This is a genomic window from Lactobacillus sp. B3795 (assembly GCF_026535805.1).
GTDB lineage: Bacteria > Bacillota > Bacilli > Lactobacillales > Lactobacillaceae > Apilactobacillus > Apilactobacillus kunkeei_C.
On the sequence record NZ_JAFNPE010000006.1, the window covers coordinates 173,014 to 226,583 of the forward strand.

58 protein-coding genes, 1 tRNA gene, 1 other RNA gene and 1 other annotated feature (1 of these 61 running past the window's edge) are annotated in these 53,570 nt (G+C 37.0%); of the genes, 8 read left to right on the forward strand and 52 right to left on the reverse strand.

Annotated elements, in window-relative coordinates:
• From trxB to J3U50_RS04185, 12 genes are all read right to left on the reverse strand, one after another.
• Positions 1-27, reverse strand: partial view of a thioredoxin-disulfide reductase gene (gene trxB / locus J3U50_RS04130; protein WP_034531944.1) — the 5' end (the start) only. 897 nt of this gene lie to the left of the window's left edge; the window shows 27 of its 924 coding nt (coding positions 1-27); it begins with the start codon at positions 25-27; its stop codon lies beyond the left edge, outside the window.
• Between the two features lie 84 nt (positions 28-111).
• A complete protein-coding gene (gene galU / locus J3U50_RS04135; protein ID WP_053791558.1) occupies positions 112-987 on the reverse strand; it encodes a UTP--glucose-1-phosphate uridylyltransferase GalU in 876 nt (291 codons plus the stop codon).
• Between the two features lie 44 nt (positions 988-1,031).
• Positions 1,032-2,048 (reverse strand): NAD(P)H-dependent glycerol-3-phosphate dehydrogenase, encoded by a 1,017-nt coding sequence (locus J3U50_RS04140; protein ID WP_034531940.1) that lies wholly within the window; start codon positions 2,046-2,048, stop codon positions 1,032-1,034.
• Between the two features lie 21 nt (positions 2,049-2,069).
• Positions 2,070-2,891, reverse strand: coding sequence for a prolipoprotein diacylglyceryl transferase (lgt, locus tag J3U50_RS04145; protein WP_054607972.1), 822 nt, complete (start codon positions 2,889-2,891; stop codon positions 2,070-2,072).
• A gap of 24 nt (positions 2,892-2,915) precedes the next feature.
• The gene (gene hprK, locus J3U50_RS04150; protein WP_034534642.1) at positions 2,916-3,854 is read right to left on the reverse strand and encodes an HPr(Ser) kinase/phosphatase; all 939 of its coding nucleotides are present in this window, start codon (positions 3,852-3,854) and stop codon (positions 2,916-2,918) included.
• A 63-nt stretch (positions 3,855-3,917) separates the two neighbouring features.
• Positions 3,918-4,253, reverse strand: coding sequence for a phage holin family protein (locus J3U50_RS04155; RefSeq protein ID WP_053791557.1), 336 nt, complete (start codon positions 4,251-4,253; stop codon positions 3,918-3,920).
• An 11-nt stretch (positions 4,254-4,264) separates the two neighbouring features.
• Entirely contained in the window at positions 4,265-4,537 is a 273-nt protein-coding gene (locus tag J3U50_RS04160) for a PspC domain-containing protein (RefSeq protein WP_080997681.1), read from the reverse strand.
• A 54-nt stretch (positions 4,538-4,591) separates the two neighbouring features.
• Positions 4,592-5,746, reverse strand: coding sequence for a PDZ domain-containing protein (locus J3U50_RS04165; RefSeq protein WP_301945625.1), 1,155 nt, complete (start codon positions 5,744-5,746; stop codon positions 4,592-4,594).
• Between the two features lie 10 nt (positions 5,747-5,756).
• Positions 5,757-6,873, reverse strand: a protein-coding gene (prfB, locus tag J3U50_RS04170) for a peptide chain release factor 2 (RefSeq protein WP_140968020.1) whose coding sequence is annotated in 2 segments (ribosomal slippage) — positions 5,757-6,800 and positions 6,802-6,873 — 1,116 coding nt in all. Because the reading frame shifts where the segments join, the coding sequence is not laid out codon by codon here.
• A gap of 56 nt (positions 6,874-6,929) precedes the next feature.
• Positions 6,930-9,293 carry a preprotein translocase subunit SecA gene (gene secA / locus J3U50_RS04175; protein ID WP_054607970.1) on the reverse strand — a complete coding sequence of 788 codons (2,364 nt, stop codon included), beginning with the start codon at positions 9,291-9,293 and terminating at the stop codon, positions 6,930-6,932.
• A 150-nt stretch (positions 9,294-9,443) separates the two neighbouring features.
• Positions 9,444-10,016, reverse strand: a complete 573-nt coding sequence (locus J3U50_RS04180) for a ComF family protein (protein ID WP_301945626.1) — start codon at positions 10,014-10,016, stop codon at positions 9,444-9,446.
• A 97-nt stretch (positions 10,017-10,113) separates the two neighbouring features.
• Positions 10,114-11,145 (reverse strand): DEAD/DEAH box helicase family protein, encoded by a 1,032-nt coding sequence (locus tag J3U50_RS04185; RefSeq protein WP_301945627.1) that lies wholly within the window; start codon positions 11,143-11,145, stop codon positions 10,114-10,116.
• 357 nt (positions 11,146-11,502) lie between these two features.
• Here J3U50_RS04185 and J3U50_RS04190 point away from each other — a divergent pair, with 357 nt between their 5' ends.
• On the forward strand, positions 11,503-12,153 hold the full coding sequence (locus J3U50_RS04190) for a YigZ family protein (protein WP_054607967.1): 651 nt from the start codon (positions 11,503-11,505) through the stop codon (positions 12,151-12,153).
• A 19-nt stretch (positions 12,154-12,172) separates the two neighbouring features.
• Here J3U50_RS04190 and J3U50_RS04195 read toward each other — a convergent pair whose 3' ends face one another.
• From J3U50_RS04195 to J3U50_RS04210, 4 genes are all read right to left on the reverse strand, one after another.
• Positions 12,173-13,270 carry a glycosyltransferase family 4 protein gene (locus tag J3U50_RS04195; RefSeq protein WP_054607966.1) on the reverse strand — a complete coding sequence of 366 codons (1,098 nt, stop codon included), beginning with the start codon at positions 13,268-13,270 and terminating at the stop codon, positions 12,173-12,175.
• A gap of 105 nt (positions 13,271-13,375) precedes the next feature.
• Positions 13,376-14,989, reverse strand: a complete 1,614-nt coding sequence (groL, locus tag J3U50_RS04200; RefSeq protein WP_053791550.1) for a chaperonin GroEL — start codon at positions 14,987-14,989, stop codon at positions 13,376-13,378.
• 35 nt (positions 14,990-15,024) lie between these two features.
• Entirely contained in the window at positions 15,025-15,309 is a 285-nt protein-coding gene (groES, locus tag J3U50_RS04205; protein ID WP_034531925.1) for a co-chaperone GroES, read from the reverse strand.
• A gap of 170 nt (positions 15,310-15,479) precedes the next feature.
• On the reverse strand, positions 15,480-16,115 hold the full coding sequence (locus J3U50_RS04210) for a redox-sensing transcriptional repressor Rex (RefSeq protein ID WP_301945650.1): 636 nt from the start codon (positions 16,113-16,115) through the stop codon (positions 15,480-15,482).
• A 166-nt stretch (positions 16,116-16,281) separates the two neighbouring features.
• Here J3U50_RS04210 and J3U50_RS04215 point away from each other — a divergent pair, with 166 nt between their 5' ends.
• Positions 16,282-18,228, forward strand: a complete 1,947-nt coding sequence (locus J3U50_RS04215) for an ABC-F family ATP-binding cassette domain-containing protein (RefSeq protein ID WP_301945628.1) — start codon at positions 16,282-16,284, stop codon at positions 18,226-18,228.
• Between the two features lie 36 nt (positions 18,229-18,264).
• Here J3U50_RS04215 and tsaD read toward each other — a convergent pair whose 3' ends face one another.
• From tsaD to J3U50_RS04295, 16 genes are all read right to left on the reverse strand, one after another.
• A complete protein-coding gene (tsaD, locus tag J3U50_RS04220) occupies positions 18,265-19,275 on the reverse strand; it encodes a tRNA (adenosine(37)-N6)-threonylcarbamoyltransferase complex transferase subunit TsaD (RefSeq protein WP_301945651.1) in 1,011 nt (336 codons plus the stop codon).
• A 35-nt stretch (positions 19,276-19,310) separates the two neighbouring features.
• Positions 19,311-19,910: a ribosomal protein S18-alanine N-acetyltransferase gene (gene rimI, locus J3U50_RS04225; RefSeq protein WP_041152525.1), complete on the reverse strand. Its 600-nt coding sequence runs from the start codon at positions 19,908-19,910 to the stop codon at positions 19,311-19,313.
• Positions 19,891-20,619 (reverse strand): tRNA (adenosine(37)-N6)-threonylcarbamoyltransferase complex dimerization subunit type 1 TsaB, encoded by a 729-nt coding sequence (gene tsaB / locus J3U50_RS04230; RefSeq protein ID WP_054607960.1) that lies wholly within the window; start codon positions 20,617-20,619, stop codon positions 19,891-19,893. The genes rimI and tsaB overlap by 20 nt, the downstream gene beginning before the upstream one ends.
• A 111-nt stretch (positions 20,620-20,730) precedes the next feature.
• Positions 20,731-21,489 carry an acyl-[acyl-carrier-protein] thioesterase gene (locus tag J3U50_RS04235; protein WP_053791546.1) on the reverse strand — a complete coding sequence of 253 codons (759 nt, stop codon included), beginning with the start codon at positions 21,487-21,489 and terminating at the stop codon, positions 20,731-20,733.
• Between the two features lie 12 nt (positions 21,490-21,501).
• The gene (gene rsmI / locus J3U50_RS04240; RefSeq protein WP_054607959.1) at positions 21,502-22,380 is read right to left on the reverse strand and encodes a 16S rRNA (cytidine(1402)-2'-O)-methyltransferase; all 879 of its coding nucleotides are present in this window, start codon (positions 22,378-22,380) and stop codon (positions 21,502-21,504) included.
• A gap of 15 nt (positions 22,381-22,395) precedes the next feature.
• Positions 22,396-22,731 (reverse strand): DNA replication initiation control protein YabA, encoded by a 336-nt coding sequence (locus J3U50_RS04245; protein ID WP_053791544.1) that lies wholly within the window; start codon positions 22,729-22,731, stop codon positions 22,396-22,398.
• 15 nt (positions 22,732-22,746) lie between these two features.
• Positions 22,747-23,757, reverse strand: a complete 1,011-nt coding sequence (gene holB / locus J3U50_RS04250) for a DNA polymerase III subunit delta' (protein WP_054607958.1) — start codon at positions 23,755-23,757, stop codon at positions 22,747-22,749.
• A 12-nt stretch (positions 23,758-23,769) separates the two neighbouring features.
• Positions 23,770-24,096: a cyclic-di-AMP receptor gene (locus J3U50_RS04255; protein ID WP_034531916.1), complete on the reverse strand. Its 327-nt coding sequence runs from the start codon at positions 24,094-24,096 to the stop codon at positions 23,770-23,772.
• 14 nt (positions 24,097-24,110) lie between these two features.
• Complete coding sequence (gene tmk / locus J3U50_RS04260) at positions 24,111-24,755, reverse strand: dTMP kinase (protein WP_301945629.1); 645 nt, start codon at positions 24,753-24,755, stop codon at positions 24,111-24,113.
• A gap of 108 nt (positions 24,756-24,863) precedes the next feature.
• Positions 24,864-25,112, reverse strand: a complete 249-nt coding sequence (locus J3U50_RS04265; protein ID WP_034531914.1) for a YaaL family protein — start codon at positions 25,110-25,112, stop codon at positions 24,864-24,866.
• 12 nt (positions 25,113-25,124) lie between these two features.
• Positions 25,125-25,724, reverse strand: coding sequence for a recombination mediator RecR (gene recR, locus J3U50_RS04270; protein WP_034531913.1), 600 nt, complete (start codon positions 25,722-25,724; stop codon positions 25,125-25,127).
• 21 nt (positions 25,725-25,745) lie between these two features.
• Positions 25,746-26,063, reverse strand: a complete 318-nt coding sequence (locus J3U50_RS04275) for a YbaB/EbfC family nucleoid-associated protein (RefSeq protein WP_034531912.1) — start codon at positions 26,061-26,063, stop codon at positions 25,746-25,748.
• A 15-nt stretch (positions 26,064-26,078) separates the two neighbouring features.
• Positions 26,079-27,890, reverse strand: coding sequence for a DNA polymerase III subunit gamma/tau (dnaX, locus tag J3U50_RS04280; protein WP_301945630.1), 1,812 nt, complete (start codon positions 27,888-27,890; stop codon positions 26,079-26,081).
• A 124-nt stretch (positions 27,891-28,014) separates the two neighbouring features.
• Positions 28,015-28,111, reverse strand: an RNA gene (ffs, locus tag J3U50_RS04285) — signal recognition particle sRNA small type.
• Between the two features lie 27 nt (positions 28,112-28,138).
• Positions 28,139-28,636, reverse strand: coding sequence for a tRNA adenosine(34) deaminase TadA (gene tadA / locus J3U50_RS04290; protein ID WP_301945631.1), 498 nt, complete (start codon positions 28,634-28,636; stop codon positions 28,139-28,141).
• Positions 28,629-29,234, reverse strand: coding sequence for a class I SAM-dependent methyltransferase (locus J3U50_RS04295; protein ID WP_301945632.1), 606 nt, complete (start codon positions 29,232-29,234; stop codon positions 28,629-28,631). The genes tadA and J3U50_RS04295 overlap by 8 nt, the downstream gene beginning before the upstream one ends.
• A gap of 209 nt (positions 29,235-29,443) precedes the next feature.
• Between J3U50_RS04295 and J3U50_RS04300 the strand changes: the two genes are divergently transcribed.
• The 3 genes from J3U50_RS04300 to nrdF all read left to right on the forward strand — a co-directional run bounded on the left by J3U50_RS04300 (position 29,444) and on the right by nrdF (position 32,948).
• Complete coding sequence (locus J3U50_RS04300) at positions 29,444-29,671, forward strand: redoxin NrdH (RefSeq protein ID WP_034531908.1); 228 nt, start codon at positions 29,444-29,446, stop codon at positions 29,669-29,671.
• 115 nt (positions 29,672-29,786) lie between these two features.
• The gene (gene nrdE, locus J3U50_RS04305) at positions 29,787-31,952 is read left to right on the forward strand and encodes a class 1b ribonucleoside-diphosphate reductase subunit alpha (protein ID WP_054449742.1); all 2,166 of its coding nucleotides are present in this window, start codon (positions 29,787-29,789) and stop codon (positions 31,950-31,952) included.
• Between the two features lie 21 nt (positions 31,953-31,973).
• Positions 31,974-32,948: a class 1b ribonucleoside-diphosphate reductase subunit beta gene (nrdF, locus tag J3U50_RS04310; protein ID WP_301945633.1), complete on the forward strand. Its 975-nt coding sequence runs from the start codon at positions 31,974-31,976 to the stop codon at positions 32,946-32,948.
• Between the two features lie 140 nt (positions 32,949-33,088).
• On the opposite strand, the gene mprF is transcribed toward nrdF, so the two are convergent.
• The 17 genes from mprF to J3U50_RS04395 all read right to left on the reverse strand — a co-directional run bounded on the left by mprF (position 33,089) and on the right by J3U50_RS04395 (position 47,973).
• Positions 33,089-35,686 carry a bifunctional lysylphosphatidylglycerol flippase/synthetase MprF gene (gene mprF, locus J3U50_RS04315; protein ID WP_263500993.1) on the reverse strand — a complete coding sequence of 866 codons (2,598 nt, stop codon included), beginning with the start codon at positions 35,684-35,686 and terminating at the stop codon, positions 33,089-33,091.
• Positions 35,687-35,812: 126 nt separating this feature from the next.
• Positions 35,813-36,175, reverse strand: coding sequence for a 50S ribosomal protein L7/L12 (rplL, locus tag J3U50_RS04320; protein ID WP_034534701.1), 363 nt, complete (start codon positions 36,173-36,175; stop codon positions 35,813-35,815).
• Positions 36,176-36,220: 45 nt separating this feature from the next.
• A complete protein-coding gene (gene rplJ / locus J3U50_RS04325; protein WP_034531904.1) occupies positions 36,221-36,727 on the reverse strand; it encodes a 50S ribosomal protein L10 in 507 nt (168 codons plus the stop codon).
• Positions 36,728-36,751: 24 nt separating this feature from the next.
• Positions 36,752-36,867 (reverse strand) — a sequence feature (ribosomal protein L10 leader region).
• A gap of 73 nt (positions 36,868-36,940) precedes the next feature.
• Positions 36,941-37,633, reverse strand: coding sequence for a 50S ribosomal protein L1 (rplA, locus tag J3U50_RS04330; RefSeq protein ID WP_034531903.1), 693 nt, complete (start codon positions 37,631-37,633; stop codon positions 36,941-36,943).
• A 102-nt stretch (positions 37,634-37,735) separates the two neighbouring features.
• A complete protein-coding gene (gene rplK / locus J3U50_RS04335; RefSeq protein WP_034531902.1) occupies positions 37,736-38,161 on the reverse strand; it encodes a 50S ribosomal protein L11 in 426 nt (141 codons plus the stop codon).
• A 126-nt stretch (positions 38,162-38,287) separates the two neighbouring features.
• Positions 38,288-38,833, reverse strand: coding sequence for a transcription termination/antitermination protein NusG (gene nusG / locus J3U50_RS04340; protein ID WP_034531901.1), 546 nt, complete (start codon positions 38,831-38,833; stop codon positions 38,288-38,290).
• A 109-nt stretch (positions 38,834-38,942) separates the two neighbouring features.
• Positions 38,943-39,116, reverse strand: coding sequence for a preprotein translocase subunit SecE (gene secE / locus J3U50_RS04345; protein ID WP_034531900.1), 174 nt, complete (start codon positions 39,114-39,116; stop codon positions 38,943-38,945).
• A gap of 12 nt (positions 39,117-39,128) precedes the next feature.
• Positions 39,129-39,278 carry a 50S ribosomal protein L33 gene (rpmG, locus tag J3U50_RS04350; RefSeq protein ID WP_034531899.1) on the reverse strand — a complete coding sequence of 50 codons (150 nt, stop codon included), beginning with the start codon at positions 39,276-39,278 and terminating at the stop codon, positions 39,129-39,131.
• A gap of 70 nt (positions 39,279-39,348) precedes the next feature.
• Complete coding sequence (locus tag J3U50_RS04355; RefSeq protein WP_301945634.1) at positions 39,349-39,969, reverse strand: RNA polymerase sigma factor; 621 nt, start codon at positions 39,967-39,969, stop codon at positions 39,349-39,351.
• A gap of 116 nt (positions 39,970-40,085) precedes the next feature.
• Complete coding sequence (locus J3U50_RS04360; protein WP_053791535.1) at positions 40,086-40,610, reverse strand: NYN domain-containing protein; 525 nt, start codon at positions 40,608-40,610, stop codon at positions 40,086-40,088.
• A 14-nt stretch (positions 40,611-40,624) separates the two neighbouring features.
• On the reverse strand, positions 40,625-41,380 hold the full coding sequence (gene rlmB, locus J3U50_RS04365; protein WP_034531897.1) for a 23S rRNA (guanosine(2251)-2'-O)-methyltransferase RlmB: 756 nt from the start codon (positions 41,378-41,380) through the stop codon (positions 40,625-40,627).
• On the reverse strand, positions 41,370-41,792 hold the full coding sequence (locus tag J3U50_RS04370; protein ID WP_034534704.1) for a Mini-ribonuclease 3: 423 nt from the start codon (positions 41,790-41,792) through the stop codon (positions 41,370-41,372). The genes rlmB and J3U50_RS04370 overlap by 11 nt, the downstream gene beginning before the upstream one ends.
• Complete coding sequence (gene cysS, locus J3U50_RS04375; protein ID WP_054607949.1) at positions 41,793-43,199, reverse strand: cysteine--tRNA ligase; 1,407 nt, start codon at positions 43,197-43,199, stop codon at positions 41,793-41,795.
• Between the two features lie 120 nt (positions 43,200-43,319).
• On the reverse strand, positions 43,320-44,810 hold the full coding sequence (gltX, locus tag J3U50_RS04380; protein ID WP_054605405.1) for a glutamate--tRNA ligase: 1,491 nt from the start codon (positions 44,808-44,810) through the stop codon (positions 43,320-43,322).
• A 109-nt stretch (positions 44,811-44,919) separates the two neighbouring features.
• The gene (locus J3U50_RS04385) at positions 44,920-46,011 is read right to left on the reverse strand and encodes a PIN/TRAM domain-containing protein (RefSeq protein ID WP_301945635.1); all 1,092 of its coding nucleotides are present in this window, start codon (positions 46,009-46,011) and stop codon (positions 44,920-44,922) included.
• A 21-nt stretch (positions 46,012-46,032) separates the two neighbouring features.
• A complete protein-coding gene (radA, locus tag J3U50_RS04390) occupies positions 46,033-47,409 on the reverse strand; it encodes a DNA repair protein RadA (protein ID WP_034534706.1) in 1,377 nt (458 codons plus the stop codon).
• 27 nt (positions 47,410-47,436) lie between these two features.
• Positions 47,437-47,973 (reverse strand): dUTP diphosphatase, encoded by a 537-nt coding sequence (locus J3U50_RS04395; RefSeq protein ID WP_301945636.1) that lies wholly within the window; start codon positions 47,971-47,973, stop codon positions 47,437-47,439.
• A 233-nt stretch (positions 47,974-48,206) separates the two neighbouring features.
• Between J3U50_RS04395 and rpiA the strand changes: the two genes are divergently transcribed.
• On the forward strand, positions 48,207-48,896 hold the full coding sequence (gene rpiA, locus J3U50_RS04400) for a ribose-5-phosphate isomerase RpiA (protein WP_034531888.1): 690 nt from the start codon (positions 48,207-48,209) through the stop codon (positions 48,894-48,896).
• Positions 48,897-49,002: 106 nt separating this feature from the next.
• On the forward strand, positions 49,003-50,343 hold the full coding sequence (locus J3U50_RS04405; RefSeq protein WP_301945637.1) for an aminopeptidase C: 1,341 nt from the start codon (positions 49,003-49,005) through the stop codon (positions 50,341-50,343).
• Positions 50,344-50,379: 36 nt separating this feature from the next.
• On the opposite strand, the gene J3U50_RS04410 is transcribed toward J3U50_RS04405, so the two are convergent.
• Both J3U50_RS04410 and J3U50_RS04415 read right to left on the reverse strand, forming a co-directional pair.
• Positions 50,380-51,048 carry a 2,3-diphosphoglycerate-dependent phosphoglycerate mutase gene (locus tag J3U50_RS04410; RefSeq protein ID WP_301945638.1) on the reverse strand — a complete coding sequence of 223 codons (669 nt, stop codon included), beginning with the start codon at positions 51,046-51,048 and terminating at the stop codon, positions 50,380-50,382.
• 14 nt (positions 51,049-51,062) lie between these two features.
• Positions 51,063-52,016 carry a DMT family transporter gene (locus J3U50_RS04415; RefSeq protein ID WP_301945639.1) on the reverse strand — a complete coding sequence of 318 codons (954 nt, stop codon included), beginning with the start codon at positions 52,014-52,016 and terminating at the stop codon, positions 51,063-51,065.
• A 273-nt stretch (positions 52,017-52,289) separates the two neighbouring features.
• Between J3U50_RS04415 and J3U50_RS04420 the strand changes: the two genes are divergently transcribed.
• Positions 52,290-53,384 carry an LCP family protein gene (locus J3U50_RS04420; protein WP_301945640.1) on the forward strand — a complete coding sequence of 365 codons (1,095 nt, stop codon included), beginning with the start codon at positions 52,290-52,292 and terminating at the stop codon, positions 53,382-53,384.
• Positions 53,385-53,495: 111 nt separating this feature from the next.
• Here J3U50_RS04420 and J3U50_RS04425 read toward each other — a convergent pair.
• A tRNA-Gln gene (locus J3U50_RS04425) sits at positions 53,496-53,567 on the reverse strand.
• Between the last annotated feature and the right edge of the window lie 3 nt (positions 53,568-53,570).

Genomic DNA, 53,570 nt, shown 5'->3' on the forward strand with positions numbered 1-53,570 from the left:
AATAATTACGTCATACTTTTCCATAATTAAGCTCCCCCTTTCATTGAATTAATATATGATACTTTACTATCATATAAAACATTTGTCCATTAATTTGCACACAAACTAATTTTAATCTAACTTCTTAGCTAAGTCCTTGATGTATTGTTTTAATTCATCAGAAACTTCTGGGTGTTTTAGACCAAATTCGATGTTAGTTTGTAACCAACCAAACTTGTTACCGGTGTCGTATCTGTCACCCTTGAATTCGTGGGCGTATACCTTACCCTTTTTGTTTAGAGTATCGATGGCATCAGTTAATTGAATTTCGTTACCCTTACCAGGTTTAGTGTTTTCTAAGATGTCAAAGATGTCAGCAGTTAATAGGTAACGACCAATAATTGCTAGATCACTTGGAGCATCTTCTGGGTTTGGCTTTTCAACGAAATTAGTAACATCGTATAAACCGTCGCTAACTTCCTTAGCTGGGTTGATAACACCATATTTTGATGTATCTTCATGAGGAACCTTCATAACAGCAAGTGTTGATGAACCTGTTTCTTCATAACTGTCAATTAATTGCTTAGTCAATGGAGTTTCATCTGTCATCAAATCATCACCTAGCATGATAACAAATGGATCTTCACCAACGAAACTCTTAGCAGTATGAACAGCATCACCTAGACCATTTGGATGTTCTTGACGCTTAAAGTAAATGTTCAAACCGTTAGTTTCTTTAACAGCTTTTAGCATTTCATCCTTACCCTTTGATTCAAGGTTCAATTCAAGTTCAGTGTTTGAATCGAAATGATCTTCAATAGCACGTTTACCCTTACCAATAATAATTAAAATGTCAGTAATTCCTGATGCGATAGCTTCTTCAACGATTAATTGAATAGCTGGCTTATCAACTACTGGTAGCATTTCCTTTGGCATTGCCTTAGTTTCTGGTAGGAATCTAGTTCCTAAACCTGCTGCTGGGATAATTGCTTTTCTGATTTTCTTCATGAATATAAACTCCTATTTTATCGTATTTTCCTATTTCTTAAATATTAATCTAATTCAGCTCTACCCTTACGGTGCATTAGTTGAGAAATTGCATCATCAATTGTAATTTCCTTGTGTAATACCTTGTAGATTGCTGAAGTAATTGGCATATCAATGCCACGTTGGTTGGCTAGTTCGTATGCAGCTTCTGCAGTTGCGATACCTTCAATAACCATTCCCATGTTCTTAACGATATCATCTAAGGTCTCTCCTTTACCTAGTTGATACCCTGCACGCCAGTTACGTGAGTCACTACTTGTTGCAGTAACAATCACATCACCGAAACCTGATAGTCCAGTGAATGTTAATGGGTTAGCACCGAATGAAGTTCCCAAACGAGAAATTTCGGCAAGTCCACGTGTCATCAATGCTGCTTTAGCATTGTCAGCGTAGCCTAGACCATAAAGTGCACCGGCACCAATAGCAATGATGTTCTTTAGAGCTGCACCAATTTCAACACCGATGATGTCGTCATTAGTATAAACTCTGAAGTAATCATTAATGAATAATGATTGGATATGTTCAGCATCTTTGATGTTTTCTGAAGCAGTAGTTACTAAAGTAATATCGTGTTTAGCAACTGATTCTGCTTGACTAGGACCTGAAATAACTGAGATTGACTTACGATGACTTTCATCGATTTCATCAGCCAGAACTTCTGACATACGTTTGTATGTCTTTTGTTCAATCCCTTTACTACCATGAATAATGTTTACCTTCATGTCTAGTTCTTCTAGGATTTCGTTTACTTGTTTTGCAGTACTTCTTGTAACTTGTGCTGGAACAACAAATAAAATATCATCAACACCTCTAATTGCTTCCTTCATATCAGCGTAAGCAACTAGTTCTTTTGGATATGTAAAATCTTTGATGTATTTTTCGTTTGTGTGCTTGTTGTTTAGTTCATCAACTTGTGATTGTTTGTATGACCATAAACGCACTTCATTACCATTTTCAACTAAAATATTAGCAAGCATGCTGCCCCATGAGCCTGCTCCTAACACTGCAATTTTTTCTACCATAATAAATATAGCTCCTTAAAATTATTGTAACTTGCTACCATCTAGGTAGTAAGGCAAATCAGAATCATTTTTGCGACGATAGATCATTAATCCGATTGCTCCCAAGAATAGGATAATCGATAATAATTGTGAAACTCGAATTCCACCAAATAGCATTAAGCTATCTGTTCTCATCCCTTCGACAAAGAATCGCCCGAATGAGTACCAAATAACGTAAGATAATACCACTTCACCACGCTTGAAGAATCCTTGGATTTGGCGAAGATTCATCAATAGAACAAATCCTAACAAGTCCCATAGTGATTCATACAAGAAAGTTGGTTGGCGGTAAAATCCTTGAATAAACATTTGGTTAATGATGAAATTTGGTAAGTGTAGAGACTTCAAGAACGCTAAGCTGGTAATCTTACCAAAAGCTTCTTGGTTCATGAAGTTTCCCCATCTACCAATTCCTTGGCCCATAATCACAGTTGGTGCAATCACATCAAGCATTGCCCAAACTGAGATTAATTTACTTCTACAGTATAAGAATACCACGACAAACGCACCAATCAAGGCACCATAGATGGCAATCCCCCCATCCCAGATTTTAACAATCTCGTTTAGATGTTGGCTGTAGTACGACCATTGAAATACAACATAATAAATACGAGCACAAATGATTGCCACTGGCAAAGCCCATAGAATCATATCGTAAATATTATCTGGTTGAATCCCGCGTTTTCTTCCTTCCTTAACTGAAAGGTAAACGGCAATTAATACTGCAGTGGCAATAAAAATCCCGTACCAGTGAACTAAGATAGGTCCCAGACTAAACGCAATTGGATTTAACGCAATTGACATTTTATTCACTTCCTAAAAAGAGGATTATTTTTTGTTACCTGAATTTTCTTTAATTAAATTGTTTAGGTTATCATCAAATACCTTTGTAGCATCATAACCCATCTTCTTAGCACGGTAGTTCATGGCTGCCGCTTCAATAATGATAGCTAAGTTACGACCAGTCTTAACAGGAATGCTTACTCTTTGCACATCAACGTCAAAGATACGACGGGTTTCGTCGCCATTACCCAATCTATCATATGGAGTGTCATCAGACCAGTTTTCAAGGTGAACAATTAAGTCAACCTTAGTCTGTGAACGAACGGCACCGGCACCGAATAGGTTCATCACATCAATAATCCCAATTCCTCTAATTTCTAGTAGGTGTCTTAGAATCATTGGTGCTTGACCAATTAGTGTTTGTTCATCTTGTTGGTATACTTCGACACGATCATCGGCAATTAATCTGTGACCACGTTTAACAAGTTCCAAGGCAGTTTCACTCTTACCAATTCCAGAGTCCCCTGTCATTAGTACCCCTAAACCATATACGTCAATTAGCACACCGTGAATTGATTTTCTTTCGGCTAATTTACCTTCCAAGTAGTTAGTCATGTTACTTAGTACTCGAGAAGTTGTTAGCTTTGAACCCAATACTGGAATGTGTTGGTTCTTAGCAGCACGAATTAATTCATCAGGTGGATCTAATTGAGTTGAAATAACAAATGCTGGTGTTTCTGGTAAACACATTTTCTTCATTACATCAAAAAGTTCATTACTATCCATTCCCTTAGCATATGATGTTTCAGTAATACCAAGTAATTGAATTCTCTTTGATGGGTAGTAGTTAAAGTATCCTGTTAATTCCAAACCAGGGCGTGAAATATCGCTCGTGGTAATTGGTCGATCTAAGTATTCTTCACCGTAGAAAATATCTAAGTGAGTGTTTTCAACAAGATCTGCGACCGTTACACTGTATGCCATAGCCTTTCCTCCACTTCGTTATAAGATAATTTTATCATGTTATTAGATGTTTTTAAAAATTTTTTAGTAGTCTGACAAAATGACGTTACAAATTGACATAATCAATGCAACAATCACTGCCATTCCAAATGAAGCAAAATGGAAAGTATTGCCCACCACAAAAGATGTTAATTCCAACATAATTCCATTCAGGATAATACTGAATAATCCTAACGTTACCAAGTTAATTGGTAATGATAAGATAAACAATACTGGTTTTACCAATGCATTTAGAATCGCTAAAACAATCGCGGCTACAATCGCAGTTCCAAATGAAGCAACGTAAAAGCTGCCTTGGAAGAAACCAGCAATTGCAACGAATAGCAATGTGTTAATCAATATTCTGCCTAACACTCTCATGGTGTCACCTCTTATTTATCATTAAATTCATCAACGTCAGTTAAATTGCGTCGAGTTTGTTTGTTAGTAGTGTGTCCACCACCATAAACGTTGGGGTTAGCCGGAACAATTACTAAACAAATTACATAAAGTAATAGTCCGCCAATTAGATGGCCCGGAATAATTGATAGAACTACAAAAATAATTCTTAAAAGTTGTGAGTTGATATGGAAGTATTCGGCAATTCCACCTAATAATCCTGTTAATAATCGATCTGATTGAGAACGGTAAATTTTAGTCATCATAAAGCCTCCTCGTTAAATGACATTTTAAATAATGTTTATTAAATCAATCTTAAGTTACTTTTCCTTAATTACAACTACACCTAGTTCATTTGGTGAATCACTATAAATGGCACTTTCCATAATCTTGATACGATCTTCACGGTTCAATACCTTCAATCGACAAAATGTTGGAGAAGTCAAAGTAGCCTTGTAGAAATCGTCTTCGGTACTTACTTTGATGTTGTTAACCTCAACGATTAAATCACCCATTTCAACACCCATCTTTTCAGCCGGAGTGTCTTTTCTAACGGCGATTACTCTTAGACCGTTAACTGCGTCTGCGAACCACTTAGCCTTCTTGTTATCCTTACGCTTAGTCCTGATTAAAACAAGTAGGTATAATACTGTCATCACAGCCATTGAAATTAATTCAATGTTATCGACACCATTTAGTAGGTAAGTTGCAACAACTAGAATAATACCCAAACATGTTAACCATAACAATCGATTAGATAACTTTTTGAAAAATTCTTTTGGCATTGATTTGAAAATGGTAAATCTAATCCCAATCAATACCGGTAAGATAAAGATTGTGAATTCATGTTGACCCATTGAAAATACTGGCCACCAGCTAATCAATGCATGAATTTGATCACCTGGAATTAATACGGCAATTGGTAGGACCGCAAATTCCTTATTTAAATAACCGGCAACCTTGTTACCACGTTGGTTTTTAAAAATCTTTGGTGATTGATAGTTTCCTAAGAACATCTTCATGTACAATGCTGAAACAAAGAATACTGTCACTAATAGCAATAATGCATTTGATAGTGAGGTAGCTGAAGTGTTAATACCTTCTGTATTAATATACGTAAACAAGTCGAATTTATACGTTACAAATGTCAAAGCAGTCGCGATTACTAGATTTAACACTGTAAAGAATTGACCCGGGATAATAATCAAGTTAATTAGTAGCAAAGCTTCATAAATAATGATCCAAGGAAGTGATAGATAAATTCCTAGTGTCATTGAAATGATGCTTCCAATAATTCCTAAAACGATGAAACTTAGCCAAAAATGTTTCATTTCAAAATCGTTTGGTGAAATTGAAGTGTTAAAGTCGTTTCTTTCACGTTTGATACGCTTACGGTAGATAATGTAATTTCTTAATATTCCCAACCATAGGACTGGCTGAATAAATATTAACAATGTCATCCATAAATTATTCATTTAAATTCCCCTATTCTGGATTTCTTTTACTTAGTTTCCATTGCAAGTATGCATTAATGAATGGATTTAGGTCACCATCCATAACGTCTTGCGCCTTTGCTGTTTCATAATTAGTTCGATGGTCTTTAACCATTGAATATGGGTGGAAAACATAAGATCTGATTTGTGAACCCCAACCAATCTCTTTTTGTTCACCTTCGAGTTGTGCCTTTTGTTGTTCCTTCTTTTCTTCTTCTAGTTCGTAAAGTTTGGACTTCAACATATTCATGGCAGTTTCTCTATTTTGTAGTTGTGAACGTTGAGCTTGACTGGCCACAACAATCCCGGTAGGTTCATGAGTAATACGAACTGCTGAAGATGTCTTATTAACATGTTGTCCACCGGCACCACTGGCACGATAAACATCAACTCGTAAGTCGGCAGGATTAATCTCGATGTCGACAGTATCATCTAGTTCTGGCATTACATCGACAGAAGCAAATGATGTATGACGACGTCCCGCTGAATCAAATGGTGAAATTCTAACTAAGCGGTGAACACCCTTTTCTGATTTTAGGTATCCATATGCATTTTCACCACTAACCATGATGGTGGCAGTATCGATTCCGGCCACTTCTCCTGCTTGGTAGTTCAATGTTTCTAGTTTGAAACCATTTTGATCAGCCCATCTGGTATACATTCTAAATAGCATCATGCCCCAATCATGTGATTCGGTTCCACCCGCTCCTGGATGAATTTCCAGAATGGCATTATTGGCATCATACTTACCATTTAGTAACATCCCTAATCTGTACTTTTCAAGATGTGACTTAGTTTGCGCTAAAGACTCTTCGAATTCTTCCATCATTGAATCATCGTTTTCTTCTTCAATTAATTCTAGGTTCACTTCTAGATCTTCAGCCTCTTCATTTAGTTCATTAAAATTATCGTATTTTTTCTTTAAACGATTATTTTCATTAATGAAGCTTTGGGCAGTTTCTGGATTATCCCAGAATCCAGGTTCGGCCATCTTGGCTTCATTAATTTCGATACTTTCTTGAAGTGAATCTAAGTCAAAGAGACCCCCTAAAGCCCTGGATGGCTTTTTTGATTTGACTTATTTCATTTTTAGCATCAGCTAGTTCCATTCTTACTCTCCTTACCAAAAAAGCGAAGTGAACTTCTGTTCATCTTCGCTTTATTATTATCTTTCGATGTTTTGTCTGATTTCAGCTTTCATGAACAATCTTGTGGCATCGTAATCAATATCTGAGACCATTTCTTCAAACATTTGATAACCTTCACGTTGGTATTCAACTAATGGGTTCAATTGACCATAACCTCTTAAACCAATTGATTGTCTCAATTGATCCATTTCATCAATATGATCAGTCCAGTGAGAATCAACAACTCTTAATACAACAACCTTTTCAAATTCTAGCATTTGTTCTGGGTCGTATAGTTGTTCTTTCTTTTCTTTGTAAACTTTTTCAGATAATTCAACCAAGAAGTCCTTGATTTCATCAGCTGACTTATCTTCTAAGTCAGATAGGCTAATCATATCAGGGCTAACAAGTGCACTAATGGCAAAGTCTAGGATTGTACTTAGGTCCCAGTCCTTCTTGTCACCTTGAGTGTGTAAGTTAACAATGCGGTTGATTGTTCTCTTAACCATTGGTTTCATAACCCAATCTAATGACTTATCTTCAGTGATTACTTGGTATCTTTCGTTGTAAATAACGCTACGTTGTTGTCTCATAACGTCATCGTATTGTAGAACTTGTTTTCTTGAATCGTAGTTGTTACCTTCAACACGTTTTTGTGCTGATTCAACTTGCTTGGTGATTAAACGACTCTTGATAACAGCTGAGTCACCATCAACCTTCATTCTTTCCAAGAAGTTCTTAATCTTATCAGAACCGAAACGACGCATTAAGTCATCTTCTAGTGATAGGTAGAATTGTGATAGACCTGGATCACCTTGACGTCCTGAACGTCCACGTAATTGGTTATCAATACGTCTTGATTCGTGTCTTTCAGTACCAATAACGGCAAGTCCACCTAATTCAACAACACCGGGTCCTAATTTAATATCAGTACCACGACCAGCCATGTTGGTAGCGATAGTTACCGCACCCTTTTGACCAGCGTTTGCAACAATTTCAGCTTCTTTAGCATGGTTCTTGGCATTTAGCACTTCGTGTTTGATACCAGCATCATCTAAACGTTTTGAAATGTATTCTGAAGTTTCAACGGCAACAGTACCAATTAGAATTGGTTGACCCTTGGCGTGTAATTCTTTGATTTCATCAACTACAGCATCGAATTTTGATTGTAGAGTTGGGTATAACAAGTCAGGTTCGTCCACTCTGGCAACCGGTCTGTTGGTTGGAATGGAGATAACGTCCATGTTATAGATTTCTCTAAATTCGTCTGCTTCAGTCTTAGCAGTACCAGTCATACCGGCAAGCTTGCTGTACATTCTGAATAAGTTTTGGTAAGTAATGTTGGCCATTGTCTTACTTTCTTCTTGAATGGTTACTCCTTCTTTAGCTTCGATAGCTTGGTGTAATCCATCAGAAAAACGACGACCATCCATGATACGACCAGTAAATGAATCAACGATAAGTACTTCGTCGTCTGAAACAACGTAATCCTTATCCTTAATCATAATGAAGTTAGCACGCAATGCTTCATCAATGTGGTGAGTCAATGCAGTGTTATCAGTGTCGTATAGGTTCTTTAAGTTGAAGTACTTTTCAGCCTTTTCAATACCTTGATCATTTAAAGAAACAGTCTTTGATTCCAAGTCAATCTTGAAGTCATCTTTTTCCTTTAATGTCTTAGCAAATTGGTCAGCTTGCATGTATAGTTCTGAAGAACCTTTGGCTTGTCCTGAAATAATCAATGGAGTTCTGGCTTCATCAATTAAGATGGAGTCAACTTCATCGACAATGGCAAAGTTCAATGGTCTTTGAACCATGTCTTCTTTGTAGACAACCATGTTATCACGTAAGTAATCAAAACCGATTTCACTGTTAGTTGAGTATGTGATATCAGCATTGTAAGCTTCACGTTTTTCTTCTGGGCTCTTTTCAGTTAAGTTAACACCTACTGATAGGCCTAACCAGTTGTATAGTTCACCCATTTGTTCAGCATCACGTTGTGATAGGTATTCGTTAACAGTAATAACGTGAACACCCTTACCAGCTAATGCGTTTAAGTAAACTGGCATTGTAGCAGTCAAGGTCTTACCTTCACCAGTCTTCATTTCTGAAATGTTACCTTCATGTAGCACAATTCCACCCATGATTTGAACATGGAAAGGAGTTAAACCTAATACACGAGTAGCACCTTCTCTGGCAACTGCAAATGCTTCTGGTAGTAAGTCATCAAGAGTTTCCCCATCTTGATAACGTTGTTGAAATTCTGGGGTTTTAGCTTTTAGTTCGTCATCACTTAGTTGGCTGATTTCATCGGCATATGCTTCAACCTTATCAGCTAGCTTGCTAAGTCTTTTAACTTCACGCTTATCGCTTTCGACCCATTTTCTTAAAATGTTAGCCATTTGTTTATTTTCCTTCCGTGAATTAGTTTTTAATGTTTTATTCGCTTTATATAAATTCTATCTTTCTTATTCTAACATTTAATTATCATTTTTAAAAACAGATTATCTAATTCTTCTAAAAAAATATCCTTTATATATATAAAACATCCCTTATCGACATAAAGTTAGTCCTAAAACTTGCTTGGCACCGTTATTTCTCAGTACCTCTGCCGCATGTCTAATCGTGGTTCCGGTAGTATAAATATCGTCGACCAATAGTATTCTTTGATCGATAATTTGAGACGCATGTTTAGGATTAATTGTGAAAACCTGTTTATTGTGAATACGCTGTTGACGGTTTAGTTCAGACTGTCTCACCTTGCGTTTTTCCTTCACCATTAGGGCATCGACATATTCAGTATTTCCAAGAAGCCCAATGACCTGATTGAAGCCTCGATTAATCTGAGTTTCAGCACTAACTGGAATTGGCACTACCAGCAAATCTTTTCTAATCTTTTTTCTAATCTCTTTTTGAAAAATCATCCGTAACTGGTAGTCACCGACAAACTTGTAGCGGTGCATAAAATTCTTCATCGCATCGTTATACTGAAAGATGGATTCATTCACGAAAGCATCCCCTAATTTCTGCCACTTCTGACAATCGATACATGTTCCGGACTTATCCATTTGGCGACCACAAGCCTTACATATTCTCGTTTCATCGATGCGGGTAAACTGATTCATGCACTCCGCACAAACGTATCGTTTCGGTAATCTTTTAAAACTCAACAAAAAAGAAAGTGACATGTCATATACCATCACTTTATTGCACAATAGGCAGCTATCCATTTAATTTTTTCGCCTTCTTATTCATATACTTGATTTGATTAATCGCACTCTTAATGGCCAGCGTGTTTTCTTCAGCTAGAAACAATACTTCCCCAGTCGGTCGATCGAGTTTTCTACCCACTCTTCCAGCTATTTGGACCAATGATGAAGTCGAAAAGACCTCGTCTTCCGCCCCAAAGACAATCACGTCAATTCCCGGAAAGGTCACTCCTCTTTCCAAAATGGTGGTCGTAATCAAGAACAGTTTGCGTTGTTCACGCATGTCGGATACCTTCTCCATTCGTTTATCATCACTAGAAAAGACGGTCTCCCATTTACTGGTATCAAACTGTTTTGCCAAAATATCACTAATTGGTTTTAAATCGGCAATGCGTGGCACAAACAACAAGAAGCGTTGGTTAGCTTTAATCTTTTCGTCAATCTTATGTAGTAGTAACTTTGGCAACTTTTGTTTCTTTAAATTCTCGCGCCACTTCTTTGTGTACTTTAATTTAATTTCCGGTAATAAATGACGATGAAATCGAATCGGTAAGTAGCTAGCTGACAGCTTGTTGGACCTGATTTTCTTCGTCATTTCATTGGTCGGTGTCGCCGTTAAAAACAACTTGGCACTACTTTGTTTCGTCGCATTTTCGACCGCAAAGTGTAATCCGTCGTTATTTACAAACGGAAAGGAATCGACCTCATCGATAATCAAGACATCAAACGCATGATAGAACCGTAACAATTGATGGGTGGTGCAAATCGTCAGCTGCGCATAGTGATACGGTTGTGGATTACGACCGTGTAGAAGAATCATCGATGTGTTGGCAAACGCCTCCTTAATTCTCGGATATAGTTCGACACAAACATCCACACGTGGCGACGCAATACAAACGCGTTTGCCCTCAGTTAATGCTTTTTCGATTCCCTGAAACAACATTTCAGTCTTCCCCGCTCCGGTAACTGCCCATAACAAGTGGGTCTTGTTGTTTTCGAAGACTTCGATAATATCCTTAGAACACTTCTTTTGCTCGTTAGTCAATTGGCCCTGCCACGTTAAAACCGGCTGCTTAATTTCAAAATCATTTGGTTCATCGGCATACACCAATGGAATACTTTTCGTTACTCGATCCAAATTAATGCAGACTGGACAATAGTAGTTATTATTTGGCAAATTACACCTGTTTACGGGCGTTTTTTGGCCACATCGTTTACAATAGATATTGTTACTGTTAACCTTAATTGGAACGTATTTATGAACAATTGAGTTATTGAGGAGACTCGAATCCACCATCGTGGCGTTGACTTGTCTACCGTATAATTCAGAAACATCTTTAATCATAATTATCACCATAATTAAGTACGCAAAAAAGCTAAATTTTGAGGTGAAAACATCTAAATGGAAAAAGATTATCTCACAATTAAAGAAAATGGTGTCAACGAGATTGATATCAAAAAATCACAATTCATCTGTTCAATTGCCAGAGTGTCAAACGAAGAAGAAGCAACTGCTTTCGTTAATAGCGTCAAAGAAGAACATAAAAAAGCTACTCATAACTGTCATGCCTATGTAATTGGTCAAGACGATTCCATTCAACGCGCTAGTGATAACGGTGAACCATCAGGAACTGCTGGTGTTCCTATCCTAGAAGCATTAAAAAACATTGGCGTGCACAACACTGCTGCCGTTGTAACTAGATACTTCGGTGGCATTAAGTTAGGTGCCGGTGGTTTAATTCGTGCATATAGCAACGCCACCACCAAAGCCATCGAACATGTTGGGATTGTCAAAAAGATTTTACAAACTGAAATCACCATCGACGTTGCCTATAACCTGTTTGATCAATTAAATTACCACCTAGAGGAAAATGGAATTAACATTATCGATACTCAATATACCGACAAGGTATCCGTAATTGTTGCCATCGATAATCCTAAGGTGGAAGAGTTTAAACAAAAAGTGATTGATTTACTAAATGGTCGTGTTGAAATGCACGATGGCGATGAAAAGTACTTTGAAGTTGATTATGATCCATACAAAAAAGAATGACCAAATGGCCATTCTTTTTTTAGTGGTTATCTTTACTTGTGTTTTCTTTAACGACTTTTTTAATTGCGTTTAGTAATGGTTGTCTATCCTTACCAGCTAAACCGATTGATTCAACGAATAGTTCCAACCCGATTAACGTTGCAATCGTTAGTAGAATGGAACCCCAAATTGTTGATATTGGGTATAGCAATGAAATGAATGAGAAAATCAAAGCAATTCCATAGATTACCAATACGGTTTGACGATGAGTCAATCCGATTTGCATCAAACGGTGATGTAAGTGTCGTTTGTCAGCATGCATGATTGGTTGCTTGTTTAACATTCTACGTAAGATTGCGTAAATGGTATCGGTGATTGGCACACCCAGGATAATTACCGGAATAATAACGGTAATGAATGTGGCATTTTTCAATCCGTTCAATGAGAAAATTGAAATCATAAAACCGATGAACAATGATCCGGTGTCCCCTAGATAGATTCTAGCTGGGAAGAAGTTGTAAGGTAAAAATCCTAAACATGCTGCAACAAGTGCAAAAATCATGATTGAAACGTAGACGTTTCCAACGTTTAGGAAGAAGAACCCAGTAATTCCCATGGTGGTCAAAGCAATAACTGCGACCCCCGTTGCTAATCCATCAAGACCGTCAATTAAGTTAACGGCGTTGGTGATTGCTAAAATCCAAATTAGAGTAATTGGTAAACTTAACCATCCTAAACTAAATGTTCCAATGAATGGTAATGATATGTTACTCATTTGAATATTTCCGAAGAAAAAGACAATGATTGCTGCTAAACTAATTCCAAATACTTTCTGACGTGGTTTTAATACAATGATGTCATCAATTACCCCTGTAATAATGATGACTACTTGGCCCGCAAACATCCCATAAAGTTGATGGGTTGGCATTTGCGACCTTAATAGGAACATCGTGGCAATTGTGTATGACACAAAGATTGCCAATCCTCCTAATGTCGGCATCGGAATTTTATTCATTCTTCGCTTATTTGGACTATCGATAGCTCCCCAGCGAAATGCTAACTTTCTGATAAACGGCGTTACCACAGCAGAAATTAACATTGTCGCGAAAAGGGAAACGATAATTTCGAATTTTAGCATAATCGTTATCCTTTCGTTTTATAATACTATTAATAAATTATACAAATGTAACAGATTAAAAACAAGGTTAAACAAAAAAAGGATTCCCAAAGGAATCCTTTTTTATTACATCATTGGTCCCATTGAAGGGTTCATTGAATCTTTCTTTTCTTCTGGTAAGTTAGCAACAACAGCTTCAGTAGTTAATAGCAATGCTGAAACAGATGCGGCGTTTTGAAGAGCTGATCTTGATACCTTGGTTGGATCAACAACTCCGGCCTTAATCATATCTTCGTATTCACCAGTAGCAGCATTGAAACCAATACCCATTTCCTTGCCCTTTAGATGTTCAACAACGATTGAACCATCAATTCCGGCGTTGTGGGCAATTTGTCTAACTGGAGCTTCTAGAGCACGTAAAACAATGTTTACACCAGTCTTTTCGTCACCTTCAGCAGGGATTTCTTCTAGATCCTTTAGAATATTGATGAATGCAGTTCCACCACCAGGAACGAAACCTTCTTCAACAGCGGCTCTAGTTGAGTTCAAAGCATCTTCAATTCTGTACTTACGTTCTTTTAGTTCAGTTTCGGTAGCTGCACCAACACGGATAACAGCAACACCACCGGCTAACTTAGCTAAACGTTCACGTAGCTTTTCTTTGTCGAATTCTGATGTAGTAGTTTCTAGTTGGTTCTTGATTTCTGCAACACGTGCAGCTAATTGGTCCTTGTCACCGGCACCTTGAACGATTGTAGTGTCATCCTTAGTAACGTTAACCTTGTTAGCTTGACCTAATTGATCTATGGTTACATCCTTTAGGTTTAATCCTAAGTCGTCAGTGATTAAAGTAGCGCCTGTAAGAACTGAAATATCTTGTAGTTGAGCCTTACGACGGTCACCAAAACCAGGAGCCTTAACAGCAACAACGTTGAAAGTACCACGCATCTTGTTTAGTACCAATGTTGGTAGTGCTTCACCACCAATATCATCAGCAATGATTAGAAGTGAACGACCTTGTTCAACAACTGATTGTAAAACTGGTAGGATTTCTTGAATGTTGTTAATCTTCTTGTCAGTAACCAAGATGTATGGGTTGTCTAAGTCAGCTTGCATCTTGTCGTTGTCGGTAACCATGTATTGTGACATGTAACCACGATCGAATTGCATACCTTCTACAACGTCCATAGTTGTGTTAACACCACGTGAATCTTCAACAGTGATAACACCATCGTTTCCAACCTTTTCCATAGCATCGGCGATTAATTCACCAACTTCTGGGTTAGCAGCTGAAATGGAAGCGATTTGAGCAATATCATTCTTGCTCTTAATTTCGTTTGACATCTTGTGTAGCTTTTCAACGGCTACTTCGGTTGCCTTTTCGATACCGCGACGAACACCAACTGGGTTGGCACCGGCAGTAACGTTCTTCATTCCTTCGTTTACGATTGCTTGAGTTAATACAGTAGCAGTAGTAGTACCATCACCGGCAATGTCGTCAGTCTTTGATGCAACTTCTGATACTAACTTAGCACCCATGTTTTCAAAATGATTTGGTAGTTCGATTGACTTAGCGATTGTAACACCATCATTAGTAATGTTTGGTGTACCTGTTGATTGTTCAACAACAACGTTTCTACCCTTTGGTCCTAATGTAGTCTTAACAGTGTTTGCAAGTTTATCAACACCTCTTAGCATTGAACGTCTTGCGTCTTCTGAAAATTTAACTTCCTTAGCCATTTTTATTCACCTCATTAATAATTTCGTTTTATTTATTATTCAACGACAGCTAAAATGTCGCTTTCTTTTAGTACTAAATATTTTTGACCATCGTAGTCTACTGAAGTACCTGAGTACTTGTCGTAAACAACTTCGTCACCCTTCTTAACTTCTGGTGTAACAGTTTGGCCATTGTCTAAAACTCTACCGTTTCCTACGGCAACAACTTTTCCAGTTTGTGGTTTTTCTTTAGCATTATTTGCTAACACAATGCCTCCAACTGTTTCTTCTTTAGCTTCTTGTGCTTCAATAATTACACGATCACCCAATGGTTTTAACATTTTGCTTGACCTCACTTTGTTTTTTTATCTGTTTTATCAGTGTTAGCAGTCATTTATTATAAGTGCTAATCACTATAAATAATATATTATTTTTTAGATTCATATGCAAGAATTTTAAACCCTACACGATATAATCCTACAAAAAAAGATGGGCCAATGGCTCATCTTTCTTATTCACCTTCATAGTGTTCAATGAAGTAAATTAATGTTTGTAATTCGTTGGTTAAATCAACGTTTTGCACTCTGACATTTTTGGGAACTGATAAACGTTTTGAAGTAAAGTTCATGATACCCTTTGCTCCACCCTTTACGGCTTCATCACATAGGCCTTGAACTACGGTTGCTGGAACAGTAAAAATAACTACTTCAATTTGTTGATCTCTTAATTGTTCTTGTAAGTCTTTAACATCGTATACTGGTACACCACTTTGAACAGTGTTGATCATGTCGTCATGAATATCAAAGGCAGCTGAGATTCTTACGTTACTATCTTTGTGAAAATTAAAGTGTAGTAAGGCTTGACCCAAATTACCTAAACCGACTAATGCAACATTTGTTAAGTGATCTTGATTTAGAATCTTCTTGAAGAAGTCTAATAAATTATCAACCTCGTATCCATATCCACGTTTTCCAAGAGCTCCAAAATAGGATAAATCTCTTCTAATGGTTGCTGAATCAACTTGAACTGCTTCAGCAAAAGTACTAGAGGATATTCTCTTTATTTTCGCGTCGTGTAAACCGCTAAGATATCGATAATACATAGGCAATCTTTTAGCCGTTGCCCTAGGAATTTTAATATCCAAAATCTTCCCTCCCGAATCTTTCATAACATTTATGTATTCTATCATAAAAACAAAGTTTGTGAAAATATTATCATCTACTAAAAAGGATTGAACATTTTAATTTATCGGGGGAAATATGCTAAAATAGTCATTATTACTGATAAAACAAGAGAATTAGGAGGTGAATTTTATGATTATTTTACAAGCAAATAAAATGACAAAACGATTTGGTGGGCAAGATCTTTTCACAAGCGTTAACTTGAGTATCGAAGAAAACAGCAAGGTCGCCTTGGTTGGTCGAAACGGTGCTGGTAAGTCAACCTTAGTGAAAATGATTTTGGGCGATGAACCAATTGATGAAGGTGAAGTCACCACCAAAAAAGGTATCACCATTGGATACTTAGCCCAAAATACTGGTCTAACTTCTGATGCCACCATCATCGAAGAAATGACCAATGTCTTTGCTGATTTAATCGATTTAGAAAATAAAATTCACGAATACGAAAACAAGATGGCTGATCCAAACATCAACTCGGATCCAGAAAAGCTGGCTGAGGTTTCACAAACTTATGACCAACTTCAAGCTGAGTTTACCGCCAAGAACGGTTTTTCTTATCAAGCCGAAATTAAGGCCGTGTTAAACGGATTTGGCTTCGGTGAAGAAATGTACGACCATAAAATTAGTGAGCTATCAGGTGGTCAACAAACCCAACTAGCAATGGCCAAGTTGCTTCTACAAAAGAAGGACCTATTGATTCTAGACGAACCTACTAACCATATTGATGTTAAGACCATTAGTTGGTTGGAAGATTATCTAAAGAGTTATCATGGTGCCCTTCTAATTATCTCCCATGACCGTTTCTTCATGGATAAGATTGTCGATCAAGTCTACGACCTATCACAAGGTCACATGACTCATTATGTCGGGAACTACTCCAGTTATGTTGAGCAAAAGAAACTTAATTACCAACATCAACTAAAGGAATACGAAAAGCAACAAAAGAAAATCAAAGAGATGCAAGACTTCGTTGATAAAAACATTGTTCGTGCATCCACTACTAAACGGGCTCAATCAAGAAGAACTCAATTGGAAAAGATGGAAAAAATTGCGGCACCAACCCGTGATGATAAATCCGCTCGTCTTTCATTCACTCCTGAAAAACAAAGTGGAAACGTCGTTTTAAACGTCCGTGATGCCGCAATCGGATACGATGATAAAATTCTATCTAAAAACATCAATATTGATGTTAAACGTAATCAAGCGGTAGCATTGATTGGGCCAAACGGAATTGGTAAGTCAACATTGCTAAAGACTATCATGAAGCAATTACCACTCCAATCTGGTGAAATCGAACGTGGTACCGGCGTTCAAATTGGTTACTACGACCAACACCAAGATAACCTACACCCCAACAAGACCGTCTTAAACGAAATCTGGGACGACTACCCTACTTACCCGGAACAACGCATTCGTTCAATTCTAGGTAGTTTCTTGTTCTCTGGTGAAGACGTTGAAAAAGTAGTTGGTAACCTTTCTGGTGGTGAAAAGGCCCGCCTAGTTTTAACTAAGCTATCCATGAATCACGATAACTTCTTAATCCTAGATGAACCTACCAACCATTTGGATATCGATAGTAGAGAAGTGTTGGAAAACGCATTGATCAATTTCGATGGAACTATTTTGTTTGTATCCCATGATAGATACTTCATCAATAAGTTAGCCACTCAAATTGTTGAACTATCCCCTGATGGTAGCGAACTATTCCTTGGTAACTACAACTATTATGTAGAAAAGAAGGAAGAACAAGCTGCCATTGAGGAACACAAAAAAGAAGAACAAGCCAAGACCGAAGATGTTGAAGATACAAAACCAAAGTCACAAAATCAAAAAGAATTCATTGCTAACAAAGAGTTACAAAAGAAGCAACGTAAGCTAAAACGTCAGGTGGAAGACCTAGAAGAACAACTAGACTCCGCTCAAAAAGATAAATCAGCAATTGAAGCTGAAATGGTTAAACCAGAAAACTTAAATGACATTGAAAAGCTTAATGATTTGCAAGCTAAACTAACCGATATTAACTCTAAGATAGAAGAGATTGAAACCAATTGGGAAAACGCAATGATGGAACTTGAATAAACAAAAAAGATGAATCCAAAACGGATTCATCTTTTTTTATTCTTCATCTTCCAAAAGGTCGAATTCCAAACTTGGGTCAGCATTCAAGTTAACGCCAGCAAAGACATTCTTCTTTGCCATGACGTATCCGGCTGCACCAATCATTGCGGCATTGTCACCACAAAGTTTGTTTGGTACCTTGATTAATTCTGTTGTATCAATCTTATCGATTGCTTCTTCTAAAGCACTGCGAAGGCCCTTATTAGCGGCAACCCCACCGGCTAAAATCAATTGAGAAACAGGATATTCTTGTAATGCTCTAGTGGTCTTATCAACTAAAACATCAACGACGGCACTTTGGAAACTAGCAGCTAAATCGTTCTTATCCAATTCTTCATGAATTTGATCAGCATGGTGAGTGGTGTTTAGAAACGCACTCTTTAAACCACTGAATGAGAAATCAAAGTTATCTTCTTTTTCCATCGCACGTGGGAAGTTAAAGGTATCCTTACCTTCTGCAGCCATTGCATCAACCTTAGGACCAGCTGGGTAATTAATTCCCAATACTCGACCAACCTTGTCGTATGCTTCTCCGGCGGCGTCATCCCTAGTTTCACCGATAATTTTGAAGTCGCCCTCTTCTTTCATTAGGACTAATTCAGTATGACCACCGGAAACCACCAATGCCAATGCTGGATAGTTAATCTTGGTAACGAATCGACTGGCCAAGATGTGTCCGGCAATATGGTTAACCGGAATCAATGGGATATTGTGTGCCCATGCAATGGTCTTTGCAGCAGTAACACCGATTAATAGCGCCCCCACTAGACCGGGACCATATGTCACAGCGATTGCGTCGATGTCATCGTATGAAACATCGGCTTGCTTCATTGCATCTTCAACACAGATAGTGATTTGTTCAATATGATGTCTACTTGCGACTTCTGGAACGACTCCACCGAATCGCTTGTGACTATTGATTTGCGTTGCAACAACGTTTGATAATATTTTTTCGCCATCTTCGATAATGGCCACACTAGTTTCATCACAACTAGATTCAAAAGACATAATTATATGTGGTTGCACAAAAAAACCTCGTTTCATTAAATTCCAAAGTTATTTGGAATAGTTTCGTATAGACTTAAATCTAAAACCATATCGACGGCATCTTCATGATCCCCGTCGTAATAGCCCTTTTTCACACCAACTTGTTTGAAACCTAAGTCGGAATATAATCTTTGGGCCTTTACGTTACTAATTCTAACTTCCAAAGAAACCGTCTTGTAGTTCAATTGACGGGCCTTTTTGATAATCTTAGCGATTAAGAAGTAACCTAATCCACGTTCTTGGTATTCTGGTTTTACAGCAACGTTTGAGATATGACAGTCACCTTGTTTATCGTTTAAAGAACTACCGATAAAAGCAACTAGTTCATCTTCTTGGCGCAATAGTAAATAAAAGCGATCTAGACGTGGTTTTAGCTCAGGTAAAAACGCTTCGTCGGTCCATGGTGCCTTACCATCGTAGACGTCACGTTCGATATTAACCATTTCAGGAATATCGGTAACCATTGCCTTGGCCAAGTAAAACTTATCGCCATTAATCTTTACGATGTGATTCTTGATATTTAGGTGTTCCTTTTTCATTAGGTGCTCGGTATTCACAAATTTTTTCTGATACCAATTAATTAACTTTTTCAACATATGAAGTAACTTCTTCCCCGGGATGATTTTGTTTCCAATCTGCTTCAGCTTTAGTCAAACGTAAATATCTTGGTACAAATGCATGAATGTCTTCAACAGGTGATAAGGTTTGTCCATATAAACCTAACCTAGCTGCTTGTGGCAAGTTATCAAAACTATCAGTAAAAATAACTTTATCGCCAAACTTCTTCTTTAATGCATCTTCAAAATGTGGTGCGTCGGTACCAACAGCATAGACTGCTTTGTCTTTGCTATCAATTCTGTCTAACCACTTATCAAAGTCAGTATGACAGTCTTCTAAGACACTTTCTGGAACGCCATTTTTAATTTCATAAAGTCCAGAAAAGACGTTATTGTTTCTAGCATCAAAAATTGGCATTACAAGACTGCCCTCTTGCTTAATATTAAGCGCTAAGGTTTGCAAACTTGATACACCCACTAGTTCAATTCCTAGTGTGTATGCCAAAGTTTTAGCTGTGGCAGTCGCAATTCTAATTCCAGTGTATGATCCTGGACCGTCTGCCACAACAACTCTTTGTAAGTCCGATGGTGTTAAGTCCACCTTTGTCATTAATTCATCAATAATTGGAAGTAAATATTCCGCATGCTTTTGATGAACAGTAGTTGTTTCTGTCGCTAATATTTGATCATCATCCAAAATAGCAACAGTTAGTTGTCGATTGGATGTATCTAAAGACAATACTTTCATCCTGTTTTTCCGTCTCCCTAATAACTTTATTAATATACGTAATAATTCTAAAACAAATTATAACAAAAAAATAGGTGTCTCCATAATAAAAATGAACACACCCGAAAATATTTAATCATTTTTGCGCCAAGTAATGTTGGCAATTGCAGAATGACTGTCGCCACTCATGATTTCATGCTTAGTTAGAATTGAACCGTCTTCTTGTTCTTCCATGTCGTAGTAACTTTCTACGGTTGATCCATATTTAACTTCATTTTCGTATCTTAATAGGAAATGAGTTGGGGTATGGTTGGTTAGGAAGTCGGCAGGTAAGACGTTTACCATCCAATCCATGTAATGAGCATTGTTTACGTGTTGGTTTGAATCAATGTCTGTATATCTTACCCTGAAACTTTGTTTAGTTTCTTCGTTGTATTGGACCTTTTGTGGTTTAGGCATCTTAGGAACTTGGTTCACCTTTTCAGCACCAAATGGTTCTACTGTTTCCTTTGGAATGGAAGCAATCTTTCTTTCCTTATAGTTCATAGCTGCCCATAAACCGGTCATGTGCATTAACACTTCACCAGATTCACTTTCGATAGTGAATTCACGGTAAGCAAAGTACTTGTTGTATGACTTTGATTTAGTGTTAATGGTGATATTTTCATCAACCACTGGCATACGGTTAATATGCACATCGTATTGAATAACAACCCAGGTAACTCCGAACTGGCGGACAAATTCAGCGCCGACACCAAGCTTATCACTATGATCTTCTGATGCTAGGATAATGACATCTAGCATCATCGCAATGGTCATACGACGGGTAAAGTCAGCTTCATAGTAGGTAACTCGATGTTTTTCACTAAAAACAGTTGGTTGGTTTTCCATTATTATTCACTCCTAGATTTCGTGATAGATATTGTAAATCTCTTGTTTTTTTACTTTGTGTAGCTTAGCAACCTCTTTGATTGCTGCATTGGTCTTCATGCCCTTACCAATAAACAAGTCAACTTGTTCTTGGATAGATAATCCAGCCAACTCATCTTGTTCCTGGTTTTCTTGGGTGGCGTTCTTATTACCATCAACAATTACCACGAACTCACCACGAACTTGATTTGCTTCGGTCCATTCGATTAGTTCAGAAATACTACCGCGGTCGAATTCTTCGAACTTCTTGGTTAGTTCCCTGCACAATACCGCCTGTCGGTCGGCACCAAATACCTTTTGCATATTCTTAAGAGTTTTGTTTAAACGATGAGGAGCTTCATAGAAAATCAGTGTTTCACTATGTTGGTTAAGTTCCTCTAATTCGCTAATCTGGTCACTATTCTTTCGATTTAAAAATCCAAAGAAATAAAATGGTTGTGGAACCAGTCCGGAAGCAATTAGTGCTGTTAATCCAGCGTTTGCTCCAGGAAGTGGGACAACATTAATATTATTATCAACACATGCTTTCACTAGTTCTTGACCTGGATCACTAATTGATGGCATCCCTGCGTCACTAACTTGAGCAACATTTTGACCGTCATTTAAAGTTTGTACCAATTCATCGATTCGGTAGTCTTTGTTATCTTCTCTAAAACTGATTTTCTTGGTATCAATCTCAAAATGATTCAATAATTGTTGAGTGTGACTTGGGTTTTCAGCGGCAATTAAATCAACTTCTTTAAGTGTCTTAATTGCTCGAAAAGTCATGTCATCTAGGTTCCCGATTGGTGTTGGAACTAGATATAATATTCCTTTATCTTGGTTAGCGGTAAAGCTATGTTGTTCTTGCACTTGGACTCCTCCAGATTAACGATTTAAGATTTCATTACAGAAAATACAGCTTTCATCGTTTTCACGATGTGATCCATAAAACTCGATGCAGACATGGAACCCTTCATTAAATAAGTGTTCCAAGTTTTCACGAGATTTAGATGAACGTGGTCTGCTCTTCTTGTTATCGTTTTCCACATTTTCTTTTTGTTCATTAATGAAATCATGTAGATGTTGGTTTTCAATTCTTAGTTCGGCATTTTCTTCCATTACTTCGGTTAATGCTTTTCGCACTTCAGCAAATTGACTCAACATTAATTCAGTTTGTGATTCTAAATCCTTGATTCCATCATATAATTCACGTTTCTCCAAACAATTTCACCCCATTTAACTATTTAGTATTTTCATAATTTTTAATGTAGTAGCCTCTAATATATTTTGGAAACTAACATTGACTGCCATTTGGTTGTTGCAGTTTAAGATTACTTCCATAATTTGAATTAGTTTGGCCTCATTGATACTTTCGCTTAGTTGTTCAATGTTTTGGGCTTGTTTTGGAAAGTTATAATCCTTACTCCCAGTATACTTAGCATCTAAAACATCTTCAAATATTGATAGCAGCATATCAATCACTACTTGGCGTTTACTATTATCACTAACTAACGGCATGATATTACTTTGTACCAAAACAAATGAAGTTTTATCTCTTTGGACCAGCATACTAAACCATTGACTAATCGCAGAAATAATCTTGGTTAGCCATTCGTCTTCCTGCCATGCTTGGACGGTCGACATTTGGTTGGTTAGTCGTTTAATGATTTTAAATTGACTGGGAATTACACCCATGTTGGCCAATTCTTCGTTAAACGCTTTTGTGTTTAACGGATTTAAATCAACCACTTGGGTTCTAGAGATAATGGTTGGTAGTATTAAATTCTTATTGGTCGTTAGTAGAAACGAAACTATATTAGCACCAGGTTCTTCGATAAACTTTAATAAGCTGTTTGCGGCTCCGGTAGTCATCTTTTCCGCATCACAAACGATGAAGAACTTCTGGTTTCCTTCCAAACCACTTTTGGAAAATTCAGATTTTAGGTATCTGATTTGATCAACCTTGATACTTAATCCATCTGGTTTGATGATGACAACATCTGGATGTTGTTGTTCTGCGATTCTACGACATTCATCACAATGTCCACAGGGCATTGAATCATCGGAAACGTTTTTACAAAACATTCTCATTGTTATAAACAACGCTAATGATAACTTTCCGACCCCTTCTTCACCGTTAAATAGGTAAGAATGGGATAATTCGTGATTGTTCACCACTTGTAAAAATTTGTCCATCAGTGGCTTTTGCTTTTTCTCAGTCTCTGCAATCACTTGATTTTCGGTCATGTTCTTCCCCCATTAGAATCGATAAAAATTATCCATTGGCATTTCCATTACAGTAGCGCCACCTACTTCAATCTTAACTGGATATGATGAGTCTGAAACTCCACCATCCAAATTAACTGGAGGTGTCATGTATTGTTCACGCTTACTTGAAACCTTTTTAATGATGTCTAAAACATCATTAACACGTTCATCTTCTATCCCAATCATAAAGGTAGTGTTTCCTGACTTTAGAAAACCACCGGTAGTTGATAACTTGGTTTGATGAACATTATTCTTAGCAAATGCGTTTTGTAGTTTGTTAGCATCTTTATTTTGCACAATTACAATTAAAAGTTTCATTCAAAATCACGTCCCTATTTTTTAAATTCATTTAAATATGGTTGCAAAATTTCTAAAACATTTTGGTATACCGCATCAATTGATTGAGTAGCATCAACTGACTTGATACGTTGAGGATTAGCCTTTGCTAAACGTTGGTAGGCTGCATGAACTCGGTTATGGAAATCGATTGTTTCAACATCCAATCTGTCGACTTCATCTTCCGCCCTATTCTTAGCAATACGCTTTAATCCTTCTTCTACTGGAAGATTAAAGTAGATAGTAAGGTCTGGTAAAAAGCCTTCGGTAGCAAATTGGTTCATTTCATTGATTGCATCTTCACCAATTTCTCTACCTCCACCTTGATATGCAATTGAGCTATCAAGGTAACGATCACAGATAACTAACTTGTTGTCAGCAATCGCTGGTTTCACTGTTTGTTCAATGTTTTGGCGACGAGCCGCTGCATATAATAACGCTTCGGTTCGCTTGTCCATATCAACATTTTTGCGGTCTAGAATTACTTCACGAATACTTTCAGCGATTGGGTTACCACCAGGTTCTCTACTGGTAACTAACTTTTCGCCCATTTCTTCTTTTAAATAATCTAATACCATGTTCAGGATGGTTGTTTTACCAGCACCATCCGTGCCTTCAAATGTGATAAATTTTCCAGCCATATACTATACCCCTACTTTCATCTTTCTATCTCATTGTACTTTAATTTATGCGTTTCAACAAATGAACAACAAACAAAAAGTGTCTTATTCCAAAGAATAAAGACACCTTTAGTAATCAATAACAGAAGATTGAATACGATTGTTGGAAACTTTTCTTTCTCTTGCTTCTCGATATAAAAATAAATATTTTTCACGAGCTAAACGAGTTTGGGCAACGATTTCCCCGTCAACTTCATAAATGGCTTCTTGGGTTTCAGTAGCTTGGTCCCATTGGTACTTAGCACGATCGATAGAATCCAATAGAAATTCATCATATTGTTTTCCTACGTTGTGTGAAAATCTTGAAAATCCTAACATCAGTATTCACTCCTACATTTCAGTTCGACCAGAAACGGCTCTAGAAAGCGTCATTTCATCAGCATATTCGATATCACTACCAACTGATAACCCATGCGCTAATCTAGTTACTTTAATTCCGGCTGGCTTAACTAAACGTGATAGATACATTGCAGTTGCTTCCCCTTCAGGAGTAGCGTTTGTGGCAATGATAATTTCTTTGATTGCTTCGTCGCTTTGCAAACGTTTAATTAGGCTTTTAATATTTAAATCTTCTGGTCCTTTTCCCTCGATTGGAGATAAGACACCATTTAATACATGATATAAACCATGATAATCTTTCATTTTTTCCATTACCATGATGTCTCTTGGTTGTTCGACAACCAAAACAGTCGATTGATCTCTCGTCTTGTCTCGACAGATAACACATGGATCTTCATCAGTTAAATTTCCGCAGATTGAACAATACATCAACTTGTCCTTGGTTTCCTTCAAAGCTGAAGAGAACTTGGCAACGTCGTCTTTGTTCATATCAACTACGAAATATGCCAGTCTAATCGCTGTCTTATGCCCAATCCCTGGTAGACGCATAAAACTGTCGATCAACTTAGCAATTGGTTCAGGATATTGCATAATTAACCTTCTTTATTTAAATTACATTCCTGGAATTCCCATTCCCTTAGTGTACTTACCCATTGAGTCTTGAGTAGTCTTTTCGATTTGTGCAAGTGCATCGTTTACGGCACTGATTACTAAATCTGAAGTCATATCTGGGTCTTCTGGATCCAATGCTTCTGGTTTAATCTTCATGTCCTTCATCTTGCGGTCACCTGAGAAAGTAACAACTACCATGTCTTCAGGGGCTTTTCCAACAAATTCAGTGTTGTTGATTTGTTCTTGTTCAGCACCCATTTGTTTTTGTAGTTGCTTAACTTGTTTCATCATCTTTCCCATGTTCATTCCGTTCATCATAACTATAACAGCTCCTTAATCATCTTTTACATCTATTATATCTTCACCAAAAAGTTGTGTTGCTTGTTTAACTATTTTGGGTTCATTGTCTTGTTTTTCATTATTATTATCATCGTTTTGGTCTGAATTTTCAACACTTGAATTTTCAGATTCTTCTCGAACGTCTTTACCACTATTCTTTTGGGCAACGATGTAACCCTTTCTGATTTCTGGCCATTGTTCAGCCGGGATAAAGACAAAGTCTGGAACGTAACTTAAAATACGATCCAATCCATTACCTAAGGCATCTTGTAGTTCTTCGTCAGTACTTGCCTTTTGGAATAGGAATGGATATTCGAATGAAACAACCACACCGTCATGACTGGCAGCAACTGGCTTAGAAACATTCATCAATGCTCGCTTGGTTACGTCTAGTCCACTTAATAATTCATCCCAAATGTTTTGAATGTTGGTTAAATCTTGACGAGTGGCGTTGTCCAAAACTGGATAAATCTTGGTTAGGTTAACCCTAGCATTACTTGAACTACCTGATGGTTTCTTAGCAGCAGGTCTTCTGGCAGGTTCGCTAGCAGCATTCCCACCTTTATTAGCAGCAACACCATTCTTGGTTAGTTCTTCGACTTGTTTTTGTAAACTAGCTACTTGATCCTTCAATTGTTGAACCAATTGGTTATCAACATTTGAAGCACTGGCAGTTTGCACAGCTGGCTGTGGTTGTGCTGGTGCTTGGCTAGCAGCTTGTTGGTTGTCGGTGGATAGCTTAACGGTCAATACATCTAGATAAACGTCTGGATGCATTGTGTATCTCATTTGGTTTTGAATGTCGTTTAAGTCAACAATCATACGGTAAACTCTCTTCGCATCCACAATTGATGTGAGTTGTTTGAACTCTTCATCAATCACACCTAGTTCTGATTCTTCGACCATTTCAGGTGATTGTTGGTATAACAAGATGTCTTGACAGTACTTAATTAAGTCTTCGACAAATCTTGCTGCATCTTTACCAGATTCTAGCATTTGTCTAACATCTGATAGCGCATCCTTAACATCGTGGTTCACAACATTGGTTAGGTATTTTGATAGTAGTGACTTAGTCACACTACCAGTTACTTGCAATGCATTTTCGTAAGTAACCTTATCAAAGCCAAATGACAATACTTGATCTAGGATACTTAGGGCATCACGCATCCCACCTTCTGCGGCTTTGGCGATTACCTTTAGCGCCTTGTCATCATAATCAATCTTTTTATCGTTTAAAATGAATTCCATTCTGCCTAAGATGTCATTTGCGGTGATACGTTTAAAATCAAAACGTTGAACACGTGAAATGATTGTAGCCGGAATCTTTTGTGGTTCGGTTGTGGCTAGAATGAAGATAACGTGTGCAGGTGGTTCTTCCAATGTCTTTAACAATGCATTGAAAGCCCCTGTTGATAACATATGAACTTCATCAATAATGTATACCTTGTAGGTTGCTTGAGTTGGCGCATACTTGGCCTTATCTCTAACATCCCTAATTTCTTCAACCCCATTGTTTGAGGCCGCATCAATTTCGATAACATCATTTAGTGTTCCATTTGTAATGCTTTCACAAATTTCACATTCGTTGCAGGGTTCCCCATCTTTTTGGTTTGGACAGTTAATTGCCTTTGCCAAAATTTTCGCAGCGGAAGTTTTTCCAGTTCCCCTAGGACCTGCAAATAAATAAGCATGACTCAATTGATTGGTGACAATCGCATTTTTCAATGTGGTGGTAATAACATCTTGACCAATCACATCGTCAAAACGTTGCGGTCTCCATACACGGTATAAAGCTTGGTAACTCATGGAAAACTTCCTTTCAAAAAACTAGTTACTTACATTATATATTCTATTCAATAATTATTCCATTATCGTTTTTACATCGTAGATAAAAAAATCTCCTAGCCAGCATTTGACTAGGAGTTTATTTGTATAAAAAACAAGAAGCACAAGCGTAGAATACTTAGTGCTGCTTCCTCTCGGATCTGACACGGTTCGTAAACACAACTTTGCTTCAAGGCCTTGCGGCAATAATTATATTAACTTATTCAGGATTATTTTTCAAGCTTATTTCTTTTTTTCTTAGCTTCTTTGCTTCTTTTGCGTGCTGCTTTGAAAAAAGACTTCATTAAATGCTTAGCATCATCAGCCAGCAATCCACCAGATACATTAACCTGATGATTCAATCGACTATCCTCTAACACATGATATAGACTTTCGGCGGCACCCGCCTTAATATCGTTAGCTCCATAGTAGACATTCTTGATTCTGGAATTGATGATTGCTCCTGCACACATTAAACATGGTTCAATCGTTACATATAAATCACAATCTTCCAATCGCCAACTATGCAAACGACGACATGCTTCATCAATGGCGACCACTTCGGCATGATCTAACGCATTGTTGCTTAACTCACGGAGGTTATGACCCCTACCGATAATCTCACCATCTTTAACAACGATTGCCCCAATCGGTACCTCGTTTATCATGTATGCTTTTTTCGCTTCGAATAAAGCTTCTTTCATATAGTATTCGTTTGTCTTATCCATTAAATACACTTTCCAATATATAGTAACCTTTGTTCTTCTTGATAATTTCACAATTACCAAATAATGATTGCATTAACTTCTTAGCAGATGGTGCCCCTTGTTTCTTTTGTAATACCACAGTTAGTGTTCCCTTTGATAATAAATGATCAACTGCACCAGAAATCATTCCATCAACAACATCCTTCCCTGCTCTTACAGGTGGGTTGGTAATAATTGCGGCAAACTTATCGGTAACATTTTCATAAACGTCAGAATTATGAATTTTAACATTTGAAACGTGATTTTGTTCGGCATTCTTCACGGCTAGTTCTAATGCTAGGTTATTAACGTCTACCATTTCAAACGTTCTGTCGGGATGATGCTTGGCTAAAGCAATTGCCATTGGGCCATATCCACATCCTAAATCTAGGACATTTCCGTCTGGAATTTTATCAAAATTAACACTTTCAACTAAAGTTTTTGAACCAAAATCAACAGTTCTTTTTGAGAAAACCCCGTTATCAGTGGTAAAGGTCAATGTGTTGTTTAATAAATCAAAATTCCATGTATGAAGTTCGTGTACAACATGTGGATTAGGTGTATAATAAAATTCGTTCATTTCAAATCAGATCCTCGTAAAAAATTTTTTAAATTCGCTAAGACACTGTATCTAGTAGATTAGGAACATTTCGACCACTAAATATGGTGTTTTTTATTTGATTTTTTTCTGTTCTGGTGTAAACTTTTATATATAAATTAAAGGGAAATATCTTACATATTTCGATTGAAATGTAATACATATTTCGTCAAAAGAAAGGGAGCAATACCATGGCACAAGTAACTGTATACTCAAAGAATAATTGCATGCAATGCAAAATGACTAAGCGCTTTTTAAGCGAACACGATATTGATTTTATTGAAAGAAACATTAACGAAGAACCCGAATATGTTTCATACTTAAAATCAAAAGGATTCATGTCACTACCAGTTGTGGAAGCAGATGGTATTGACTCAATTTCCGGATTTAGACCAGATCAATTAAGCCAACTAGCTTAATTTCAAATTACGTATTATTCATTATAATATAAAATGTTGTTTTTGGCGAAACCGCTAATGGTCTCGCCTTGTTTTTTCTCAAGTTTAATTTTACTAATGAAAGAGTGGTTTAAGCATGTCGTTGAAAGATTTGAAGGACGTAACCTATTACGACCTAAATAATGAAATTAACATCCCTAAGGATGATAAGATTCAATTAAATAAAGATAAAGAAGCGCTTGAAGCCTTCATCAAAGAAAATGTTGAACCTAACCTTAAAAAGTTTGGTTCTCTAAAAGAAAAATTCGATTTTCTAATCGATAACGATTACCTTGAAGAAGAATTCATCAACAAATATGACTTTTCATTTATTGAAAAAATCTACGACTACTTGGAAAGTCAAAACTTTAAGTTCAAATCTTTTATGGCCGCATACAAATTCTATGCTCAATACGCCCTAAAGACTGATGATGGTAACTACTACCTAGAACAATTCATCGATCGTGTTGCTATCAACGCACTATACTTCGCTGATGGTGATGAAGAACTTGCTATGAACTTAGCAGATGAAATTGTTCACCAAAGATACCAACCAGCCACCCCTTCTTTCCTAAATGCCGGAAGAAAACGTCGTGGTGAATTTGTATCATGTTTCTTAATTCAACCTACTGACGATATGAACACTATTGGTAGAACTATCAACTCTGCCTTACAACTATCACGTATTGGTGGTGGTGTTGGAATTAACCTTTCTAACCTACGTGCTGCAGGTGATCCAATCAAGCATATCGAAGGTGCTGCTTCTGGTGTTGTTCCAGTTATGAAACTTCTAGAAGACAGTTTTTCATACTCAAACCAACTAGGACAAAGACAAGGTGCCGGGGCCGTTTACCTAAACGTATTCCATCCAGACATCATCTCATTCCTATCAGCTAAGAAAGAAAACGCCGATGAAAAGATTCGTGTTAAAACTCTTTCACTTGCTGTTACTGTTCCTGACAAGTTCTATGAACTTGCTCAAAACGATGATGAAATGTACCTATTCAGTCCATACGATGTTGAAAGAATTTACGGCGTTCCATTCTCATACGTTGATATCACCAAAGAATACGACAACATGGTCGCAAACGATGAAATCAAGAAGACTAAGATTAACGCTCGTGAACTAGAAACTGAAATTAGTAAATTACAACAAGAATCAGGTTACCCTTACATCATTAACATTGATACTGTTAACAAGGAAAACCCTATTGACGGTAAGATTGTTATGAGTAACCTATGTTCAGAAATCATGCAAGTACAAGAACCTTCTACTGTTGATAACGAACAACACTATGAAAAACTTGGTACTGATGTATCATGTAACTTAGGTTCAACTAATATCGTTAACTTAATGGCAAGCCCTGACTTTGGTAAGTCAGTTGACGCAATGGTTCGTGCCTTAACTTTCGTTACTGATCATTCAGACATCAACGTTGTTCCATCAATCCAACGTGGTAACGCCCTATCACACAGTATTGGTCTTGGTGGAATGGGTCTTCACAGTTTCTTAGCTAAAAACCAAATCGAATACGGTTCTGACGAAGCAATCGAATTCACTGGTGTTTACTTTATGCTATTAAACTACTGGACTTTAGTTGCATCAAACAAGATTGCTGCTGAAAGAAACGAAACTTTCCACAACTTTGATAAGAGTAAATATGCTGATGGTTCATACTTTGATAGATACACTACCGAAGACTGGGGTCCAAAATCTGACCGCGTAAAAGAACTATTCGATGGCATTTTTGTTCCAAACCAAAGTGATTGGGAAGAACTAAAACAAGCTGTTATGAAGGATGGTTTATACCACCAAAACAGAATGGCTGTTGCACCAAACGGTTCAATCTCATACATTAATGATTCAACTGCTAGTTTGCACCCTATCATTAGTCGTATCGAAGAAAGATATGAATCAAAGACTGGTAAGATTTACTACCCAGCTCCATACCTATCAAACGAAACTCTTAAGTACTACAAGTCAGCTTATGACATTGACATGAGAAAAGTTATTGATACTTATGCTGCTGCTCAAAAGCATGTTGATCAAAGTATGAGTCTTACTCTATTCATGCGTTCAACAATTCCTGAAGGTCTATACGAATGGAAGAACGGTAGAACTGATAAAATGACTACTCGTGATTTAACTATCCTACGTAACTACGCTCACGCTAAAGGCATTAAGTCACTATACTATGTCAGAACTTACACTGATGATAACCAAGAAGTCGGTGTTAACGAATGTGAAAGTTGTTCAATCTAATTAGTTAGGAGAATTTATACAATGGATAATTACAAAGCTATCAACTGGAATGCTGTAAGCGACCAAATTGATAAAGCGACATGGGAAAAACTAACCGAGCAATTCTGGTTAGATACTAGAATCCCTTTATCTAACGATTTAGCTGATTGGAGAACGTTAGATGACGATCACAAATGGCTAGTTGGTCATGTCTTTGGTGGTCTAACTTTACTTGATACACTACAATCACAAGACGGTATGGCCGCACTTAGAAAAGATGTTGCCACTCAACACGAAACTGCTGTTTTAAACAACATTCAATTCATGGAATCTGTCCATGCTAAGAGTTACTCATCAATCTTTTCTACCTTAAATACTCCTGATGAAATCTCAGAAATTTTTGACTGGAGTGATTCAGAAGAATTCCTTCAAAACAAGGCTAAGAAGATTTATGACTTATATCATGATGATTCAAACCCATTGAAGAAAAAGATTTCGAGTGTATTCCTAGAAACCTTCTTATTCTACTCTGGTTTCTACACCCCACTATGGTACTTAGGTCACAACAAGTTACCTAACGTTGCTGAAATCATTAAGTTAATTCTTCGTGATGAATCTGTTCACGGAACTTACATTGGGTACAAGTTCCAACTTGGTTTCAACCAATTAGGTGGAAACGAACAACAAGACCTAAAAGATTGGATGTACAACTTCTTGTATGACTTATACGAAAACGAAGAAAAGTACACTCACATTCTATATGATCAAGTTGGTTGGACTGACGATGTATTGAAGTTCATCAGATACAATGCCAACAAGGCACTAATGAACTTAGGTCAAGATCCAATATTCCCTGATAACGCTGAAGACGTTGATCCAATCGTCATGAATGGTATCTCAACATCAACAGCTAACCATGACTTCTTCTCACAAGTCGGTAACGGTTACCGTCTAGGTGAAGTTGAAGCTATGAAGGATGACGATTACAAGATTTGGTATCCAAAAGATAACAAATAATCATAAATAAAAAGAGGACGAAGTTTAATTACTTCACCCTCTTTTTTTATTCCGTTAGACGCAAAAAAATACCCGATACAGAATTATTAATATCTATATCGGGTATTTTTATTTACTCAATTTAAGTTGGCTAAAAAGACCTATTTTTTGAATAATCTCTTCCAAATTGATTTCTTTTCACATGGTGTATCATCAACATGTTCATTTACCAATACAAGTAATTGAAGCATGGTGAATACTAGTGAATTTCCACGACGGTATGAGATGTACTTAGGTGTCCATTCACTAACGTATTTTTCCTTGTAAGATCTTAATCCTTGGAAACTGTAGAATGCAGTTCCGTACTTGTAGATTAAGTTAGAAATCTTTTCGTCAATGAAACTATATCTAGATTCACCAACGTTTGATAATGGAGCCATTCCAAGGTTGAAGTACTTGTAACCTTCATCCTTTACATAGTTGAACAAGTTAATGAAGATTCCATCCATTATTCCTGATGGTGCATCTTCGCTTGATCTCATCAAATCAATTGATGTCATTTCATGGTCACCAGTTGGCATGATGTTAGCAAAGGCAACAACCTTGTTGTCCTTATCCTTCATTACAGCAATTGGTGCTTGGTTTAGGTAGTAACTGTCAAAGTATCCTAATGAGAATCCCTTTTCTGGTTTACCCTTCAACCAGTTATCAGATACCTCTCTTAATTCATCAATGAATGATGTTGAGAAAGGAGGTTGAATAATTTCAAATTTGTATTCGTCACGGTCGAATTTATTCATCAAGGCTCTTTCACCACGATGCTTCTTACCGGCAATTGAGAATGTATCTAAGGCCACGTGACCTTCTTCCCCTGCCTTGGTAAAACTAAATCCTTTTTCGTGAAGTAACATTGTTAGTTCTTCACCGATTTCATAGAAAACAAGTGAGTAACCAATGTTGTCACTATCTTCGATGAACTTATCAATCGCGTTTTCAAGTTTATCCATGTTACCGATTGGTTCACCCATGATCATAATCTTGTTAGCACGACATTTGTACATGAAGAATAGTTGGTCTTTACCATCTTCTTGATAGAAGTAGATGCTCTTGTCGCGAACATAAGCTAAGTGACTTACTTCGTTTCCACCAAATTCATTAATAACGTTAGATACTCTATCGCCATCAAATGGTTGGTTTAACCAATCGACCTTTGAGTATGATAAGAAACGGAATGTTAGAACTAAGATTAGGAAGGCTAAAATCAATCCTAAAAGACCAGCAAACCATACTTGAGGTGATGGTAATAGGTATGAGTTAGTCCAGTGGAATACTGCAAACTTGAAGTTTGTTAGTAAACCAATGATTAGGTATACAACAAACGCACTAACGAATATTAGTAAATCAATTAACGCATGTCCCCATGAGTATGTGAACTTTTGTCTGTATAATACCTTGTAACTTAGCCATAGGCAGCCAAGTAGGATTACGGACATAACTACCATGTTGGTTGGGAAGTCTTCCTTCCAAAGTGTGTTCCATAAGGCGATTACTAAAATGACCGCTGTTGGCCAGAATGCCTTCTTCACCTTTGAACCAAATCCACGCGCAAAACCAATTAATAGGAATGCAACGATGACTGTACTTAGTTGATCCAAGAAGTAGAACGAATATGGTTCTAGTGAAATATAGAATCTATTAACTAATACTAGGTTAGGAATAACGGCTAGTAGTAGCATCATGATTCCTGAGAAGTACATAAAAATAGTAATAAACATGTGAGCTAATCTTTGTAGAATTAGCTTTGGAATACCGTCTAAAAAGTTGTTGAAACGTTGGAATACGTCTACTACTAGGAAGATAATTCCCAAGAATACTGGGAAAATGTAGTAGAACGCACGGTATAGGATTAACCAAACCGCTGCGTCACTTGGTCTAACACCAATGAACATCAATCCAACTAGCATGGTTCCTTCAAAACTTCCAAGTCCACCGGGAACTAATGAAGCGACCCCTACTACGTTTGCAACGACGAATACTGGAAATACGGCTAGTAGGTTAATTGGTTGATGCATGAATGCACCAATTGCCATGAATAATCCAGCACAACCTAACCATTCAAGACATGATCCAACGATTAATTGGATTTCTAGTTTAGCGGTTAAGTCTTTGAAATAATCAGAATCATTTAAGCGTGTGATGATAAACAAAATTGGGAAGTATAGTCCACCAAGAACTAGTACAATCCACCACCACCAGTCATGACTATTAGTTCCAAAACCGAAACTAAACATCATGATAATGGCTACCCAACAGTATGTGGATAGTCCGGCTAATAAGAAAATAACAATCTTAGAGATTGCATATAATATTTGTTTTTTAGTTGCGTTTTCACTGTAAAAACTAGAACGCATACTTGCACCTAACACACCACCGAAACCAGCAATGTTAGTAAGTGTATTGGTAATCCACCCTGTCTTTACAATATATGATTTTTTAAACTTACCCGGTAGAAAATCAACGATTGTAAAATCATATATTAACATCGGTGAAACTGCGATAAATCCCAAAATTATCATGATAACAATCGACACTGGTGATAGTCTTGAAAAACTTTCAGCCATTTGTCTTCCACTAATTTCCTTTGAAACAGAAAAGATAACGTGAACAACAACAGCTAAAACGAATACCACGAATAGGACTTTTACTAAAGTCATATGTCGATTGATCCAGTCTCCACATTTCTTAAATAAAGCTTTCAATTACGTTTCCTCCATAAATCTTATTACTACTATTATCTCAATTAATAATTGTTGGCACAAGGCTTTATATCAAAATATGTACAAAAAAAGAACGTGTGATAAATCACACGTTCCTTTAAAGGGAAATTACTTAAGAGTAACTTCTGCACCAACTTCTTCAAGTTTTGCCTTGATGTCGTTAGCTTCGTCTTCTTTAGCGTCTTCTTTAATTACTGAAGGAGCACCATCAACTAAGTCCTTTGAGTCCTTTAGACCTAGACCAGTGATTTCACGTACAACCTTGATTGCTTTAACCTTTTGGCTACCAGCAGAAGTTAGTTCTACAGTGAATGAGTCCTTAGCAGCACCATCAGCACCACCAGCAGCTGGAGCAACAGCTGCAGCAGCAGTAACGTCGAATTCTTCTTCAATTGCCTTAACTAAGTCGTTTAGGTCAGAGATTGAAGCTTCTTTAATTTGTTCAATAATGTTATCTTTATCAAAAGCCATTTTAATTTCCTCCAATTTGGATAGTTATAATTTTATATTATGAGCTTAGGCTGCGTCGCCATCGCCCTTTTCTGCAACTGCCTTAACAGCAATAGCAAACTTGCGAACAGGTGATTGTAACATGCTTGCAAGGATAGAGATTGATTCGTCGCGACTTGGTAATGAAGCGAATTCGTCAATTTCTTGTAGAGTAGCAATCTTGTTTTCAAGAATACCACCCTTGATTTCAACAGCGTCAGTGTTATCAGCAAAATGCTTTAATACCTTAGCTGGAGCAATAGGATCTTCATCAGAGAATGCTACGGCAGTAGGACCCTTGAATAAGTCACCTAATTCTTCGTAACCTGCTTCCTTAGATGCACGTACAGCAATGTTATTCTTGATAACACTGAATGAAACACCTGCATCACGTAATTGCTTACGTAGGTCAGTTACTTCAGCAACGTTTAAACCACGGTAGTTAACAACAATAGCAGTAGTAGCATTGTTGAATTGTTCTGTAACAGCTTCTACACGTTTAGCTTTAGCGTCGATTACTTCTTTCTTTGGCATTGTTTCACCTCCCAATATTTTTTGGGATTTAATAAAAAATCCCTATGCCACCTAGACATAGAGAAACCGTTTTAAGTGTCCTCGTTGGGATATTAAGGTACAAGTACCACCCAAGTCTTAGGTAGATATCAATTTTTATAACAAATAGTAGTTTACTATATATATAAACTTTGGTCAATAGGGATTTTCAAATTCCAAATTAATTACTTAACTTTAGAATGATTCTAGATCAACCTTTACACCAGGTCCAAAGGTTGTTGAAACTGATAGGTTACTGATGTAAGTACCACGAACTGAAGCTGGACGGTTCTTAACGATCAAGTCTTCAATAGCCTTGAAGTTACCAACTAGCTTGTCAGCATCGAATGATGACTTACCGATGATAACAGCAACGTTTCCGTCACGGTCAGTACGGTAAGTAACCTTACCTGATTTAGAATCAGATACGGCCTTCTTAACATCCATAGTAACTGTACCAGTCTTAGGGTTTGGCATTAAGTTCTTTGGTCCAAGAACACGACCTAGACGACCAACTTGAGCCATCATGTCTGGTGTTGCGATAGCAACATCAAAGTCTAACCAACCGTTTTGGATTTTTTCAGCTAGGTCTGCTTCACCAACAAAGTCAGCGCCGGCTTCTTCAGCTTCCTTAGCCTTGTCACCCTTAGCAAATACAACAACTTTTTGGTCTTTACCTGTACCGTTTGGTAAGACAACAGCACCACGTAATTGTTGATCAGCTTGTTTAGTGTCAACATTTAAGTTAAATACAACTTCAACAGTTGAATCGAACTTAGCAAAATCAATTTTCTTTACAAGATCAACAGCTTCTTCAACTGAGTAAGCCTTGTTACGGTCTACTTGTTTTAAAGCATCTTGATACTTTTTACCTCTTTTTTGAGCCATCTGTGTTTTCCTCCTTGCAATTGTGGTTGTAACGGATAAACCTCCCACATAACACCTAAATAATAGGTGTTATGGTACTACAGTATAGAAATAATTGTTGAATTAACCTTCAACAGTGAATCCCATACTACGTGCAGTACCTTCGATCATACGCATTGCGGCTTCAACATCAGCTGCGTTTAGATCTTTCATCTTAGTTTCGGCGATTTCCTTAACTTGGTCCTTAGTTACACTAGCAACCTTGTTAGTGTTTGGTTCACCGGAACCATGTTCAACACCAGCAGCCTTCTTCAATAGAATTGAAGCAGGTGGTGTCTTAGTAATGAAATCGAATGAACGATCTTCATATACAGAAATCACAACTGGAATCAAGTATCCTGCTTGATCAGCAGTACGAGCGTTGAATTCCTTAGTGAATCCCATAATGTTAATACCAGCTTGACCCAATGCAGGTCCAACTGGAGGAGCAGGTGTTGCTTTACCCGCAGGAATTTGCAATTTAACTACGTTAGCTACTTTTTTAGCCACGAGACATACCTCCTTAAGTCCGTGTGTGGTAAAAATTGGAGATGAGATTTCTCCTCCCACTTAAGTATGCGTAAACATACAACAAATAATATATCACGTTTAAATATTTTTAACAACCCAAATTTTCTATCTAATTGGTTGTACTTGGTTAAAGTTTAATTCAGCAGTAGTTGCACGACCGAACATATCAATATTAACCTTCAACTTACCTTTTTCGTCATCTTTTTCGATAACCTTACCTGAAAGATCAGCAAAGGCACCGTCAATAATAGTAATTGTGTCTCCCACTTCAGCATCCAATTCTTGCTTTTCTTGAGAAACGCCAAGACGACTTAGAACTAGTTCTACTTCATCTGGTAGCAATGGAGTTGGCTTACTTCCTTGACCATGTGATCCGATAAATCCAGTAACACCTGGTGTATTTCTAACGATGTACCATGCTTCGTCAGTCATAACCATTTCTACTAGAACATAACCAGGGAAAGTCTTTTCCATCTTAGCCTTGTCTACACCATCTTTAACTTCGTGTTCTTCTGTTTCTGGAACAACTACTCTAAAGATAAAGTTTGACATACCCATTGATTCTTTACGTGAATCAAGGTTAGCCTTAACTTTGTTTTCGTATCCTGAGTAAGTATGAATAACATACCATTGCTTTTCTGCTGATTCCATTAAAATTAGCTCCCTCTATGATTTTTTGCAAAATAAAAAAACTCCGCACTCACGAAGTTTCAAACTACCTATTATAATATCACTATTTACTATAATTTAAAACAGTAAATTATAGGTATAGTAATCCTGATTGAATTGCCCAGTCAACAATTGCAAAGAAGATTGCAAAGATAATTGACATTGATACTACGATGGTAGTGTCAATTCTAGTTTGGTGACCATTAGGCCAAACAACTAGTTTCATTTCAGTACCAACACTTTTAAAGAACTTAAATAATTTCATAGTTTTCCTCCACTAACGTGTTTCTTTATGCATCGTAGCCTTGCCACAATGTTTACAGTATTTTTTTACTTCTAATCGATCTTCATGGTTATTACCAACCGAGGTTGTGTAATTACGGGATCCGCAGACTTCACATTGTAAAGCAACTTTATTCTGTGACATCGTATACATCCCCCTTTTGAATAAATTCATAATAGCATTTATATTTTTGATAGTCAATTTATGCTGATGGCTAGTCATAGACCTTTTTTACAATCTTCTTTAACTTGTTTTTGACCCTAGCAATACAATTATCAACTATATTAGTAGCGTTCTCTGGATGCCTTGCTAAAGCCAGCTTTAATTTATCGATTGAAAAATTATTTTCATTAATCAAATCTTCTAAATAGCAAAAGGCGATTTCCGATTCCAGAGGTGATAGTCTAGCAATCAACTCTTCGTAACAAATCTTGATATTCATTGACTGATCTGGTGTTAAAAAGATTCTATCCTTCAAGCTGTTTTGAAAGTATAACTCGTTAGCATTATATGAAACCATTTTATCAACCGGCATCCGCTTCTTAGCTTTTCTTTTTCTTAAGATGTCATATAAATGATTCTTTAAACTAATTTGGTATAACGTCCCAAACGTCGCTTTATGGTTTATATCATAATTACGAATATTTTTTACCATTACCAGCATTGATTCTTGATACCAGTCATCGATGTCCATATCGTGCAAGTAATAATTACGCCACACTTTATTAACCAACGGCTTGTATTTATCAAACAGCTTTTGCAATGACTCTTCATTGCCGGTTTCTTTAAAATCAAGAATTAATTCTATATCAATATTATTTTGGTCAAAGCTCATTACCTATTCACCTCTGATTATAATTACATAAAATAATTTATATAGTTACATAATCATAAACAAGCGAATATTTGTTCATTTATATTTCAACAAATCGGTATAAATATATATATCTTTTAATCATTTGTTAAATTATCTCTTAGCTTTTCAAGTCTCAACAACTGATCATTAGACCAAGGAGTTCGACGACCAGTTAACTGATTGGTATAACTACGAACTTGCGTCTTAATCTCACGTTTTGAACGTTCAACATCACGAAGCAATTCTCGTGCTGATATTCTCAAGGCCCCTGCTGAAAAAACAGTCCATTGTTCAGCTTGATCAGATGTTACTACGACGACCTGAACAAATCTAGATTGCTTTTGTCTAGCATATGCTTCGATATAACTATCAGCTGTTTCATCTTTGTTAGTCCAAACAATGTCTAAGTTATGCTTCTTATCTTTCTTTGATAAACCAGGAACATACATCGCATCGAAGATAATCTTCATATCTAAGTCACGGTATTTTTTATATTCGGAAATGATATTAATCAATTCATCCCTGGCATCTGCCAAACGATTATCCAGCTTTAACTTATTCAATTCAGGCCAATTTCCGATGACGTTATATCCATCGATTAATAATAGTTGTTTTTTCATTGGCTTAATCCTTCTTATAGTGGATTTCTTGAATTATAAGCTTGATACATTAATAAACTAGCAGCCACACTGGCATTTAAACTTTGTAATTGACCGACCATTGGAATGGTTAACATTTCGTCTACGTTCTTCTTTAGAAGTGGTGAAATTCCCTTACCTTCATTTCCAATGATTACGGCAACTGGTCCTTTGGCATCCCAACGACGGTAATCTGCACCTTTAACGTCAGTACCAAATACCCAGACACCTTGTTGTTTTAAATCGTTAACAGTGTTAACTAGGTTAGTCACTCTAGCAACTGGAATTCTTTCAATGGCACCAGCAGATGTCTTAGCAACCGTTGATGTTAAACCAACGGCACGGTGCTTTGGAATAATCACACCAGTAACACCGGCAGCATCGGCTGTTCTGATAATTGAACCCAAGTTGTGAGGATCTTCAATGTTATCAAGAATTAAAAAGAATGGTGGTACATCTTGTTTTGCTGAGTTTTCAAACAATTCATCAATGGTTGCATACTTGTATGGTGAGATTGATAAAACCACCCCTTGGTGATTTTGATTATCTGAAAGTAAGTCTAACTTTTGCTTTGGCACAGTTGAGATTACTAGGTGCTTTTGCTTAGCTAGCTTGATGATTTCTTCAACACTTTTTTCGTCTTTTTTGATTCCGTTTTGTAGGAAAACCTTGTTGATTTCTTGCTTTCCTCTTAATGCGGAAACAACCGGATGGCGTCCGATTATAAATTCGCTTTGGTCGTTAGTCTTCATATTTTGGCCTCCCAGCATCGACTTGTTCAATACACCAGTTAGATAGTTCTTCTAAACGGTCATCTTGTTTGCTTAATGAAAGATACCCCATCATGGCTTCAAAACCAGTTGAATGGCGGTAAGTCAAAACGCTAGTGTTCTTAGCATGTGTGTAACTCTTAGCATTACGACCTCTCTTGAACACTGCATCCTCTTCGTCTGTTAGGATGTCGTCTTCAATCATCAAATCGATTAATGCTGCTTGAGCCTTTGCTGACACGTACTTTCTAGCTGTCTTTTGTAGGCGGTTGGGTTTAGTAATACCTAAGTTTAAAAGGTGTTTTCTTACGAACACTTCGTAAACTGAATCGCCAAGATATGCTAATGCAATTCCATTTAACTGTTTATAATCCACGTTCTGGTTTTCCATCATTTATTCCCTTCTGAAACGAGTACCTTGAGCAGTATCTTCTAGGATAATTCCTTGGTCTCGTAGTTGATCTCTAATTTCATCACTTCTTGCGAAGTCCTTGTTCTTTCTAGCTTCGTTACGTTCATCAATCAACGCTTGAACTGAATCGTCATCTAGTGTTTCTTCCTTGAAGACAACACCAAAAATAGAAGCCATCTTTTCTAGCTTTGCAATGATTAGGTTAACAGTATCCTTACCTACTTCAGGTCTTTGGGCATACATATTACCAAGTTTAGCTAGTTCGTATACACAATCAATTCCGTTTTGTGCATTGAAATCATCATCCATCGCATCTTGGAAATCTGCTTGAATTTGTCTGATTTCTTGTTCTAGTTTCATATCAATAATATCTGTCGCATCGCTTAAACGATATTTCAAGTTATTGTATGCATTTCTTAACTTGTTTAGGTTGTTTTCAGCGGCCTGTAAATTAGTTTCGTTGTATTGAATTGGACGACGGTATTGTGTAGTTGACATCAAGAATCTTACTACTTGAGGATCAACCTTTTTAACAATATCGTGAACAGTCACAAAGTTGCCTAGTGACTTACTCATCTTTTCGTTTTCATCACCGACGGTAACAAAGCCATTGTGCATCCAATAGTTAACAAACTTTTCACCAGTCTTGGCTTCACTTTGTGCACGTTCGTTTTCATGGTGAGGGAACTTCAAGTCTTCCCCACCACCATGGATATCAATTGTGTTACCCAAGTACTTGGTAGACATTACTGAACATTCAATGTGCCATCCCGGACGACCTTTACCCCATGGTGAATCCCATGAGATTTCACCTGGCTTAGCAGCTTTCCATAAAACAAAATCGATTGGATCTTCTTTCTTGGAAAGTTCTTCTTCTGACACATGTTGGCTAGCTCCTGATTCCAAGTCATCTACACTTTGGTGTGATAAATGACCGTAATCATTGAACTTTCTTGCTCGATAGTAAACATCGCCGTCAACAGCATATGCATAACCATCATCAACCAATTCTTTTACGAATTGAATAATTCCATCAATATTATCAGTAGCTCTTGGATTAACAGTTGCTGGTTCAACGTTCAATGCAGCCACATCTTCTTTGTAAGCTTCAATGTACTTGTTAGCAATATCCATTACTGTACTGTTTTCTTCTTTAGCTTCATTAATTAATTTATCATCAACATCCGTAAAATTAGAAATGTAATTCACTTGGTAACCACAATATTCAAAGTAACGACGAATAGTATCAAATGCAACGATACTACGCGCGTTTCCAATATGAATATAGTTATATACTGTTGGACCACAGACATACATACCAACTGTTCTTGACTTAATTGGCTTAAATACGTCTTTTTCTTGAGTTAATGTATTATAGATCCTTAGCATTAATGGCACCCCTATTCCTATTTTTTATACTTACTTCATTCTATCATAATAATAGTCACTATATTAGGATAAATTCAAATAAAAAAGCCCGCCAAAGCATGCTTTAGCGAGCCTTATTTATTATTGATTGATTTGCTTTAAAGTTTCATCAATGTGTTTTAGAGCCTTTTCTCTACCAATCAATTCGATTGATTCAGGTAGTTCAGGACCGTGACTTTCATGAGTAACGGCAATTCTGATTGGCATCCATAGTTGACGTCCCTTGATCTTAGTTTCCTTTTGAATTTCCTTAATTGTCTTTAGGATTTCAATCTTATCGAAAACTGGAACATCCTTAATCTTTTCAGCAAAGGCCTTTAGAACAACTGGTGCAGTTTCATTTTGAATTTCTTCAAGAGCTTCACCAGAAACCTTAGCTGGTTCGTTAAAGAATACGTCAGCCATTGAGTTGATTTGAGCCATGTAGCTCATTTGTTGCTTGTAAGTATTGATTAACTTACGAGCCCATTCAATAGTTAAAGCATCTGGGTTTTCAGGAATGTTACCCTTGGCGATTAATTGACGTAATGCTAAGTCCATAACAACGTCTTCATCAGCAGCCTTAACGTATTGGTTGTTGATCCATTCTAGTTTCTTGTTATCGAAGTTAGCTGGTGACTTGCTTAGACGGTTTTCGTCGTACATCTTGATGAAATCACGTTGTGAGAAGATTTCATCTTCACCCTTTGGAGACCAACCTAATAGAGTAATGAAGTTAAACATTGCTTCTGGTAGGTATCCTAGGTCTCTGTATTGTTCGATAAATTGAATGATTGATTCATCACGTTTACTTAGTTTCTTACCAGTGTCGGCACTAGTAATTAAACTCATGTGACCGAATACAGGAGCTTCCCAACCAAATGCTTCGTACATCATTAATTGTTTTGGTGTATTAGCAACGTGGTCGTCACCTCTGAATACGTGTGAAATTTGCATTTCATGGTCATCAATAATAACCGCGAAGTTGTAAGTAGGCATTCCGTCACGCTTTACGATAACGAAGTCCCCACCAATAGTATCAGAGTTAAATTCAACATGACCCTTAACAACATCGTCCCATGCGTAAGTCTTGTTCTTTGGTACTCTGAAACGAATAACTGGTTTCAAACCTTTAGCTTCTGATTCAGCCATTGATTTTTGAATTTCTTCTTCTGACATACCAGCGTATTCATATTCATAATGAGGCATGATGCCCTTTGCGCGTTGTTCTTCACGATCAGCTTCTAGTTCTTCTTCTGTTCTGTATGAGTAGTAAGCCTTGTCTTCATCCAATAGTTGTTGGATCAATGGATCGTAGATTGAACGTCTTTCTGATTGTCTGTAAGGACCAAACTTACCAGGTTTGTCTGGACCTTCATCCCAATCTAAGCCAAGCCATTTTAAGTTGTCTAACTGACTTTTCTCACCATCAGCTACGTTTCGCTTAGTATCAGTATCTTCGATACGGATAATAAACTTACCTTTATTATGTCTAGCAAATAGGTAATTAAAAATTGCTGTTCTAGCATTACCAATGTGTAAATGTCCTGTTGGACTTGGTGCATATCTAACACGAATTTTCTTATTAGCCAATGATATTTTCTCCTCTTTTTTATAAATTCTTAGAATAACATTCTAATTTTACAATTATTAGCGATAAAAATAAAGTGTTCAGTAAAAATCTAAAGGTATCTATAACCTTTTATTTATCATCAATTCTAGCGAAAATCATTTTACCTGCATCTGTTTGAATTGAACTGGTAACCTCAACAGATAGTCGTTCGTTTAGATGATTCTTACCATCTTCAACAACCACCATGGTTCCGTCGTCCAAGAACGCGACTCCTTGGCTTCTTTCAGTTCCCTTTTTCAAAATCATAACTTCAAGATGTTCTCCGGGAACAAATCTTGGTTTTAGTGAGTTAGCCAATTCGTTAATGTTTAAAACGTTAACCTTTTGGAATTGGATAACCTTGTTTAAGTTGTAATCGTTAGTAATGATTGAACCATTGAAATCCTTAGCTAGTCTGATTAGCTTGCTATCGACTTCTTTGATGTTGTCATAGTCTTGATCAGTAATTTCAATTGGCATAATCTTTTCAGTTTGTAGTTTATTTAAAATATCTAAACCACGACGACCACGAATACGCTTTTGACTATCGGCTGAATCTGCAATGTATTGCAATTCATACAAGACAAACTTAGGAACAAGTAATGTCCCTTCGATAAATCCAGTCTTTGCCACCTCATAGATACGACCATCAATCAAAATGTTGGTATCCAAAATCTTAATTGATTTACTACTGTTACGGTTTGCAGAGTTAGTCAAAGCATTTCCGCCCTTTTTCAAGCTAACCCTAAAAATCTTGCGCCAATCATTTAACTTAGTAGTTCCCAATAGAAAACCCAGGTATCCAAAAGTAATCATCAATAAAGCTGGCAAGATTAAGTTAGTGATTAAATAAGGCGTTCTAAATAAAACGATTGAAATTAAAGTCGCTAAAATCAATCCAATAATCATCCCTAAAGTCCCCATCAAAATATAGAATGGATTCTTTTGTGATAATTGTTTTTCAACCTGACTCATTGCATTCATGATTCGTTTAACAACAAACAATGAAAGAATATAGAAAACAATGGCGCCAATTACTGAATCAACTAGTGCATTATTTAATAAAATTGAAGGGTTTTCCCACAATGCATGCCAAATAACGGGTAAATAAATTACCCCTAACGTTGCTCCTAAAATGACAAATATAAATTGGATAACCGTAAATCGATCAATTTTTTTCATTATTATCTTCCTCAGTATGTGTTAGTTAAGTGCGATTTTAATCGCTTGAGCCAGTGTGGATACACCAACGACTTCAATTCCGTCTGGAGCAGTCCATCCTGACATATTATGTTTTGGTATTAATACGCGCTTAAAGCCCAATTTTTGCGCTTCTAAAACACGTTGTTCAATGCGGTTAACTCGTCTAATTTCACCAGTTAAACCAATTTCACCAATGTAACATTCACTAGGGTCGGTTCCCCTGTTCTTGTAACTTGATGCCACACTAATGGCTACCGCTAAATCGATTGCTGGTTCGTTTAACTTAACTCCACCAGCAGCCTTTAAGAAGGCATCTTGGTTTTGTAGCATTAGTCCCGCTCTCTTTTCAAGAACCGCCATTAAAACGGCTACACGGTTACGGTCAATCCCGGTAGCTGTTCTTTGGGCGTTCCCAAATACGGAAGGTGTTACCAGTGCCTGAATTTCGACTAATATTGGTCTAGTTCCTTCAATCGAAACAACGATTGCAGATCCATTAGCGTCCTTCAAACGTTCTTCCAAGAAGACCTCTGATGGATTAGCAACTTCTCGTAATCCGGATTCTTGCATATCAAAAATCCCTAACTCGTCGGTTGAACCAAAACGGTTCTTCACGGCTCTTAAGATACGGTATGAATGATGCATGTCTCCTTCAAAGTATAAAACAGTATCAACCATGTGTTCCAGAGTCTTAGGTCCGGCAATTGATCCACCCTTGGTAACGTGGCCAACCACAAAGATTGTAATTCCATTGGTCTTTGCAATGGACATTAAATCAGCGGTAATTGCTCTTACCTGTGATACGGACCCAATTGCGGAATCAACCTCTGGTTCAGAAATGGTTTGAACAGAGTCAATTACGACTGCATCTGGTTTAATCTCATCAATGGCAGACTTGATGGCACCCATATCAGTTTCTGGATATAGATACATGTTGGAGCCATTCACGGATAAACGTTCCGCTCTTAGCTTAATTTGACTGGCACTTTCTTCCCCAGATACATATAGAACACGTTGGTCCTTAGCACCTAATTGGCCAGAAATTTGAAGTAATAGTGTGGATTTCCCGATACCAGGATCCCCACCAATTAAAATTAATGAGCCCGGAACAATTCCGCCACCTAATACACGGTTAAACTCTTGGGATTCAGTTTCAAAACGTGATTCCTTTTCGAACTTAACGTCTTTGATTAGTTGTGGTTTTGTTTGCTGACCATTGAAATCCATTCGGTGAGTCGATTTCAAACTCGATGTTTCTTTTTGAACGGTTTGTTCTTCAAACGTGTTCCATTTTCCACAGTTAGGACAATGTCCCAGGTACTTTGGTGAAATGTATCCACATTCTTCGCAAACAAATTGGGTCTTTACTTTAGCCACATTAATTTCCTTTCTTTAATTCGTTTTTTATTCGCCTGATGAACCAAAACCACCAATTCGTTTAGTCCCCTTGTTGGAGTCATCATCAGTTGTTAAGAAAGGTACAAAGATACCTTGAGCGATACGATCACCCTTCTTAATCTTTCTGTCTAGTAGTCCGAAGTTAGTCATTTGAACAAACAACTCACCTTCGTTGCTTTCGTTACCATAGTAATCAGCATCAACGATACCAATTCCGTTTGGTAAAACCATGCCTCTCTTTAGTGGACCGCTTGAACGGTTAGCAATAATTAGCATTTCATCTGGTTGCATGTAAGCCTTAATTCCGGTTGGAACTAATAATGGACGTAAGATATCCTTTGCACGTTGCATCTCATCTTCAGATACGTCTTTTTCATGCTTAATTGCCCAAAGAACTTTTAAAAATCCTAATTTCCAAATTGAAGGTAATACAAAATCGACACCTGCTTCGATATCATAACCTGCTGCTTGTTTAGTAGAACGATAAGGTAGATTGATGCCTTTATCCTTGTACTTTGTAACTACTTCAAATCCTCTTTTCATATCTACACATCCTGTTAATTTATTAGTATTATTATACTATGTATTTTATATGAAAAATGTTAACAATTAAATACAAATATTTTATTTGACAAACTCACGATAACCATAGAAAATTAATATAGTATTATTGAGGTATATTTAATACCTTTGTTCGAAACCTTTCGTCTGAATGTATAAGCATTCAAAGTCGATTTAACGTCGTTTTACCGAATATTTTAGAGGGGAAAAGGATTATGGATAAAGAATTAATGAAAAAAGTTGCCGGCCAAGAAGCTGTCAAATATATCAAAGACGGTATGACTGTCGGTCTTGGTACAGGTTCAACCGTGAAATACTTGTTGGATGCATTGGGAGAACGAGTAGCCAAAGAAGGATTACGTATTATTGGTGTTCCAACTTCCAACCGCTCAGCAAAGCGTGCTCGTGACTTGGGAATTGATGTTAAAAGTATCGATGACGTTGACCATATTGACTTAACAATTGACGGTGCTGACCAAATCGATGAAAATTTCCAAGGTATCAAGGGTGGCGGTGTTGCCCACCTTCGTGAAAAAATTGTCGCAATCAACTCAGATCGAAACATCTGGATTGTCGATGCAACAAAGATGGCCAAAAACCTTGGCTCTTTTCCCCTTCCTTTGGAAGTTACTCCATACGGAAGTACTCACCTATTCAAACGTTTAGACGATATGGGTTACCATCCTACTTTTAGAACTAACGCTAAGGGTGGTCACGTGTTAACTCACGCTGATAACTACATTATCGATTTAAACTTAGGTTACATTGAACATCCCCACGAACTTGAAACCATCCTAAACAACATGACTGGAATCGTTGAACATGGGCTATTCCTAGACGTTGTTGACATGGTAATTGTCGGATATGAAGATCATTCAGAAACATTCGACGCTAAAAGAAAATAATTAATCTAAACCGTGATAGTAAGAACATCTTATTATCACGGTTTTTTGTGTTTTAAAGGCATTTGACCTGAGTGATATAATATTATAAAAGCAAGGAGGAATCATGATGTCAAAAAGTATTAGTAATGAAAATATCCAAAAGTATCATAACGATTTATTAGATCGTAAAGAAGCTAAGGTAATGCAAAGAGCCGTAAGCCATAATGGTATCAACTCTTCAGCTGCCAACTTCGAAGCGGAAGGTAACATGAAGCCAAACTTTTCAATTGAAATCGATACTGGCGAAGTTGCCAACCAAAAACATAGTGGCCGTTGCTGGATTTTCGCAGCACTAAATACTATGCGTCATAACCTAGCTAAAAACTTTAACTTATCTGGTGATTTTGAATTATCACAAATCTACACTACCTTCTGGGATAAGTTTGAAAAATGTAACTGGTTCTTAGAAAACATTATCAAGACCGCCGATGAACCATTAACCTCACGCCGTGTTTCATGGCTATTAGATTCACCACAACAAGATGGTGGTCAATGGGACATGTTATGTGCGGTAATCGAAAAGTACGGTGTTGTTCCTCAATCAGCAATGGTTGAAACTGCCGTAAGTAACGATACTTCAGAATTAAACGCTGTATTAAACCAAAAACTAAGAATGGATGCCATTCAACTACGTGAACTAGCTTCACAAAACAGTTCAGATATCGAAAAGGTAAAGGACGAAATGCTAAGTGAAATTTACCGTGTCCTAGTTTACTCATTCGGTGAACCCGTTTCAGAATTCAACTTTGAATACCGTGATGAAAAGAACGAATACCATATCGATACTAATTTAACTCCAAAGAAGTTCTTTGATAAATACGTAAACTTAAACCTAGAAGATTACGTTTCAATCATTAACTCCCCTACATTGGACAAACCATACGAAAAGACTTACACCGTTGATATGTTAGGTAACGTTATCGATGGTCGTCAAGTTAAGCATTTAAACCTTGAAATGGACCGTCTAGAAGAACTAACCATCACCCAACTAAAGAATGGTGAAAGTGTTTGGTTCGGAAGCGATGTTTCAAAGGAATCAGATCGTAAAAAAGGAATCATGGACGACAACCTTTACTCAAAGGATGAATTATTCGACATTGATTTATTAATGAGTAAAGATGAACAATTAGATTACCACCAAAGTGTTATGAACCACGCTATGGTTATCACCGGTGTTGATATCGTCGATGGTCAACCTACTAAGTGGAAGGTTGAAAACTCTTGGGGTAACCAAGTCGGTTCAAAGGGTTACTTCGTAATGAGTGAATCATGGTTCAGACGTTTCACTTACCAAGTTGTTATCAACAAGAAGTACCTATCTGAAGAAGATAAGAAGAACCAAGAACAAGACCCAGTTGTATTAGATCCATGGGATCCAATGGGAACTCTTGCATTTAACGAAAAATAACATACAAAAAAAGAGCTGATAAATTATCAGCTCTTTTTATATTGTCTTTTTACTAATTACATTCAACTTATCATCGAAATGATAAACGATTGGCTTTCCATTTGGTACTTCCACTCGATCAATGTCATCATCACTAATATTATCTAAATACTTAATTAAAGCCCTTAGAGTTGAACCATGGGCGACAACTAACTCGTTTTGCCCATCCAATAACTTAGGTGCAATCGAGTCTTGCCAGTATGGCATCAATCTTTCATAGGCCATCTTTAGACTTTCACCACGTGGTTCAATCACACCGATTTTTTCATACTTATGTTCTTCATCGGGTTGATCTAACAATGGTGGGACCGTCGTGTAGCTGCGTCTAAATTCAGCAAACTTTTCAGGTCCATATTGTAACTTAACGTCATCTTTTTTACGACCGCGCAACGCCCCATAATGACGTTCATTTAGTCGCCATGACTTTGTCTCTTGAATATATTGTTGGTTAATTTCACTTAACACAATATGCAACGTTTCAATTGCGCGTTTTAAAAACGAAGTATGAGCATGATCAAAATCGATTTCCAATTGATTAATCTTTTTACCAGCATCGTGAGCTTGTTGAATCCCCTTTTCTGTTAGGGCTACATCGCTCCAGCCAGTAAAAACATTCTTTTGATTGGCAACACTTTGACCATGACGCATGATTACTAAATACGACATATTATCATCTCTTTTTATTCTTCTAATGCAGCATTCTTTTGTTCCATTTGACTACCAATAAATGTAATCACAGAACCGATTAGAATGATCACAATTCCAATCCAGGTATTAATTGTAATCTTTTCACCTAACAAAATCATTGCCAAAATTGGTGCCAATCCTGGTTTGATGAAAAAGACGATTGAGGCAATTGATACCCCTGCTCTTTCCATAGCAAGGAAGTAGAATGCAAATCCACCACCTGTGACGCAGACACAAATAAATAATAGAATCCAGAAATAATTCATGGAAATATTATGAATTATTGGTGTGTTTGCAAATGGTTTTAACCATTCTACCTTATTCATGTAGTTTGCAACAGCAGAAATATTGGTAATTGATACTAAAATTAAAAGTTCAACAGAACCGGCTAAAAATGTGTAGCAAGTAGTTGCTAGTCCATTTTGACCAGTTACTTGTGAACCCCATCTGGATACAATGCTGTAAAGACCAAATGTTAGTGCTGAACCCAATGCTAATGAAATTCCCAATGGGTTTGTAAGGTTGGCCGGATTAACTATGACAAGTAATCCGATAATAGAAAGAATTAAGGAAATAAACCCTAGTCGACTAATCTTTTCTCTTAGAATAAAGAAAGCGAATAGTAATGCAAATACTGGATTACAACTAAATAGCACAGCTACTGTTGATGCTTCATCGTACATGATGGCTAATTGGAATAGCGTCATGCTGACTACGACACATAAAAATCCAGTTAATAAGAAGACACCTAAACTTTTCCATTTACTCGTCAATAATGTTTGCTTTCCATTCTTCATGACAACCGGGATTAAAACCAATCCCCCGATAAAGAATCGAATTAAGTTCAATTGGATTGGACTAAAAACTCCTTGGACACTTTTTAGTGCAATTTCCATTGAACTAAACATAAACGTGGAAATTAAAACATACAGAAAAGTCTTTTTCAACTTTAAACGCGCTCCTTTAAATTTACAAATTATAAAAAACTTGATACACTACAAGCTTAAAGTTCATGTTGTGAAGTTTTTTATATTAACATCAGAATTATATCATATCCCTCGGCCTTATTAAAAATGTAACAGAAATATTACAATTTATTACATATTTCATAAGTATTATTATTTTCAAAAAAATAAGTTTATAATATTATTTATATTTACGTATCTTGATTATAGGTAGTATAATGGGGAAATTCAGAATAAAGGAGCTATTTTTGATTTATGCAAAACAATAATCAAAACATCGATAGAGCTTCCAGAACTAGAGGAAACCAACCTCACTTCAAGAAGAAGAAGAGCCATAAGGGTGCTTGGATCTCACTTATTGTCTTTTTAGTTCTAGTAGTTACTGGATTAATCATTGCTCATGGTGTTTATGTCAACATGAAGAATGCTGCGGATAAGGCTTATCAACCAGGTTTATCCACAAAAGAAAGAAACGTATCTAGCGTCATTGCTCAAAACAAACCTGTTTCAATCTTACTTCTAGGTACCGATACTGGTGCCCTAGGACGTCATGACACAGGTAGAACTGATACTATGATTCTAGCTACTATCAATCCTAAGAAGGAAACAATTTACCTAACAAGTATCCCTCGTGATACTAAGGTTACTGTTCCTGGCGATTCACAACCTTATGAAAAGATTAATGCTGCATATACTATTGGTGGTGCTTCAAGTGCCGTACAAACCGTACAAAACTTGTTAAACGTTCCAATTGACTTCTATGCAATCATTAACATGGGTGGTCTAGAAAAGATGGTTAACGCTGTTGGTGGTGTTACCGTTACTCCTCCTTTAACTTTCCATTATGATTCTGCGAATGTTGTTAAGGGTCAAACAGTTACATTAAATGGTGCTGAAGCTCTTGCTTACTCAAGAATGAGACACCAAGATCCTGCTGGTGACTACGGTCGTCAAGTACGACAAAGACAAGTGCTACAAAAACTTGTTCTAAAAGGTATGAACATTTCTTCATTACCAAGATACAAATCAATCCTAAGTTCAATCTCAGGTAACCTTAAGACTGACATGAAGTTTGATGATATGGTTGCTTTACGTGAAAGATACGGAAACGCAACTCACCACATCAAGTCACAAACTCTTCAAGGTGAAACTGCTGTTGTTGATGGTATTGATTATGAAGTACCAACCCAAGAAACTCTTCTAAACATTTCAAACTCAATTAGACAAAGCCTTGGATTAAGCAAACTTACTTCATTAAACCAAACACAAAGTCAAACAAGTGACTACAGTGTTGGATCCAGCGTAATGAGTAGTTCATCCACTCAAATCAATTACTCAACTGATAACTAAAAAAATAAAAGGTTCTGGTTAATACCAGAACCTTTTTTATATCCCCTACTTTTACATCAACGAAGACAAAGAAAAAGGAGACATCCAAATGGATGTCTCCTTTTTAAGTAGTTGGGCTAGCTGGGTTCGAACCAGCGCATCACGGGATCAAAACCCGTTGCCTTACCACTTGGCTATAGCCCAATA

Excerpts from the sequence above, each read along its gene's own strand:
- dnaX (WP_301945630.1), bottom strand. The coding sequence starts at position 27,890 with ATGAGTTACCAAGCTTTATACCGTGTATGGAGACCGCAACGTTTTGAC.
- J3U50_RS04275 (WP_034531912.1), bottom strand. The coding sequence starts at position 26,063 with ATGATGAACGGAATGAACATGGGAAAGATGATGAAACAAGTTAAGCAA.
- rplJ (WP_034531904.1), bottom strand. The coding sequence starts at position 36,727 with ATGCCAAAGAAAGAAGTAATCGACGCTAAAGCTAAACGTGTAGAAGCT.
- holB (WP_054607958.1), bottom strand. The coding sequence starts at position 23,757 with ATGACCGAAAATCAAGTGATTGCAGAGACTGAGAAAAAGCAAAAGCCA.
- rplL (WP_034534701.1), bottom strand. The coding sequence starts at position 36,175 with ATGGCTTTTGATAAAGATAACATTATTGAACAAATTAAAGAAGCTTCA.
- rpiA (WP_034531888.1), top strand. The coding sequence starts at position 48,207 with ATGGATAAAGAATTAATGAAAAAAGTTGCCGGCCAAGAAGCTGTCAAA.
- nrdE (WP_054449742.1), top strand. The coding sequence starts at position 29,787 with ATGTCGTTGAAAGATTTGAAGGACGTAACCTATTACGACCTAAATAAT.
- J3U50_RS04215 (WP_301945628.1), top strand. The coding sequence starts at position 16,282 with ATGATTATTTTACAAGCAAATAAAATGACAAAACGATTTGGTGGGCAA.
- rpmG (WP_034531899.1), bottom strand. The coding sequence starts at position 39,278 with ATGTCACAGAATAAAGTTGCTTTACAATGTGAAGTCTGCGGATCCCGT.
- J3U50_RS04355 (WP_301945634.1), bottom strand. The coding sequence starts at position 39,969 with ATGAGCTTTGACCAAAATAATATTGATATAGAATTAATTCTTGATTTT.
- J3U50_RS04410 (WP_301945638.1), bottom strand. The coding sequence starts at position 51,048 with ATGTCGTATTTAGTAATCATGCGTCATGGTCAAAGTGTTGCCAATCAA.
- J3U50_RS04370 (WP_034534704.1), bottom strand. The coding sequence starts at position 41,792 with ATGATGGAAAACCAGAACGTGGATTATAAACAGTTAAATGGAATTGCA.
- J3U50_RS04385 (WP_301945635.1), bottom strand. The coding sequence starts at position 46,011 with ATGAAAAAAATTGATCGATTTACGGTTATCCAATTTATATTTGTCATT.
- J3U50_RS04420 (WP_301945640.1), top strand. The coding sequence starts at position 52,290 with ATGCAAAACAATAATCAAAACATCGATAGAGCTTCCAGAACTAGAGGA.
- tsaD (WP_301945651.1), bottom strand. The coding sequence starts at position 19,275 with ATGTCTTTTGAATCTAGTTGTGATGAAACTAGTGTGGCCATTATCGAA.
- rplA (WP_034531903.1), bottom strand. The coding sequence starts at position 37,633 with ATGGCTCAAAAAAGAGGTAAAAAGTATCAAGATGCTTTAAAACAAGTA.
- J3U50_RS04195 (WP_054607966.1), bottom strand. The coding sequence starts at position 13,270 with ATGCTAAAATTCGAAATTATCGTTTCCCTTTTCGCGACAATGTTAATT.
- secE (WP_034531900.1), bottom strand. The coding sequence starts at position 39,116 with ATGAAATTATTTAAGTTCTTTAAAAGTGTTGGTACTGAAATGAAACTA.
- J3U50_RS04395 (WP_301945636.1), bottom strand. The coding sequence starts at position 47,973 with ATGAAAAGAGGATTTGAAGTAGTTACAAAGTACAAGGATAAAGGCATC.
- nusG (WP_034531901.1), bottom strand. The coding sequence starts at position 38,833 with ATGGAATCAGCAGAAAAGCAATGGTATGTTATTCATACTTACTCAGGA.
- tadA (WP_301945631.1), bottom strand. The coding sequence starts at position 28,636 with ATGGATAAGACAAACGAATACTATATGAAAGAAGCTTTATTCGAAGCG.
- J3U50_RS04155 (WP_053791557.1), bottom strand. The coding sequence starts at position 4,253 with ATGAGAGTGTTAGGCAGAATATTGATTAACACATTGCTATTCGTTGCA.
- groES (WP_034531925.1), bottom strand. The coding sequence starts at position 15,309 with ATGTTAAAACCATTGGGTGATCGTGTAATTATTGAAGCACAAGAAGCT.
- tmk (WP_301945629.1), bottom strand. The coding sequence starts at position 24,755 with ATGGCTGGAAAATTTATCACATTTGAAGGCACGGATGGTGCTGGTAAA.
- cysS (WP_054607949.1), bottom strand. The coding sequence starts at position 43,199 with ATGCTAAGGATCTATAATACATTAACTCAAGAAAAAGACGTATTTAAG.
- J3U50_RS04360 (WP_053791535.1), bottom strand. The coding sequence starts at position 40,610 with ATGAAAAAACAACTATTATTAATCGATGGATATAACGTCATCGGAAAT.
- J3U50_RS04165 (WP_301945625.1), bottom strand. The coding sequence starts at position 5,746 with ATGAATAATTTATGGATGACATTGTTAATATTTATTCAGCCAGTCCTA.
- nrdF (WP_301945633.1), top strand. The coding sequence starts at position 31,974 with ATGGATAATTACAAAGCTATCAACTGGAATGCTGTAAGCGACCAAATT.
- J3U50_RS04300 (WP_034531908.1), top strand. The coding sequence starts at position 29,444 with ATGGCACAAGTAACTGTATACTCAAAGAATAATTGCATGCAATGCAAA.
- groL (WP_053791550.1), bottom strand. The coding sequence starts at position 14,989 with ATGGCTAAGGAAGTTAAATTTTCAGAAGACGCAAGACGTTCAATGCTA.
- rimI (WP_041152525.1), bottom strand. The coding sequence starts at position 19,910 with ATGTTGAAAAAGTTAATTAATTGGTATCAGAAAAAATTTGTGAATACC.
- J3U50_RS04190 (WP_054607967.1), top strand. The coding sequence starts at position 11,503 with ATGGAAAAAGATTATCTCACAATTAAAGAAAATGGTGTCAACGAGATT.
- J3U50_RS04140 (WP_034531940.1), bottom strand. The coding sequence starts at position 2,048 with ATGGTAGAAAAAATTGCAGTGTTAGGAGCAGGCTCATGGGGCAGCATG.
- hprK (WP_034534642.1), bottom strand. The coding sequence starts at position 3,854 with ATGGCATACAGTGTAACGGTCGCAGATCTTGTTGAAAACACTCACTTA.
- lgt (WP_054607972.1), bottom strand. The coding sequence starts at position 2,891 with ATGTCAATTGCGTTAAATCCAATTGCGTTTAGTCTGGGACCTATCTTA.
- rlmB (WP_034531897.1), bottom strand. The coding sequence starts at position 41,380 with ATGAAGACTAACGACCAAAGCGAATTTATAATCGGACGCCATCCGGTT.
- J3U50_RS04235 (WP_053791546.1), bottom strand. The coding sequence starts at position 21,489 with ATGGAAAACCAACCAACTGTTTTTAGTGAAAAACATCGAGTTACCTAC.
- J3U50_RS04180 (WP_301945626.1), bottom strand. The coding sequence starts at position 10,016 with ATGAATCAGTTTACCCGCATCGATGAAACGAGAATATGTAAGGCTTGT.
- J3U50_RS04160 (WP_080997681.1), bottom strand. The coding sequence starts at position 4,537 with ATGATGACTAAAATTTACCGTTCTCAATCAGATCGATTATTAACAGGA.
- J3U50_RS04405 (WP_301945637.1), top strand. The coding sequence starts at position 49,003 with ATGTCAAAAAGTATTAGTAATGAAAATATCCAAAAGTATCATAACGAT.
- recR (WP_034531913.1), bottom strand. The coding sequence starts at position 25,724 with ATGCAATATCCTGAACCAATTGCTAAGTTGATCGACAGTTTTATGCGT.
- secA (WP_054607970.1), bottom strand. The coding sequence starts at position 9,293 with ATGGCTAACATTTTAAGAAAATGGGTCGAAAGCGATAAGCGTGAAGTT.
- tsaB (WP_054607960.1), bottom strand. The coding sequence starts at position 20,619 with ATGAAAGTATTGTCTTTAGATACATCCAATCGACAACTAACTGTTGCT.
- J3U50_RS04295 (WP_301945632.1), bottom strand. The coding sequence starts at position 29,234 with ATGAACGAATTTTATTATACACCTAATCCACATGTTGTACACGAACTT.
- galU (WP_053791558.1), bottom strand. The coding sequence starts at position 987 with ATGAAGAAAATCAGAAAAGCAATTATCCCAGCAGCAGGTTTAGGAACT.
- J3U50_RS04265 (WP_034531914.1), bottom strand. The coding sequence starts at position 25,112 with ATGTTAGGATTTTCAAGATTTTCACACAACGTAGGAAAACAATATGAT.
- J3U50_RS04255 (WP_034531916.1), bottom strand. The coding sequence starts at position 24,096 with ATGAAACTTTTAATTGTAATTGTGCAAAATAAAGATGCTAACAAACTA.